Raw genomic sequence first — 54,729 nt, 5'->3', positions numbered from 1 at the left:
AGGTAGGCGTCCAGGATGCGCTGCCCGCCGCCCGGCATGAACTCGGCGATCTCGGGGTTGTCGGCGACGTACTGCTCGATGCTGTCGGCGACGGAGCCGTACGCGAGGCCCAGCAGGCCCAGCCCGAGCACCCAGCCCGCCGCGGCCGTGCGCTGGAGCCGCCAGGCCAGCCCGAACGCGTTGCCGAGGGCGCGCGTGGCGACGGGCCGCCCCGGGCGCGACGGCACGAAGCCGGCCCCGAAGTCGCGCCGCTCCAGCAGGCTCGCGGCGAGCATCACGAGCGCGGCGGTCACCGCCAGCGGGATCAGCAGGGGCCACCAGCGGTCGCCGGCGTACGGGAAGGTGCGCTGGCCCCAGCCGATCGGCGACAGCCAGGAGAGCGCGCTGTTGCCCGCGTCGCCGGCCGCGCGCAGGGCGTAGGCCGCGCCGAGCGTGAAGCCGACGGCGCCGTACACCGCGCGCACGTTCTCGAAGAGCTGGGCCGCCACCGCCGTGAGCGCCGCGAAGGTGACACCGGCGGACGTCACCGCGGCGCCGAGCAGCACCGAGCCGCCGGCGGGCAGGCCGGTGCCGACGGCCGCGGCGAAGACCAGGACGCCGGCGGCGAGACTGGCCAGGCCGGCGAGCGCGAGCGCGGCGGCGAGCGGCGCGCGACGGCCGATCCGGGCCGAGCGGATCAGCTCCGCGCGGCCCGCCTCCTCGTCGCCGCGGGTGTGCCGGCCGACCAGGAACATGGCCATCAGCGCGACCACGATCGCCACGAAGGCGAAGATCTCGAAGACGACCTCGCCGCCGATCGTCCGGAGGAGCTCGGTGGGGCCGCTCATCGCGATGACAGCCGTGTTGCCGCCGATGGTGCGGCGCAGGTCGGCGAGGGCCTCGGGGGTGTCGTACAGGCTCTGGCTCTGGGTGGACTGCACGAGCAGCAGCAGCGTGGCGCCCAGCAGCCACCAGGGCAGGCCGATCCGTTCGCGCCGCAGCAGGAAACGCAGCAGCCGGGCGGTGCCGGTCATGAGGTGGCCGCCTCGTCGCCGTAGTGCCGCAGGAACATCTCTTCCAGCGTGGGTGGCGTGCTGGTCAGGCTGCGGACACCCAGCGGGGCGAGCCGGCGCATCACGTCGCCGAGCTGGGCGGTGTCCACGTCGAACCGGGCGTGGTGGTCCTCGAGGACGGCGTCGTGCACGCCCGGCAGGGCGGTGAGGCCGGTCAGCGGCTCGACGGTCTCGACACTGATCGACGTGCGCGTGAGGTGGCGCAGCTCGCTCAGCGTGCCGGTCTCCACCCGGTGACCGAGCCGGATGATGCTCACCCGGTCGCACAGCGCCTCCACCTCGGCGAGGATGTGGCTGGACAGCAGCACCGTCCGGCCCTCCCGGCGCACCTGCTGGACACACTGCTGGAAGGCCGACTCCATCAACGGGTCGAGCCCCGAGGTCGGCTCGTCGAGCAGCAGCAGCTCGGCGTCCGAGGCGAGCGCGGCGACCAGGGCGACCTTCTGCCGGTTGCCCTTGGAGTAGGCGCGCGCCTTCTTGGCCGGGTCGAGATCGAACATCTCCAGCAGCCGGTCGCGGCGGCGCCGGTCGTAACCGCCGCGCATGCGGCCGAGGAAGTCGATCACCTCACCGCCGGTGATGCCGGGCCACAGCGTGACGTCGCCGGGCACGTACGCCAGGCGGCCGTGCAGGGCGACGGCGTCCCGCCACGGGTCCCGGCCGAGCATGGTGACCTCACCGGCGTCGGCGCGCAGCAGCCCCAGCAGGATGCGGATCGTGGTGGTCTTGCCGCTGCCGTTGGGGCCGAGGAAGCCGTGCACCTCCCCGGCCGCCACGGTCAGGTCGAGCCGGTCGAGCGCCTTGACGGGGCCGAACGACTTGTCGAGCGCGGAGATCGAGATGGCGGGTCCGGTGGTGGCCTTCACCGGCATCACCGCGGAACGGGCTCGGTGCTGCGCACCGGGGCGGCCGCCGGCACCGGGATCACGACGACCGGGCAGGCCGCCTTCCGGATGCTCTTCTCGCTGACCGAGCCGAGAACGGTGTGGCGGACCCCGCCGTGCCCGTGGCTGCCCAGCACGAGCAGATCGGCCGAGCGGCTGCGGGCGCCCAGCACGTCCCAGGGCGCGCCCTCGATCACCTCGGCGGCCACCGGGATGTGCGAGCCGTACCGCTGGAGCATCGCCTCGACCTCCTTGGTGAGCAGCCGGGTGGCGCGCTCCTTGGCCTCCTCGGGATTGGTCGCGGTGACCGGGCCGAACTCGAGCCCGTCCCACGACCAGGCGATCACGGCCTGCACGGCACTGCCGCGCTCACCCGCTTCCCGTACCGCCCACTCCAGGGCGCGGCGGCCACCTTCCGACCCGTCCACGCCCACGACGATCAGATGCCGATCGGTCATGGCTTCACCTCCGTCTGAGTCCTTCTCCCACCGTGCCGCTCCGCCCGGTGGCGAATCAGAGTCCAAAGTCCCTTGTGCCGTTCGGGCGGGTTATCAGGACCGGGCAGGCGGCGTGGTGCAGCAGGTGCAGGCCGGTGGATCCGAGCAGCACGCTGCGCACGTAGTCGTGCCCGCGGCTGCCGACGACCACGAGCCGCGCCCCGGCCGACGCCTCCGCCAGGGCCGGGCCGGGCTCCGCGCGCGTATGGCGGAGCTCGACCGGCACCAGCGGATACTTCGCCCGCCAGGGCGCCACATGCTCCTCGGCGGGGTCGGCGCCGGCCGCCGCGCGCAGCACCACGACGGCGCAGCCGCGGCCGGCCGCGGCCTCGAACGCGCCGCGCAGCACGGCGTCGGCGGCGGGCAGGCCGTCGACACCCGCCACCACCGGCCCGTCCGGGGCTGCCCGGCCCCGGACGACGGCCACCGGGCAGGACGCCCGGCGGGCCACCCGGTCGCTCACCGAGCCGAGGCGCATGCCGGCGAACCCGCCCCGGCCACGATGGCCGACCACCAGGAGGTCCGCGTCGCGGGCCAGCTCGGCCAGCCGTTCGACCGGACGGCCGAGCAGCGCGTCGGCTCGGACGGCGACCCGCGGCGCCGCCTCGTGGGCCCGGCGGGTGGCCTCGGCCCACATGGGCTCCAGGTAGGCGTGGCCGTGCCGATCGCCGGGCTTGCCGGGACGCCACTCGAGGACGTGCACGATCCGCAGCGGCGCCCGGCGGTGATCGGCCTCGCGGGCCGCCCACGTGACGGCCGCATAGGCGGGGTCGGAGCCGTCGACGCCGACGACGACGGGGCTGTGCTCCATGCCGGCCCCTCATCCCTCGGTCTCGTGCGCGATCGCGACCGGGCATTCGGCGTGCCGCAGCAGGTGCTGGCCGACCGAGCCGAGCAGCAGGCCGCGCAGCCGGCCACGGCCGTGGGTGCCCACCACGAGAAGCTGGGCCTCGGCGCTCACCCCGGTGAGCGCGGCGGCGGGATGCCGCACCACGGCGCGAGCGGTGACCGGCACCGCCGGGTACTTCTCCCGCCATCCGGCGAGGAGCTCGTCGAACGGCCGCCTGATCGCGGGCGGCACCGTGCCGGACGCCAGCGGTGTGGCGTCCATGATGCCGATGGTCGGCGCCCAGGCGCGGATGACGTGCAGCGGCACGCCGCGGGCCGACGCCGCGTCGAAGGCGAAGCCGAGGACGGCGTGCGAGGCGGGTGACTCGTCGATGCCGGCGACGACCGGCCGGTCCGCCCGGGCGGCGCCCCGCACCACGACGACGGGGCAGTGCGCGTGCGCGCTGACCGCGACGGTGATCGAGCCGAGCAGCCCGGTCACGCCGCTGTGCCCGTGCGCGCCGAGCACGATGAGCCCGGCGCCGGCGGACCGGTCGATCAGCGACACGGCCGCGTCGCCGTCCACGGTGGTGCTTGTCGCCGGCACGTGCGGGTGGGTCCGGCGGGCCTCGCCCAGGGCCGCGGCGAGGGTTCCGTCGACGGCGCGGCGGATCGACGCCTCGGGCCGGGGCGCGCGCGACGGGATCATCGACGCCATCGGCGCCCATCCCGGCCACTCGTACGCGTAGAAGAGCTCGACGGGCGCGTCCGTACGGGCCGCCTCGTCCAGTGCCCAGGCCGCCGCGGCCTTGGACTGCGGCGAGCCGTCGTACCCGATGATGATTCTCTTCGTGGACATGATGGCCTCCTCTCCACAGCACAGCGCCGCGTGACGCCCCTGTGCAGGGCACAAGGACACGACCTCGGTGGGACACGGGCGGGACTTCCGGCCCTGTCCCGCCGAGGCGGCGCGGCACACGGTGTAGGGGAGCCCGGGGAGGTGCCATGACATCCGCAGACCCGCCACGACTGATCGGCACGGACGGCCTCGGCGCGCTCTTCACCGTTCTGCGCGAGCGCGGCTACACCGTCGTCGGCCCCACGGCGCGCGACGGTGCGGTCGTGCTGGCCGAGCTCGCGTCGGCGGAGCAACTGCCGTCCGGCTGGAGCGCCGGCACCGAGGCCGGCCGCTACCGGCTGCGGCGCCGCGAGGACGGCGCGGTGTTCGCCCACTGCGCCGGCCCGGTGTCGGCCAAGACTTTCGTGCACCCACCGCGGGCCCGGCTCTGGTCGGCCGACCGGGCTCCGGACGGGACGGTGACCACCACCGGTCCCGAAGCGCCCGCGAAGCGGTTCGCCTTCGTCGGCGTGCATCCCTGCGACGTGGCCGCGCTCGGCGTTCTCGACCGCGTGCTCGCCGGCGGGGAGCACCCGGATCCGATCTACACCGCTCGCCGCGACGGCACGTTCGTGGTCGTCGCCGAGTGCACCGAACCGGCCGCCACCTGCTTCTGCACGTCGATGGGGACAGGGCCGGGCGCCACCTCCGGCTTCGATCTCGCGCTGACCGAGCTGCTCGACGGCGAGCACCGGTTCCTCGCGCGCAGCGGCTCGCCCGCCGGGGCCGAGGTGCTCGCCGCCCTGCCCTCCCGGCAGGCCGGCGAGGGCGACCTCGCCGCGGCGAGCGCCGCCGTGCGGGACGCCGCCGCCGCGATCACCCGGCACATGCCCGACGAGCCGTTGCCCGCCCTGATGGCCGCGACCCGGGAGTCGCCGCACTGGGCCGACGTGGCCTCGCGCTGCCTGACCTGCGGCAACTGCACGATGGTCTGCCCCACCTGCTTCTGCGTCACCACGGAGGACGTCACCGATCTCACCGGCGGGCACGCCGAGCACCTCCGGCGCTGGGACTCCTGCTTCGGCCTCGACTTCTCCTACGTCCACGGCGGCGCGGTGCGCACGAGCACGGCCTCCCGGTACCGGCAGTGGATCAGTCATAAGCTCGGCACCTGGCAGGACCAGTTCGGCATGTCCGGGTGCGTCGGCTGCGGCCGCTGCATCGCGTGGTGCCCGGCCGGCATCGACATCACCCGCGAGGCGGCCGCCCTGGCGGCGTCGCGCGGCGAGCCCTCGGGAGGTGCGGAGCCGTGAACGCCGTCCTGCCGGTGCCGCACCGGATCGTGGGCCGCTGGGTGGACACCGCCGACACGGTCACCGTCGAGCTCGCCCCGGTGGGTGCTCCGCTGCCCGCCTTCCTCCCAGGCCAGTTCGCGATGCTCACCGCGTACGGCGTGGGCGACGTGCCGATCTCGGTGAGCGGCCGGCACGGGGCCCGGCCGCTGCACACCATCCGCGCCGTCGGCGCGGTCACCCGGGCCCTGTGCGGCGCGGCGCCCGGCGATGTGATCGGCGTGCGCGGGCCGTTCGGCACCGCCTGGGATGTCGAGGCGGCGGCCGGTCACGACGTGATCGTGGTGGCCGGCGGCATCGGCCTCGCCCCCTTGCGCCCGGTCGTCGAGCGGGTGCTCGCCGACCGGTCCTCGTTCGGCCGGGTCGCGGTCCTGGTGGGCGCGCGGCGGCCGGCCGAGCTGCTCTACGGCGGCGCGCGCCGGGAGTGGGCCGCGCAGGCCCAGGTGATCACCACTGTGGACCGGGCGGACGACGGCTGGCACGGGCCGGTCGGCCTGGTCACCGCTCTGATCCCGCGGATCGAGGCGGACCCGGCCGCGGCCGCGGCGTTCGTCTGCGGGCCCGAGGCGATGATGTGGTTCACCGTTCAGGCCCTCCTCGCGCGGGGCGTGCCGTCCGCGCGGGTGCAGGTGTCGCTGGAGCGCACCATGCGCTGCGGGGCCGGCTGGTGCGGCCACTGCCAGCTGGGCCCGCTGCTGCTCTGCCGGGACGGCCCGGTCGTCGGTTATCCGGTGGCCGAACCGCTGATGCGCGTACGGGAGTTGTGATGACCACCCTCGCCGTGTGGAAGTTCGCGTCCTGCGACGGCTGCCAGCTGAGCCTGCTCGACTGCGAGGACGAGCTGCTGGCCGTCGCGGGCCGGGTGCGGATAGCCCATTTCCTGGAGGCCTCCCGTGCGGTGCTGCCGGGCCCGTACGACGTCTCGCTGGTCGAGGGCTCGATCACCACGCCGGCGGACGCGGAGCGGATCCACGCGATCCGCGACGCCTCCCGGGTGCTGATCACGCTCGGTGCCTGCGCCACCGCCGGCGGCATCCAGGCGCTGCGCAACAGCGCGGACGTCGCCGAGTACGCCTCCGCGGTGTATGCCCGTCCGGACTACCTCGACACCCTGGCCACCTCGACCCCGATCGCCGCGCACGTCGACGTCGACTACGAGCTGCACGGCTGCCCGATCGACAAGGGACAGCTGCTCGAGACGATCACCGCGCTGCTGGCCGGGCGCAAGCCGAACCTGCCGGCGCACAGCGTCTGCTTCGACTGCAAGCGCCGCAACAACGTCTGTGTGGTGGTGGCCCGGGGCGAGCCCTGTCTCGGCCCGGTGACCAGGGCGGGCTGCGGGGCGATCTGCCCGGCGTTCGGGCGCGGCTGCTTCGGCTGCTTCGGCCCGGCGGAGACGCCGAACGGGCCGGCCGAGGCGGACCTGCTGCGGGCGGCCGGCATGTCCGAGGACGACATCCGGCGGCTGTACCGGACCTTCACCGTGTCGGCCTTCGCGGAAGTGGCGGGAGACGCGTCATGACACACCGATCCGACCGGCTGATCGACGTGCGGGCTTTGGCCCGGGTGGAGGGCGAGGGCGCCATGCACGTACGGGTGCGCGACGGCGCCGTGGCGGACGTGCGCCTGGAGATCTACGAGCCGCCCCGCTTCTTCGAGGCGTTCCTGCGCGGGCGCCGGCACACCGAACCGCCGGACATCACTGCCCGGATCTGCGGGATCTGCCCGGTGGCATATCAGATGAGTGCCTGCGCCGCGATCGAGGACGCCTGCGGGGCCGTGGTGCCACCCGCCGTCGCGGACCTGCGCCGCCTGCTCTACTGCGGCGAATGGATCGAGAGCCACACCCTGCACATCTACCTGCTGCACGCGCCGGACTTCCTCGGGTACGCGGGCGCGCTGGATCTCGCGAAGGACCGGCGTGACCTCGTCGAGCGCGGGCTGGCGCTGAAGAAGACCGGCAACGACCTGGTCGAGGTGGTCGGCGGGCGGGCCATCCACCCGGTGAACGTGCGGGTCGGCGGCTTCTACCGGGCGCCGGCACCCGCCGATCTCGCGCCGTTGCGGGACCGCCTGCGGGCCGCCCTCGACCAGGCGCTGGCGACCGTGCGGTGGGTGGCCGGTTTCGACTTCCCCGACTTCCGCCACGAGCACGAGATGCTGGCGCTGGTCGACCCGGGCCGGTACGCCATCGAGTCCGGCACGGTCGCGACCACCGGGGGCCTCGCCTTCGGCGTCCAGGATTTCGAGGACCACGTCGTGGAGGAGCACGTGCCGCACTCGACCGCGCTGCACGCCCGTCTGGCCGGCCGTGGGCGCTACCTGACCGGCCCGGCCGCGCGTTACACGCTGAGCCGTCAGTGGCTCTCCCCGCTGGCACGTGAGGCGGCGGCCGAGGCGGGGCTCGGCGCCGAGTGCCGCAACCCGTACCGCAGCATCGTGGTCCGTGCCGTCGAGACGGTCTACGCGGTGGAGGAGGCGATCCGCCTCATCGACCGCTACGAGCCGCCGCCCGCCGCCGCGATCGACGTGCCGCCCCGCGCGGGCGCCGGGCGCGGCGCGACCGAGGCGCCCCGCGGCACCCTGTTCCACCGCTACGAGCTCGATGCCGCCGGGCTGGTCACCTCGGCGCGGATCGTGCCGCCCACCGCGCAGAACCAGGCCGCCGTCGAGCACGACCTGGGCCGCTTCGTGGCGGACCGGCTCGACCTGCCCGACGACCGCCTCACCGCCGAGTGCGAGCAGGCCATCCGCAACTACGACCCGTGCATCTCGTGCGCCACCCACTTCCTCGACCTGCGCGTGGACCGGGGCTGACATGACGGGCCGGCGGGTGGTGATCGGGGTGGGCAACGAGTTCCGCCACGACGACGGCTTCGGTCCCGAGGTCATCGCGGAGCTGCGTGGCCGCCACGACGACCGGCTGGCCGGGGTGGAGCTGTGCGTCAGCGACGGCGAGCCGAGCCGCATGCTGGACGCCTGGTCCGGCGCGGAGCTCGCCGTGGTCGTCGACGTCGCCGTGGGAACCGGCCGGCGGGAAGGCTGGTCGGAGCTGACCCTGCCGGAGGCCGCCGGCCCGCAGCACGTCACCTCCGGGCACGGCATCGGCCTCGGCGCCACGGTGGCGCTGGGCAGGGTGCTCGACCGGCTGCCGGAGCGCCTGGTCGCCCTGGTCGCGCACGGTCAGGAGTTCAGTTTCGGCTTCGGCCTCAGCGACGGCGTCGCCGCCGCCGTCCGCCCGGTCGCCGACCGGGTCTGCGCCCTGGTGGCGACGCCATGACGGGCTGGTCGGTCCGGGTGCGCGGCACCGTGCAGGGCGTCGGCTTCCGGCCCTTCGTCCACCGGATCGCGACCGAGCTCGACCTCGACGGCGTGGTGCGCAACGTCGGTGGCGACGTGCTCATCGAGGTGGGCGGCACCGAGACGGCCGTCGCCCGCCTGGTCGGCGCGCTGCGGGCGCGGGCGCCCGCGGCCGCGGACGTCCGCGAGATCACTGTCGGCCCGGCGCCCGCCACCCCGGCACCCGGTTTCCGCGTGGTCGCGAGCGCCGGCGCCGGCGTCCCCGCGGGTTTCGCCGGGCTCCCGGCCGACCTCGCCACCTGCGACGACTGCCTCCGTGAGCTGTTCGACCCGGCCGACCGCCGCTACCGCTACCCGTTCGTGAACTGCACCGCCTGCGGGCCGCGCGCCACCATCGTGGACGACCTGCCGTACGACCGGGTGCGCACCGCCATGGCCGGCTTCACGATGTGCCCGAGCTGCGCCGCCGAATACCACGACCCCGCCGACCGCCGGTTCCACGCCGAGCCCGTCGCCTGCCCGCGATGCGGTCCCCGCCTCACGTGGCGCGAGGGCGGGCACACCGCCGAGGGGGAACGGGCCCTGACGGCCGCGGCCTGCGCGGTCGCGGCCGGGCGGATCGTCGCGCTCAAGGGCCTCGGCGGCTATCAGCTGGTCTGCGACGCGACAGCGCCGGCGGCGGTCGCGCGGCTGCGTGAGCGCAAGCACCGGCCGCGCAAGCCGTTCGCGGTGATGGTGCGCGACGCCGGGGTGGATCCCGGGGTGCGCGCCGTGCTCGCCTCGCCGGCGCGGCCCATCGTGCTGCTGCCGGCCGCCGTCTGCCCCGGCCTGGCGCCCGCCGTCGCACCCGGCCTCGACCGCACCGGCCTCTTCCTGCCCTGCACGCCGCTGCACCACCTGCTGCTCGGTCTGCTGCGGCGCCCGCTCGTGGTGACCAGCGGCAACCGCGCCGACGAGCCGATCGCCGTCGACGACGCCGACGCGGCCGAGCGGCTGGCCGGGATCGCCGACGGTTTCCTGGGCCACGACCGGCCGGTCCGGGCCCGCTACGACGACTCGGTGCTCCAGATGATCGACGGTGCGCCCCGCCTGGTCCGGCGGGCGCGCGGCTACGCGCCCCGGCCGCTGGACCTGCCTGTGGCCACGCCCCGGCCGCTGCTGGCCGCCGGCGCCCAGCTCAAGCACACCTTCACGCTGGCGCGCGGCGGCCGTGCCCTGGTCGGCCCGCACGGCGGCGACCTCGCCGACGCCGACGCGCTCGCCGCCTTCCGGGCGACCGCGGCGCAGCTCGGCCGGCTGCACCGCTTCGAGGCCGAGGTGATCGCCCACGACCTGCACCCCGACTACCTCTCCACCGCCTACGCCCGGCAGGCCGCGCCGGAGTCCCGGCGGATCGGCGTGCAGCACCACCACGCCCACGTCGCCTCCTGCGCGGCCGAGAACGGCCTGGACGGTCCGTTCCTGGGCGTCGCCTACGACGGCCTCGGGCTGGGCGACGACGGCCGGCTCTGGGGCGGTGAGGTGCTGCTCGCCACCTACACCGGTTTCCGCCGGCTGGGCCGGTTCGGCACCGCGCCGCTGCCGGGCGGCGAGGCCGCGGTGCGCCGCCCGGCACGCATGGCGCTCGGCTGCCTCTACGGCGCCGAGTTCCCGCTGCCGCCCGGTCCCGAGCCGGCCCTGCTGGGCCGCCTGCCCGCACCGGAGGTCAGCCTCGTCCGCCGCATGATCGAGCGAGGGGTGCGCAGCCCGCGCGCGTCGAGCGCCGGCCGGTTCCTCGACGCCGCGGCCGGCCTGCTCGGCCTCTGCGACGACGCCGGCTACGAGGGCGAGGCGGCGATCCTGCTGGAGGTCGCCGCGCACCGGGCCACCGGCGACCCGGTGCCCCTTCCCTGGCGGATCACCCGGCGCGACGGGCTGTGGGTCTACGACTGGTCCGGCACGCTCGACGCGCTGCTGCTGCGCCAGGCGTGCGGGGAGGGCGCCGAAGCCCTGGCCGCGGCGGTGCACCGCACGGTCGTCGACATGACCGTCGCCCTCTGCGCGCGCGCCGCGGAGCAGACCGGGGTGACGGTCGTCTGCCTGTCGGGCGGCTGCCTCCAGAACCGCATCCTCGCCGGCGGCCTCACCGCGGGCCTGCGCGCCGCGGGGCTGACCGCGCTGCTCAACCGCGACGTGCCGGCCAACGACGGCGGCATCAGTTATGGCCAGGCGGCGATCGCCGCCGCTCGTCTCGCCGAAGGGATCTGACATGTGCCTGGGCATTCCTGGCCGGGTCACCGAGATCGAGCTCGAGGACGGGCTGCCGATGGGGAACGTCGACTTCGGCGGCCTGCGCAAGCGGGTGTGCCTGTCCTACGTGCCCGGCGCCCGGCCCGGCGACTACGTGATCGTCCACGTCGGCTTCGCGATCAGCACCGTCGACGCGGAGGAGGCGGAGCGCACCCTCGAGGTGCTGCGCGCCATGGACGACCTGCTGCGACGGGAGCTCGAGGCATGAAGTACCTCGACGAGTACCGCGATCCCGAGCTGGCCCGCGCGCTGCTGGCCGAGCTGCGCCGCGTCACCACCCGGGCATGGACCCTGATGGAGGTCTGCGGCGGCCAGACGCACACCATCGTCCGGCAGGGGATCGACGAGCTGCTGCCGGGCATCCGCATGATCCACGGGCCGGGCTGCCCGGTCTGCGTGACCCCGCTGGAGATCCTCGACCAGGCCATGGCGATCGCCCAGCGGCCCGGCACCATCCTGACCAGCTTCGGCGACATGCTCCGTGTGCCCGGCTCCCGCACCGACCTGCTGGCGCTGCGCGCCCGCGGCGCCGACGTGCGTGTCGTCTACTCGCCGATGGACGCCGTGACCCTGGCCCGGCGCCACCCCGACCGGCAGGTGGTGTTCCTCGCCGTCGGCTTCGAGACCACCGCGCCGGCCAACGCGATGGCCGTGCTGCACGCCGCCACCCTCGGCCTGACCAACTTCAGCGTGCTGGTCAGCCACGTCCTCGTGCCGCCGGCCATGGAGGCCGTGCTGAGCGCCCCCGGATGCGAGGTACAGGGCTTCCTCGCCGCCGGGCACGTCTGCGCGGTCATGGGCTGGACCGAGTACGAGCCGCTCGCGGCCCGCCACCGGGTGCCCATCGTGGTGACCGGCTTCGAGCCGCTCGACCTGCTCGAAGGCATCCTCATGACGGTGCGCCAGCTGGAGGAGGGCCGCTACGAGGTGGAGAACCAGTACGCCCGGGCGGTGCGCCGCGACGGCAACACGGCCGCGCGGGACGCCATCGCGCGCGTCTTCCACGTCACCGACCGGGTCTGGCGGGGCATCGGCGCGATCCCGGCCAGCGGGCTCGCCCTGACCGAGGAGTTCGCCGCCTTCGACGCCGGCCGCCGCTTCGACGTCGGCCGGCTGGTGGTGCGCGAGCATCCCGCCTGCCTGGCGGGACAGATCCTGACCGGCGCCCGGACGCCGACCGACTGCACCGCCTATGCAACGGCGTGCACGCCACGCACCCCGCTGGGCGCCCCGATGGTCTCGGCCGAGGGCACCTGCGCCGCCTACTACACGGCCGGCCGCCGCCGGCCGCCGCGATCCGGAGGAGCGTCATGAGCACCGTCGACCCGACCTTGGCGAGCTGCCCCGCCCCGCAGCCGGAGAACGAGCGGATCCTGCTCGGGCACGGCTCCGGCGGGCGGCTCTCCGCCGAGCTGATCGGCCGGGTCCTGGTGCCCGCGCTCGGCGCCGTCGGGCCCGCCGGCCCGCTGGAGGACGCCGCGCTGGTCGAGGTGGACGCGGCGGCCCTGGCGCTGAGCACCGACGCGTACGTGGTCGATCCGCTCTTCTTCCCCGGCGGCGACATCGGTGCGATCGCCGTGCACGGCACGGTCAACGACCTCGCCATGCGCGCGGCCATGCCGGTCGCGCTGACCGTGGCGTACATCGTGGAGGAGGGTCTGCCGCTCGACGTGCTGCGGCGGGTGGCCGCCTCGGTGGGCGACGCGGCCGCGGCTGCCGGAGTGCCCGTCGTGTCCGGTGACACCAAAGTGGTCGGGCGCGGTGCCGCGGACCAGATCTTCGTGACGACCGCAGGCCTCGGCCGGCGGCTGCCCGGTGCCGCACCCTCCGCCGCCCGCGCCCGGCCGGGCGACGCCATCCTGCTCTCCGGGCTGATCGGCTGCCACGGCGTCACGGTGCTCAGCTGCCGCGAGGGGCTCGGCTTCGAGGCCGACGTCGTCTCGGACACGCGGCCGCTGCACCGGTTGGTGGCCGCGATGATGGCCGCCGGGGGCGAAGGTGTGCACGCGCTGCGCGATCCCACCCGCGGCGGCCTGGCGTCCAGCCTGAACGAGATCGCCACCGCCTCCGGGACGGGTGCGGAGATCGAGGAGAGCGCGCTGCCGGTGCCCGAGCCGGTCCGCGCGGCGTGTGAGCTGCTCGGTCTCGACCCGGTGCACGTCGCCAACGAGGGCTGCCTGGTGGCCTTCGTCGCCGCGGACCGGGCGGACGCGGTGCTCGCGGCGATGCGTGCCCGGCCGGAGGGCGCCGGAGCCGTTCGCATCGGCACCGCCACCGCTGCGGGGCCCGTGGTGGTCCGCACCGCGGTCGGCTCCCGCCGGGTGCTGGACATGCTGCTCGGCGAGCAGCTGCCGCGCATCTGCTGAACGGGACCGCGATACGGACCAAAGGCCCTGGGGACGGGCGGGCCGCACGGGGTGTGATGGAGAGGACGAAGGGGTCCCCGGGAGGCCGGCCATGAACGAACTCGAAGAGCTGAGGGCGACGAGGCACAGCGAGGCCGTCGACCGCTATCTGAGCGTGGCGACCTACCGCTCGGCAGAGCCACACCGGCCGGCTGCCACCACGACGAGGACCGGCCTGGTGCTGGTCGGGGCGGACGAGACACCGGCCAGCTACACGGCCGTCGACCACGCCGCGATCGAGGCCGAGCTGCGCGGCTGGCACCTGCGCATCCTGCACGCCCAGCGCACCGCCGGCCTGCACCGCCCGACCCGCGACGACGGCGCGCGGCTGCTCGAAAGGCTCATCGACAGGGTGCACGCGTACTCGCCGACGGTGCCCGTGACCAGCCGGATGATGGTCGGCTCGCCGGCGGCCCACCTGCTGGCGGAGGCGCGTGCCGCCGGCCTGGTTGTGGTGGGGCACCGGCACGGCACCGCCGGCACGATGTTCGGCGCCAGCGTGGCCGATCATGTGGCCACCGGCCACACGGGCACGGTCCTGGTCGTGCGGATCCCCGGCTGGCCGCCGGGGCCGAAGTTCGGCGAGCGGCCCATCGTGGTGGGCATGGACGCCGAGGGCGGCCCGGCCGTCGCCTTCGCCCGGCGCGAGGCCGCCCTGCGTGGCAGCGACCTGGTGCTCGTGCACGCGGACCGGACTCCGCGGGTCGAGAGCGTGACGGTCGTGGACGGCGTGACGACCTACGAGCGGTTCACCGCCGGCGATCCGGCCCACGCGCTGGTCGTGGCGTCCCGCGACGCCGCCGCGCTGGTGGTGCGGCGCGCGGCACCGGAATGCCGCACCCTGCTCCAGCGGGCGTACTGCCCCGTCTTCGTGGTCGGCTGAGCCGATGATCGGCCTCGACGAGCACGCGCTCACGCGAGACGCCGCCGCGATCGCGCGGCGGCGCCCCTGCGTCGGCCTCGCCCTCGCCCTGATCCGGCCCGGCGTGCCGCCGGCGTTCGCCTGCCACGGGCTCGCCGACATCGCCGCGCGGGTGCCCGTCACCGAGGACACGGTCTTCCGGATCGGATCGCTCACCAAGACCATGACCGCGGTGGCCGTGATGCAGCTGCGCGACCGCGGCCTGATCGACCTGGACGCACCGGCCAACGTGTACCTGCGCGCCTACCGGCTCGGCCCGGAACGAGCGGGCTTCCGGCCGGTCACGGTGCGCCACCTGCTGACGCACACGGCCGGGATCCGTGAGGTGCGCCGGCCCTCCGGGCTGCTCCGGATGAGGGATCTCGGCGAGACGGTGCCCGCCGGCGCGCCCGTGCCCACCCCGGCCGCCTACTACCGCGGGCACCTGCGGGTCCATGCCGACCCGGGCACCCGCTTCATGTACACCAATCACGGGTTCGTCACGCTCGGGCAGATCGTCGCCGACGTGACCGGCATGCCGTTCGGCCGCTATCTGCGGGAGCATCTCTTCGAGCCGCTCGGCATGCGGCACACCGGCCTGGCCCACCCACGCGGGGCCCGCGCCACCGGCTACGAGCTGCGCCGGCACGGCGCGGTCGCGATCGCTGACTACGAGGTCGTCACCGCGGCCGCCGGCGGCGTCCGGTCCACCGCGGCCGATCTCGCCCGCTACGCCACGGCCCTGCTGGGCGGCGGCCACAACGGGCACGGCGCGATCCTGCCGTCGGCCACCGTGGCCGAGATGTTCGCCCCGCAGTTCCAGCCGGACCCGCGCCTGCCCGGCATCGGCCTGGCGTTCTTCCGCGCCGAGCTGAGCAGCCTCGCCGCCGTGGAGCACGACGGCGTCCTGCCCGGCTTCGACGCGCAGCTGTTCCTGGTCCCGGCCGCGAGCGCCGGTGTCGTGATCCTGGTCAACGGTGCCCGGCGGGGCCTGCATTGGCTCGGCCCGGAGGCCGCGGATCTGCTCCGGCGGGAGCTCGGGCTGCCGCCGCCGCGCGGCCGGGACGTGCCGCATAGGCCGGAGGTGTGGGCCGGCCTGTGCGGCCGCTACCGCCTCTCGGCGTACCCGACCGATCCGGCGCGCCTCTTCCTGGGCGCCGGCGCCGAGGTGCTGGTGCGGAACGGGCAGCTGACGCTCCGCTTCCTCAGCCCGGTGCCCGCGCTCCTGCGGGGCGCCCCGCTGGTGCCCGACGACCCCGGTGACCCGTACGTCTTCCGGTCCGCCCTGCCGATCGGCGGCGGCCGGGTCGTCTTCAGCGGCGAGCCGGGCGCGCCCGCCCGCGCGCTCCACCTGGACCTCGGCCCGCTGACCCTCACCCGGCGCCCGCTCACCCGCAGCCCTTTCACCCGCAGCCCGTTGACGCGCAACCCTTGACGTGCAGCCCTTTCACGCGGAGCCCTTTCACACGGAGCCCTTTCACACGGAGCCCTTTCACCTGGCGCTCTCTCATGTCGCGCCGATGAGCACGCCCGCCGGCCACGTGATGTCGGCCAGTTCGGCCACCAGGGCGGCCGGGGACTCCGCCCGCCGCCAGGCCGCGCGCTGACGCTCGGCCCCGGTGCCGCGGGCCGCGACGGTGCTTAGCAGGCTTTCCACCGTACGGTCGTCGCCGAGGCCGGACAGCGCGCCGCTGACGTGATCGACCAACCTGCTCAGCAGGGTGCCGGCCGCGGTGGGGGCGCCGCTCCACGGGTCGATCGCCGGGCCCGCGAGGCCGTGCCGGGCGGCCAGGTCCAGCGCCGAGCGGATCGTCGCCCGGCCGGGACGCGGCAGCGGCCGCCCCGCCCGGTCGTCGGCGACGGAGGTGGCGACGAGCGCGCGGATCAGCACCGCGAGCAGCACGGCGGTGTCCACGTCCGGGCTGACGTCGGCGATCCGGACCTCGACGGTGGGGTAGCGAGGGGACAGCCGGGCGTACAGGTAGACGCTGCGCTCGTCCAGGGCGGCGCCGCGTTCGATCATCTTGCGGAGGGAACGGTCGTACGCGTCCGCACCGGTCCACACCGACGGCGGCCGTGCGGTCGGCCAGCGCGACGTGATGGTGAACCGGCGGCTCGCCCAGCCGGTGTCCCGCCCGTTCTCCAGCGGCGAGGCAAGCGCCGGCGTGCCGTATGGCGAGATGCCCGCGGCGACGAGGCGGCAGCCGCGGGCGCGGCCGGCACCGGGTGGCTGCCGGCCGGATCGAGCAGCAGGAAATCCTCTTCCACACCGAACGTCGGCGGGCGGCGGTCCGTCATGGCGGGCTCTCCTCCGGTCGCGTCTCGCGGGCACGCAGCGCGGCGGCATGCACCCCGGCGCGCAACTCGTCGTCGGTCATCACGAGGTACACCAGGGGACAGTCCCGCGGGCCGGTCGCGCCCATCTGGCACAGCGTGCAGGGCTCGCCGGGCCGCACCGGGCAGCGCGGGTCCGGCTTCACGGCCGGCCTCCCGGCCCGGCCGCCAGCACGGCTCGCACGTAGGCGCGGGTGTCGGCGTCGATGGCACGCAGCGCGTTCTCGTCGAGCTGGTGCTGGGCGAACATCCGCGCGGCGAGCGCGGCGACCGGGTCGGCGTCACCGAGGCGCAGCTCGACCAGGCGCGGGGGGCCGCCGGCGCGCAGCGCGTCCAGGTGGAACCGCATGGCCGCCAGGACCGCCTCGGCGTCGAGCGCGTCCACGATCCCGGAGGGCGAGGACGTGCCGTGCGCGGCGGTGCTGAGCCGTGCGGCCAGCGCACGCCGGTCGTGGCGGCGGGCCGCGTCGAGCCATCGATCCAGGTCGTCCACCGCTCCCGTGTCACCTACGCAGATCAGCACGCCGGGGGCCGAGACCCGGTCGGCGTTCCCCAGGCAGCGGATCACTGTGTCACCCGGCCCCAGCGCGCCCCAGGTGCCCGCGGCCACCGCCTCCTCGCCGGGGCGGAACGTCGCCCGGCAGCCGTCCAACGGCACGGCCGCGCCCCGTTCGGCGAAGTGGCGGGTCAGCAGCATGCGATGCATCAACCGGGTGCGCACCTCCGCCGAGCGGCGCTGCGCCACGGACCCAGACATGACCGGCACCTCTCCTCGGGGGCTGCTTCCAGCGTCGTCCGGGCACCGGGCACCGGCCAGGGCCGAAGGACTCTCCCGCCGGGCCGGGCGCCGGCCGACCCTGGAAAGGGGACCGAGGGGAAGGCGGCAGAACGATGACCTCGCTACGGGTGATGGCCGGCTACGACGGGTCGGTGGCGGCGGCCGAGGCGATCGAGGTGGCGGCCGCGCTGATGCCGGGGGCGCACGCGTGGATCACCTATCTGTGGTCGCCGCCGTTCGGCAACGATGTGGTGCGCCGCCGGCTGTGGCAGGGCACCCGCCGGGTCGACGACTTCGTCGCGCGGGCCGAGCGGGAGGGCGGCACCGAGGCCGAGCGCATCGCCGCGATCGGCGTGACGCTGGCCCGGGCGGCCGGGTGGCAGGCCGAGCCGCTGGTCGAGCGCAGCTACGGCGGTGAGGGCGTGCAGCTGGCCGAGCTGGCCGAGAAACTCGACCCGGATCTGCTCGTCCTCGGCTCGCGCGGCCTGAGCGGCGCCCGTGCCGTGCTGGGCAGCGTCTCGGACATGGCCGTGCACTACGCGCCGCGGCCGACGCTGGTCGTGCCGCACCCGCTGTTCCTCGCCGAGCGAGGGGCGCTGGGGGACGGGCCGATCGTGGTGGGCTGGGACGGCTCCCCGGGCGCGCGGCTGGCGCTCGCCGCCGCCGAGGGCCTGTTCGGCGGCCGCCGGATCGTGCCCGTCGCGGTGCACGACGGCGTCCCGCTGCCGGACGTCCCGCAGCGGTACCCGCTGGTGGCGATCGAGGGCCCGTCCGGCCGAGCGGCCGCCGAAGCCCTCCTGCGGCAGGCCGCGGACCTGCGCGCCGCCGCAGTGGTGGTCGGATCCCGCGGCCGCTCGGCGATCCGCGAGATTCTCGTCGGCAGCGTGGCGATGGCGACCCTCCACCACGCCGCCCGCCCGGTCGTCGTGGCCCCGCACCGCTTCGCCGCCGTGACCGCCGATCAGGGCGGCGGATAGAAGGCGGCGATGCGCCGGCGGGCCGCGTTCAGGCGCTGCTGGGCCACGGCGAGCATCCGGGTGGTGAACTCGAGGCCGAACATCGGGTCCTCCGAGATGAGCCCGCGCAGCGCTCCCGCGCGGAGCTCGATCGTGTGGCACTCCGCGACGACGAACGCGCCCACCGTGGACCGGAAGGGCGGAACGAGGCAGGACCAGCCGACGACGCCGTCGGCGCCGATCAGCTCGATCGGCATCTCGCCGCCGGGCACGTGGAAGTCCAGCCGGACGAGGCCGTCACGAACGAGCCAGAGGTGGTCGGCGGGAGCGCCCTCGCGCAGCAGCCTCGTGCCCGCCGGCCACACCACCGGCATCCCGCAGGCCGCGAGGCGGTGCAGCCAGCCCGACGGGAGATCCGCGACCAGGCCGTGCAGGGTGAGGTGGTCGAAGACCGTCAGTGACGCCGTCATCGCCGGCTCCTTCCTATGTGGTGGATCGGGCTCTTCTCACTGTGGAACGACTCCGCTCGCGCGGAGAGTCTTGTCTCTCACCACAGGCCGCGCCGGCGGATGACGAGCAGGCCGGTCAGCGTCCACGCGGCCACGACGGCCAAGTGGGTCCAGGCGAAGCCGGCACCGCCGCCGTCCGGGTTCGTGGCCGTCAACAGGGCCTGGAGCAGGTGCCGCAGCGGGAAGACCCCGGCCACGGTGGTGAGAGGAGCGGGCAGGGGCTGGTCGCCCACCACGAAGATCTCGGAGGCGAAGCAGAGGGGCAGCAGCGTGCCGAGCGTGATCGCCACCAGTGAACGTGCCGACCGCAGCAGTGCCGCGACGGCCAGGCCGAGCGAGGCGAAGCACACCGAGCCGGCCACGATCGTCAGGAGCAGGGCGGGCAGATGCGCGAGCGGGATCCGGACGCCGAGGAAGCCGACGCCGGCGACGGCGAGCACCGTGGCCGCCAGCAGCGTGGTGAGCAGGGCCGCGGACACCCGCCCGCCGAGGTACCAGCCCAGCGGCAACGGCGTGCCGCCCAGGCGCTTGAGCACCCCGGCCGATCGCGCGGCGACCAGGGCCTCGGGCAGGTCGACGTACGCGGACACCGCGGTGGTATACGCCACCATGCCGGCGAACAGGTACTGGGCCATCGCCAGGCCGTGCACCCGCGCGTCGCCGAACACGGCCGGGAAGAGCACCAGCAGCAGCGCCGGGAAGATCACGGCGAAGAAGACCGCGAGGGGGTCGCGTGTCAGCCCCGTCAGCGCGTAACGGATCTGCCCGGGCAGCAGGGAGGCGGAAGAGCGCCGCGGGTATGCGGCCGGCGGCGACAGGCGTGCCTCGGTACGGGCTTCCGCCGACGGGCGCGGCCGGGACTCCCCGCGCGGCTGCCAGCCGAACCACCGCTGGGCGACGAAGGCGCCGGCGGCCGTCCATGCCGCGAGGACGACCAGATGGCCCGGCAGGAAGCCGTAGCCCGCGGCGGGGTCGAAGGTCTCGGCCATGGCCAGGGCGAAGTGCTTGAGCGGCAGGGCGGAGCCGATCGCGGAGAGCCAGCGCGGCAGGTCGGCGCCGACGATGAAGACCTCCGAGATGAACGCCAGGGGGATCAGCAGCCCCTGGGCCAGGGCCTGCGCCGCCGTGGCCGTGCGCACCAGGGCCGCCAGCGCCAGGCCGAGCGACGCGCAGCAGGCGATGCCGCCCAGGAGCGCGACCAGCATGGCGGGCACCTTGCGCCAGATGACGTCCACGTCGTACGCGAGCACGCCCACCGCGAGGAGCAGCGCCACCGCGGCACCGGAGATGACCACCGAGGCGGCGATCCGGGCGGTCAGCACGGTGCGGGCGGGCACCGGTGCGGCGCGCTGCCGCAGCAGCACACCGTTCTCCCGCAGCACCGCCATGTCCGTGGCGAGCAGGGTGAACGAGGCCTGCGCCACGCCGAAGACCGCGAACGGCGACACCAGGAACTGCGCCACCGGGACCCCGGCCCCGGTCGTCTCGTTGCCGACGATCGACGCCACGATGATCAGGAAGGCCAGCGGGAACGCGAGCGTGAAGAACGCGGCCGGCGGGTTGTGCGCGAACGCCCGCAGCGCGTGGACGGTCAGCGGTGCCAGCGCCCGGACGCGGGTGGCGGGTGTCGGCGGGTGCACCCGCGCGGGGGTGTCAACGGCCATCGCCGGCCTCCCCGGTCAGGGCCAGATAGATGTCCTCCAGCGTCGGCGGGCTCACGGTGAGGTCCTCGAGCGGGGTCCAGCGTGCGGTCGCCCAGGCGGTCAGGTGCCACGTGTCCGCGACCGGCTCGCGGCTGTCCAGCCGCACCACGCCGCCGGCCAGCCGGGGACGCGCGCTCAGCGGCGGCAGGCCGGACAGGCCGCCACCGGGGATCCGGAAGCTGATCACGGTCGGCAGGTCGCTGGCCGCGCGCAGCTCACCGGGGGAGCCGACGGTCAGCAGCCGCCCGTCGCGCAGGACGCCCACCCGATCGGCGAGGCGTTGCGCCTCCTCGAGATAGTGCGTGGTCAACAGGATCGTGGTGCCCAGGTCACGCAGGCTTGCCACCAGGTCCCAGGCGTGGTGACGGGCGGCGGGGTCGAAGCCGGTGGTCGGCTCGTCGAGGAAGAGCAGGTCGGGCGCGCCGGCCAGCCCCAGGGCCAGATCGAGCCGGCGCCGCTGGCCGCCGGAGAGGCCCTTGACGCGCGTCGTCCGCTTGGTGGCGAGCCCGACCAGGTCGATCAGCTCGTCCGGGTCGTGCCGGCGAGGATAGAGGCTCGCCTGGAGCCGGACCAGCTCGCGGACGGTGAACTCCTCCTCGAAGCCGGCCGACTGGAGAACGACGCCGATCCGCGCCCGGTAGTCCGCCCCGCCGGTGGCCGGGTCGAAACCGAGCACGTCCACGGTGCCGGCGTCCCGGGACCGGTAACCCTCCAAGATCTCGACGGTCGTGGTCTTGCCCGCACCGTTCGGGCCCAGCAGGGCGAAGATCTCGCCGTCGCCGACCGTGAAGCTCACACCGTCGACCGCGCGCACGGTGCCGTACGAGCGCGCGAGGTCGCGTACCGCGATGGTGGTCATGCCCCCAGCGTCCGGCCCGGCGGCCCGCCGGCACCAGCGGACGAGGTCCCCGGTACCGGGACCAATGGCCCTGGCACCGGGGCTCCCGCCGGTGTGATGGTGGCCGGGAGACTTCCGGGGAGGCCGGCGATGAGCGATCTCCACAAGCTCACTCGGTACGGCGAGGCGGTCAGCCGCTATCTCGGGCCGGCGGCGCGCCTGGAGCACGCGGCCGGCCGGCGGGCCGGGCTGGTGCTGGTGGGAGTCGACGACAGCCCGGCCAGCGGCACTGCCCTCGATCACGCCGCGATCGAGGCCGAGCTGCGCGGCTGGGAGCTGCGGCTGGTGCACGCGCAACGGGTCCGTGACCATCGCGCCGACGGCGGCGGCGCCGCCTCGATCCTGCTCGGGCGGATGACCGACCGGGTGCGGGCCCGCGCGCCGTCGGTCCCGGTGAGCAGCCGCCTGGTCACCGGCTCACCCGTGCCGTTGCTGCTGGTCGAGGCGCGCAAGGCCGGTCTGGTCGTCGTGGGGCGGAGTCATGGCGCGGCAGGCGCGCTCTTCGGCGCGAGCGTGGGGGAGCGGATCGCCGCCGAGCACACCGGCGTGGTCGAGATCGTGCGTGCCCCGGGCTGGCCGCCCGGGCCGGGCGCCGGTGGCGCGCCGGTCGTCGTGGGCGTCGACGGGGACGACAGCCCGGCGATCGGCTTCGCGCACGGCGAGGCCCGGGTGCGTGGCTGCGATCTCGTGCTGCTGCGGGCCGCGACGGCGCCGCGCGCCGCTTCGGCCGACACCGTGGGCGGCGTGCGGATGCACCGGCGGTTCGTCACCGACGACCCGGCGACGGCTTTGATCGAGGCTTCGCGAACCGCCGGCGCACTCGTCGTCGGCCGGCACGCCCCGGGCGGGACCGCCGCCGGCATGCTCGGTGCGGTGAGCCGCGCGGTCGCCCGGCGCGCGCACTGCCCGGTCTTCCTGGCCGGCTGAGCGTGTTTGCCGCCCCTCCGCCGGCGGCGGCTGGTGCCGCATGACTTGGCCGCGCCGGCCGGGAATCGGGCTCTCCGCCGGCGGTGGATCCGGAGCCGCGTTTGCTCTCCGCGTAGGCGATCTGGAGGCAACCCGGTGTACGGGTGCACGGATCTGCCGAAGAGCGCGCGCTGGATCGCTGCCCTCGCGCAGCCCCACCTCGTGGTCGCCGTGCGTGCCGCCTAACGGTGTGGCGGCGCCGGTGACGCTGTTGCGACGGTGCGGACTTGGCGAAGATCGACGGCTGCGCCGGTGTGTTGGGAGTTTCGGCGAAGTTTGTTGACTATGGGTGATCTGCCGGTGAACCCATGCTGGTCAGGCCGGCTGTGGTTATTCGCCGCTTGTGCGGGCGCCAGATCGTGGCGACGGCGACGAGGCCGACGGTGCCCAGCGCGGCGCCTCGGGAGAATGCCAGGTACAGAGATCCGGTGAGCAGGCCGTGCAGGAAGCCGGTGGCTGCCGGGCCGAGGATCGCCGACCACGCGAGCAGGCGGATCCGCGAGGGTAGAACGTCGCCTCGGGCGCGCACGGGCGCCCGGCGCCACCAGGCGACGACCCACCCGATGACGATCGCCGTTCCGGCGGTGTCGCTGATGTGTTGCATCCATTGCCACCCCATCAGCGAGCCGTGGCGAGACGCCAACCAGGGAACGTACCTGGGACCCCACATCCAGTCGTGGGTGATGCCGTCCCAGGCCAGATGGGTTGCCGCGCCGATCAGGACGGCTATGAGGACGCGAACGCCACGATCCTTGCGGGTGAAGTGGAACGCGATCCCTTTCGGAACGTCGGCTGGTAAGCGGGCGGACAGCGGGCGTGGCGACAGGGCGATGACGGCCGGAGCGAACAGCACCTGCCACAGTACGAAAACGACGGTGCCGAGAACCAGGTCCAGGGTCACCAGGCCCAGCGGCGTGTGCGCGAAATGGACCGGCGCCGCAAAGGCCGACACCATCAGGAGATCCGGAGTGATGGCGCCGATCACGAGGGCGGAGCCCGCCAGCCCACGACGCACGACGGGAAGTACTGCGGCCGGATGGACCGGGGTGAACGGCATTCCGCATCTTAGACGAGCAGGTCCTAACTGAAGTCAATGGCAAACCGTGGCCAGCCGAATAAGCCAGACGGCACCCACCTGACCAGCCAGCGCGCACATCTGCCGCAGTCCGTGCGTGCCGGCACCGCGCGCCGTCACGCTGCGTGGCTGCCGCTCGGCGTCGCCGGACGTCCAACTGCGGACGGGACTGAGCGACTCTGCCGATGTGCGAGCATCTGATCTTACTGACCAGTCGGCGCGTAGTTCGGGCCCGCCTGACCGGTGTGGCAGGCGGGCCCTTTATGGCCAGTCGGTCAGCGGCGTCGCCAGAGCGCGGGCGTGGTCTGGTGCTCGGCCCGGAAACGGCGGATGAAGTAGCTGGCGTCGGTAAAGCCGACCCGGTGGGCGATCGCCGCCACCGTCAGGTCAGTTTCGGTCAGCAGCTGACGGGCCTCCTGCATCCGCCGCTCGGTGAGCCACTGCTGCACGGTTCGGCCGGTCCGGAGGCGTACCGAGGTGGTCAGGTGCCCCGGGGTCAGCGCCAGTTCGCCGGCCACGTCGGCCAGCGAGATGGGCTCGGCGAACCGGTGCTCGATCACGTCGAACACCGCGGCCAGCAACGGCTCGTCGGCCGCGCGCAGTTCACCGGCGAGGTCACCGGCCAGCCGGGCCGCCGCGACCAGCAGCAGCATCAGGTGTGCGAGGGACGCCTCCGACCATCCGGTCGCACGGGTCTGCAACTCGTTGTCGAGTGCGCTGATCCGCTCCACCCAGCCGGGCCGCTGCTCCCGTGGGACCCGCAGCCGCTGCGTCCGGTCGGCGCCGCAGGCGAACGGGAACAGCAGCGGGTGGGCACGCCACGAGTACGCCCCGCCGCGGATCACATCGGCGGGGAAGAACACTACCCATCCGTCCTCGATGATTCGGCCGGCCGGCTGCGGAAAGGACAGCACCTGCCCTGGCGCGATCACGAACAGGTCGCCGTCGGCCACGGTCCAGGCGCGGTCGTCGATCAGGAAGCTGCCGCCGGCGCGATGTGCGTACAGCAGGACCAGGAAGTCGTGCGTATGCGTCTGCGGCCCGGGTAGCGGCTGCGGCGTCAGCGGCTGGTCGGGCAGCCGGGTCACCGCCACCGGCGGGATGCCGGGTAACCGGCGGAACACCGCGACCGGCACGCCGCCGGTGGTCCGCCGGGCCATCCGAGTCGGCCGTGCGTGCGCCGGAACATCCGAAGAATGTCCTATCCCTGCCACGGATTCGGCGATGTCCTCGCTCTGCTTGGGCACAACCCTGAGAGTACGACCGAAGTTCGTCTGATCACTACTGCGGGAGGCTGCCATGACCGGAGCCGTACGGCCGTACATCCCGGCGATGGGCCGGCACTGGATGCTGTTCCTCTACGACCCGTTCACCCGGGCGGCCGGCATCTCCCAGGTGCACGGGCAGCTGCTCGATCACGCCGCCGTTCAGCCCGGCCACCGGGTGCTGGAGGTCGGCTGCGGACCCGGCGACCTGCTCATGCAGCTCGGCCGCCGAGTGCCGGGAGCCGATCTGATGGGGATCGACCCCGACCCGGCCGCGCTGCGCAAAGCCCGCCGCAAGGCCGCTCGCCGCGGCCTGGCAGTGCACTTCACTCTCGCGTACGCCGACGAGCTGCCGCTGCCGGACGACAGCCTCGACCGGGTGCTGTCCTCCTACATGCTCCACCACCTCGACGAGGAGCCACAGGTGGCGGCGATGCGCGAGATCCGCCGGATCCTGCGCCCCGGCGGCGAGCTGCACCTGCTCGACGCGGACGGGACACCACGCCCGGGCACGCGAGGCCACCGGCACCCCCGGCTGGCCGGGCACACCCCGGAACGGATCCAGGCGGTCATGCGCCAGGGCGGGCTGACCGAGGTCTCCCAGACCGGCCACGGCAGCCGCCGGATCGCCGGGCACTACTCCTTCTTCCGCGCGGTCGCCTGAGACAGCGGGCGCCTTGGCAGGCCATTCCGAAGGCGGGATGACCAGCGCCACCAGCTCCCTCGGCCACGCCGCCGACCTTCGCCCAGGTCGGGATCGGGTCAGAACTCGCCCACTCCCGGGTGTGTCCCGGACCCGGACCCGTCCCGCCAGCGCACCGGCGGTTCGATGCCGAAGCCGCGGTGGCCGTAGCCGTCCTCGTCCCGAACGTCGAGCAGGAACGGGCCGGTTCGCACGGGGCGGGCGTCCCCGGCGGGGCGGGTGCCGGCCGAGCCTTCGCGCAAACCCATGCCGGCACCGGCGAGCGTCACCCCGCCCACCGCGGCCGCGAGCAGCCCGACCACGACACGCTGCGCGATGGTTCCTTCGCCCCAGCCGGCCACAGTAACGGCGCCGGAGAAGACGAGAACGGCCGCGACCAGGAAGAAGGCCCCGACGAGAAAGCTGCCGATGATGATGGCCGTGGACGCGGTCCACGACTTGCCCGCAGAACGCCGGCGCTCCATCCACAAACGATAGACAGCGACAGACCCGGCGAACAAGTTGTGGCAACGCCGGCGTGGCACCGGGTCTCATCGACTCCGTACGGGCCCGATGTGAGGCCCTTCGGCCCTGACCGCCGCGCCCCCCGCGAGGTCGCATGGAAGGGACGGGAACGCGGAAGGAGGAGACGATGAGTGGACTGTTGCCGCGCCTGTTCGGTGACATGACGGACTGGTTCGAGGTGGACTTCCCGCGGCCGCTGCCGGCCATCCGGTTCGAGGACAAGGTCAGCGAGGACGAGTACGTGCTGAGGGCCGAGCTGCCCGGGCTGGACCCCGAGAAGGACATCCAGATCACCGCGCTGCACGGGGTGCTGACGGTCCGCGCCGAGCGCCGCGAGGAGGAGCAGAACCGGCACCGCACCGAGTTCCGGTACGGCTCGCTCCAGCGTTCGGTGCGCCTGCCCGGCAACGCGGACGAGGATGCGATCAAGGCCACCTACCGCAAGGGGATCCTCGAGATCACGGTGCCGCTGACCGAGCCGCAGCCGTCCGGAAGGCAGATCGCCATCGCCAAGCAGGAGTGACCGATCCGACGACGGCGGCCCCGCGACGGGGCCGCCGTCACGCGTACGCGTGCAGGGCCGCGAGGATGGCGGTCAAGCCGGCCTTGGCGTCGGCGAAGAGCATCGCCGTGCGCGGGTCGGTGTAGAGCTCGTTGTCGATGCCCGCGTAGCCGTGTCCCAGTGACCGCTTGATCACGATGACGGAGCGGGCCTTGTCGACGTCGAGGATGGGCATGCCGGAGACCGCGTTGCCGGCCCTCCGCGCCGCCGGGTTGGTCACGTCGTTCGCGCCGATGACGAGCGCCACGTCGGCGCGGGCCAGGTCGGCGTTGCCCTCGTCGAGGTCGCGCAGCATCTCGTACGGCGTGTTCGCCTCGGCCAGCAGCACGTTCATGTGGCCGGGCATGCGGCCGGCGACGGGGTGGATGGCGTAGCTGACCGCCACGCCCCGCCCGGCGAGGGCCTCGGTGAGCGCCGCCGCCTCGTGCTGCGCCTGCGCGGCGGCCAGACCGTACCCGGGCACGATCACGACCCGCTCCGCGTACGCGAGCTGGAGCGCCACGTCGTCGGCCGTGGTCTCCCGTACGGCGGCCGAGCCCGCACCGGCGGCGACCGTGACGGCGTCGCCCGTGCCGTAGCCACCGGCCACGATCGCGCCGATCGGCCGGTTCATGGCGTCGGCCATGAGCTTGGTGAGGATGGCTCCCGCCGCACCGACCAGCCCGCCGGCGATGATCAGCGGGGTGCTTCCGAGGACGAAGCCGGCCATCGCGACGGCGGTGCCGGTGAACGCGTTGAGCAGCGAGATCACCACCGGCATGTCGGCGCCGCCGATGGGCAGCGTGAGCAGGACCCCGGCCGCGAGCGCGCAGACCGCGAGGCCGTAGAGCGCACCGGCCGGCGCGTCGAAGCCCACGATCAGCACCGCGAGGCCGGCCGCGGCCGCGGCCAGCAGCGCGGTGACCGGCCGGCCGAGGGGCACGACGATCGGCCGGCCGGCGATCTTGCCGGCGAGCTTGCCGGAGGCGACGAGGGAGCCGCTGAACGTCACGGCGCCGATGAGCACGTCGAGGACCCCGGCGACCGCGGCGCTGGTCCCGCCGGGCCGGTCGCCGAGCGCGATGAGCGCGGCCGCTCCGCCGCCGACGGCGTTGAAGAGGCTGACCAGCTGGGGCATCGCGGTCATCCGCACCCGCCGGGCGGCGATCGTCCCGGCCACTCCGCCGGCTGCCGCACCCGAGGCCAGGGCCACCAGGGCGCCGGCCGTGACGCCGCCGTCGTGGCCGAGCACCACGGCCGTGACCACGATCGCGACGGCCATGCCGCCGGCCGAGATCCGGTTGCCGCGGCGGGCGGTGGCCGGCGTGTTCATCAGGTGCAGGCCCACGACGAAGCCGACCGCGCAGGCGAGGTAGATCAGGTGGACGGTGGTGTCGAAGGCGCTCATGACCGGCTCCGGAACATCGCGAGCATGCGGTCGGTGACGACGTAGCCGCCGGCGACGTTCATCGCGGCGAAGAAGGCGGCGATGGCGAGCAGGGCGTATCCGGCCGTCGTGGATGCCGTGGCGGCGAGCAGCATGACGCCGACGATGACGACGCCGTGGATGGCGTTCGCGCCGGACATCAGGGGGGTGTGCAGGGTGGCCGGTACTTTGCTGATCACCTCGAAGCCGACCAGCAGGGCGAGGGTGAACACGGTCAGGTCGGCGAGCAGCAGCGGGCTCATGAGCGGGCTCCTTCGCGGTCACGCAGCAGCACGGCCCGGGTGATCTCGTCGTCGAGGTCGAGGACGGCCTCGCCGTGCGGCATGAGGTGGTCGAGCAGGGCGAGCAGATTGCGGGCGTACGCGGTGGACGCCGCGACCGGCACGGTGGCGGCCAGATCCGGCGCGCCGATGACGGTGACGTCGTTGCCCAGGAGGGTGCGCGCGCCGGCCATCGACCCGGCGACGTTGCCGGGCGCCAGGTCGACGACCACGGAACCGGGGCGCATCGCGGCCAGGGCCGCCTCGGGCACGAGCAGCGGGGCCGCCGCGCCCGGCACCTTCGCCGTCGTGATCACCACGTCGAACCGGGGAACGGCCTCGGTCAGGGCGCGCATCTGGTCGCCGGCCTCGTCGGCGGTGAGGCCGCGCGCGTAGCCGCTGTCCGCCTCGGCGCGAGGAGAGGCGAGGTCGAGCACCGCGGCGCCGGTGGAGGCGATGTCGGCGCGGGCCGCGTCGCGCACGTCGTAGCCGGTGACCTGCGCGCCGAGCCGGCGGGCGGTGGCGATCGCCTGGAGCCCGGCCACGCCGGCGCCGAGCACGAGGACCCGGGCCGGCCTGGTCGTGCCGGCCGCGGTCATCAGCATCGGGAAGAATCCCGGGCACGCCTCCGCGGCGATCAGGGCGGCCTTGTAGCCGGCGACGTTCGCCTGTGAGGTGAGGGCGTCCATCGCCTGGGCCCGGCTCAGCGTGCGGGGGAGCAGGTCGAGACTGATCCCGGTGACGCCGTCGCCGTCGAGCGGGTCGAGGCCGAGCAGGCCGATCAGGATCTGCCCGGGCCGCGCGGCGGCCAGGTCGTCCGGCCGGCGCAGGCACAGCAGCACGTCGCTGCCCGCGTAAACCTCGTCGCGGGCGACCACGGCCGCGCCGGTGTAGTCCTCGTCGGCGAAGAAGGAGAGGCCTCCGGCGCCGGTCTCCACCAGGATCTTCAGGCCGCGATCGGACAGGCGCCGCGCCACGTCGGGGGTCAGGGCCACCCGGCGCTCACCCCGCGCCGTCTCCCGCAGCACACCGATGACGCTCACCCCTGTCCCACCTCCCCGCCACCGCCCTTGACCGGGCTGAAGGCTTTCTCCCCCTTTGGCCGCGCGTCGGCCGGGAAGCGCTCCGGGCCGCGGGTGGCCATCTCCTCGTAGGTCTGCCAGCGCTGGTCGACCGCCTCCTGGGCGAGCCGGGCCAGCCGGGCCGCCTCGGCGGGATCGGTGTCGCGCAGCCGGCGGAACCGCAGCTCCCGGTCGGTGTACTCGGACAGCGGCGCGCGCGGGCGCGGCGAGTCGAGCAGGAACGGGTTGCGGCCGGCGGCGCGCAGCACGGGGTCGTAGCGCATCAGCGGCCAATAGCCGGACCGCACGGCGCGGCGCTGCTGGCCGAGGCCGTCGCGCATGTCGATGCCGTGGGCGATGCAGTGCGCGTACGCGATGATCAGCGAGGGGCCGTCGTACGCCTCCGCCTCCCGCAGCGCGCGCAGGGTCTGCTCCGGATCGGCGCCCATCGCGACGCGCGCCACGTACACGTTGCCGTAGGCGATCGCCTGAAGCGCCAGGTCCTTCTTGGGGGTGGTCTTGCCGGCGGCGGCGAACCGGGCGACCGCCGACAGCGGGGTGGCCTTGGACATCTGGCCGCCGGTGTTGGAGTAGACCTCGGTGTCGAGCACCAGCACGTTCACGTCGCGCCCGCTCGCCAGCACATGGTCCAGCCCGCCGGCGCCGATGTCGTACGCCCAGCCGTCGCCGCCGACGATCCACACGCTGCGCCGGACCAGGTGATCGAGCACGCTGCGCAGGTCGGCGACGGCCGGGTCGCCCGGCGGGAGGGTGTCCAGGCGGCGGGTGATCTCGGCGAGGCGGTCGCGCTGGGCGGCGAACTCCGACTCCCGCCGCTGCGGCGCGGTCAGCACGGCGTCGACCAGGTCCGGTCCGAGCCGGTCGCGGAGTCGGCCGAGCCGGTCGGTGGCGAGCCGGTGGTGCAGGTCGGCGGCGAGCCGGAAACCCATGCCGAACTCGGCGTCGTCCTCGAACAGCGAATTGGACCACGCCGGCCCGCGCCCTTGATCGTTGCGGGTCCACGGGGTGGTGGGCAGGTTGCCGCCGTAGATCGACGAGCACCCGGTGGCGTTGGCGACCATCAGCCGGTCGCCGAACAACTGCGACAACAGCTTGAGGTACGGCGTCTCGCCGCATCCGGTGCAGGCGAGCGAAAACTCGAAGAGCGGCTGGAGGAACTGGGCGCCGCGCACCGTGCCGAAGTCGACGCGGGAACGGTCGGCGTGCGGCAGCGTCTCGAAGAAGGCGATGTCCGCGCGGCCCTTCGGCAGCAGCGGCTCGCGCGGTTCCAGGTTGATCGCCCGGTGCTCCGGGGTGCCGATCGGGCACGCCTCGACGCAGAGCCCGCAGCCGGTGCAGTCCTCGAGGTAGACCTGGAGCGTGTACCCGCTGTCCGGCAGGCCGCGCGCGTTCAGCGCGGCCGAGGGGAAGCCGTCGGGCGCGCCGGCGAGCTCCTTCAGGTCGTACAGCTTCGACCGGAGGACGCTGTGCGGGCAGACGAACGAGCAGTTGCCGCATTGGATGCAGGTCAGCGGGTCCCACACGGCGACGAGGTCGGCGATGTTGCGCTTCTCGTAGGCGGTGGTGCCGCCGGGATAGGTGCCGTCCACCGGCAGCGCGCTGACCGGGAGCCGGTCGCCCTGCCCGGCCAGCATCGCGCCGGTGACCTCGCGGACGAAGGGCGGCGCGTCCGCCGGCACCGGGGCCGGGCGGCGGCGGGTCGCGGTGGCCCGCTCCGGCACGTCGACGCGGTGCAGGGCGGTCAGGGTGGCGTCGACGGCGGCGTGGTTGCGCGCGACCACGTCGGCGCCGCGTTTGGCGTACGTCCTGGTGATCGTCTCTTTGATCTTGGTGATCGCCTGGTCGCGGGGCAACACGCCGGAGATGGCGAAGAAGCACGTCTGCAGGATGGTGTTGGTGCGCCCGGGCAGGCCGTGCTCGGCGGCGATGCGGTCGGCGTCGATCGCCCAGACGGTCAGCGCCCGCTCGAGGATCTGCTCCTGCACGTCGCGGGAGAGCTCCGCCCAGACGTGCCGCGGGCGCGGGCAGTTGAGCAGCAGGGTGCCGCCGCGGGCCGCGCGGGCGAGCACGTCCACCCGGTCCAGCAGGCCGAGGTGGTGGCAGCCGACGAACCCCGCCTCGGCGATCAGGTACGGCGCGCGGATCGGCGCCGGCCCGAAGCGCAGGTGCGACACGGTCATCGACCCGGACTTCTTGGAGTCGAGCACGAAATACCCCTGTGCGTGCACGCGGGGGTCGGCGCCGAGGATCTTGATGGTGTTCTTGTTCGCGCCGACGGTGCCGTCCGAGCCGAGGCCGTAGAAGACGGCCCGCACCGCGCCGCGCGGTTCGATGTCGAGATCGCCGTACGGAAGGCTGCTGCCCGAGACGTCGTCGACGATGCCGACGGTGAACCGCGGCCGCGGCTCCTCGCGGGCCAGCTCGGCGAAGACCCCCGCGACCATGCCGGGCGTGAACTCCTTAGACCCGAGCCCGTAGCGGCCGCCGATCACCAGCGGCATCGCGTCCCGGCGGTGCTCGGCCAGCGCGGCGACCACGTCGAGGAAGAGCGGTTCACCGAGCGAGCCCGGTTCCTTGGTGCGGTCGAGCACGGCCACCCGGGTGGCGGTGAGCGGGACGGCGGCCGCCACCGCCGCGGCCGGGAACGGGCGGAACAGGCGGACCTGCACCACGCCGACGCGCTCTCCGCCGGCCGTCAGGTGGGCGACGGTCTCGCGCGCGGTCTGGGTGCCCGATCCCATGAGCACGATCACCCGGTCGGCGTCGGGCGCACCCGCGTACTCCACGATGTCGTAACGGCGCCCGGTGCGGTAGCCGAGGGCGTCCATCGCGGCGCGCACCGCGCCGGGCACCCGGGCGTAGAACGGATTGACCGTCTCGCGGCCCTGGAAGTACACGTCCGGGTTCTGCGCCGTGCCACGGATCACCGGGCGCTCCGGCGAGAGCGACCGGCCGCGGTGGTCGCGCACCAGCTCGTCCGGGACCAGGGCGCGCAGGTCGTCGTCGCCGAGGGTCTCGATCGTGTTGATCTCGTGCGAGGTGCGGAACCCGTCGAAGAAGTGCACGAACGGCACCCTCGTGCGCAGCGAGGCGGCCTGCGCCACCAGCGCGAGGTCGTGGGCCTCCTGGACGGACGCCGACGCCAGCATCGCGAAGCCGGTGGCGCGGGCGGCCATGACGTCGGAGTGGTCGCCGAAGATGGACAGCCCCTGCGCGGCGAGCGAGCGCGCCGCCACGTGCAGCACCGCCGGGGTGAGCTCGCCGGCGATCTTGTACATGTTCGGGATCATCAGCAGCAGGCCCTGCGAGGCCGTGAAGGTGGTGCTCAGCGCGCCGCTCTGCAGAGCGCCGTGCAGCGCGCCCGCGGCGCCGCCCTCGCTCTGCATCTCCACCACGGTGGGCACCGAGCCCCAGACGTTCGGGCGGCCGGCGGCCGACCACTCGTCGGCGAGCTCGGCCATCGCCGAGGACGGCGTGATCGGGTAGATGCAGCACACCTCGTTGAGGCGGTAGGCCACCGAGACGCACGCCTCGTTGCCGTCCATCGTCGCGCGGGTCATGGCGTCGCCTCGGCAATCATCGAGATGGCATGCACCGGGCACTGGTCGAAGCAGGTCCCGCAGCCGGTGCAGCGGGCGTAGTCGAAGCGGTAGCGCTCGCCCGGGCCCAGTTTGATCACGGCGTCCTCGGGGCAGGCGCCGAGGCAGCCGTCGCACTCGAAGCACGTGCCGCACGACAGGCACCGGGCCGCCTCGAAGCCGGCGGACGCCGCGTCGAGGCCGCCGACGACCTCGGTGAAGTCGCCGACCCGTTGTTCCGGGTCGCGCTCGGCCTGCTGCCGGCGGACGGCGTCGCCGAAGTACCAGGGGTGCAGTCCGGCGAAGCCGGCGATCGGCGGCCGCGCCGGCTCCGCGGCGGTCCGGCCGCGCAGGTACGCGTCGATGTGCCGGGCGGCCGTACGGCCGTGGCCGACCGCCACCGTGACCGTGCGCTCGGCCGGAACCATGTCGCCACCGGCGAACACACCGGGACAGCCGGTCATCAGGCTCGGCGAGACGACGACCGTGCCCTCCGGGGTGAACTCGACGCCCGGGACACCGCGCAGGAAGGCCGTGTCGGCGCGCTGGCCCAGGGCGAGCACCACGGTGTCGGCCGCGAGCGTCTCGGTGCGCCCGGTCGGCACCGGCCGGCCGTCCGCGTCGAGCTCCATGACCTCGACGGTCAGGCCGGGCCCGTCGAACGCCTGGATGGTCCGCAGCCAGGTGATCCGCACGCCCTCGCGCTCGGCCTCGTCCGCCTCCTCGGCGTGCGCGGGCATCTGCGCCCGGGTGCGCCGGTAGACGATCAGGGCCTCCTCGGCGCCGAGGCGCCGGGCCACGCGGGCGGCGTCCATGGCGGTGTTGCCGCCGCCGTAGACGGCCACCCGGCGGCCGACGCGGGGGCGCTCGCCGGCCGCCACGCTGTGCAGCAGGCCGACGGCGTCGACGATCCGGCCCGCCTCGCGCGCCGGGATGTCCACCCGCTTGGACAGGTGGGCGCCGACCGCCACGAAGACCGCGTCGAAACGGCCGTCGCGCCGCTCCGCGACCAGGTCGCGGACGGGGTGGCCACCGACGATCTCGACGCCGAGGGCGGCGATGCGGGCGATCTCGGCGGCCAGCACGTCACGGGGCAGCCGGTAGGCGGGGATGCCGTAACGCATCATCCCGCCGGGCTCCGCCTCGGCATCGCGGATCACCACGTGGTGCCCCAGCCGGGCCAGGTGATAGGCGGCGGAGAGCCCGCTGGGCCCGGCGCCGACCACGAGGACCCGCCGGCCGCTGGGCGCCGGTGGCGGGTCGAAGCGCCAGCCGCGCTCGAGCGCGAGGTCGCCGAGGAACCGCTCGACCGCGTGGATCGAGACCGGGCTGTCCAGCTCGGCGCGGTTGCAGACGCTCTCGCACGGGTGATAGCAGACTCGCCCGTGCACGGCCGGCAGCGGGTTGGCCGCGACGAGGGCCCGCCACGCCCGCTCGTGCTCGCCGGCCCGGGTCAGGGCCATCCACTGCTGGATGGTCTCGCCGGCCGGGCAGCCGGCGTCGCAGGGCGGCAGCAGGTCGAGGTACACCGGGCGGCGCGCCCGGCCCGGCCCGCCCCGGGCCTCGTCGAGGCGCAGGTCCGGAGGGGGCGTCAGGTCGTCGTGCGGGCGGTTCATGACCGATCCTCAGGGCGTCGGGTACTTGGCGAGGATCTGGCGCAGCCGGTCGACGAAGCGCAACGACTCGTCGTGGTCGCGCTGCCAGACGTTGCGGCCGAAGATGAGGCCGGTGGCGCCGGCGGACATCGACTCCTGCGCCTTCTCGAACATCACCTCGTCACCGGCCCGGCTGCCGCCGGAGACCAGGACCATGGTGCGGTTCGCCGCGCGGACGACCTCGTCGATGGCCTCCTGGCTGCTGAACTCGCCGGCGTACGCCGCGGGCACGTCGGTGTGCTTCTCGGGGTGCGGGAAGTTCACCTTGACCACGTCGGCGCCGAGCTCACTGGCGACACGAGCGGCGTAGTGCACGGCGTAGAACGAGTCCTTGCCGCCCTTGTGCTCGATCGCCTCGCCGCGCGGGTACGCCCAGACGATCAGCGGCATGCCGAGCCGCTGCGCCTCCTGGCGCACCGCCCGGTACTGCGCGAAGTCGGCGTCCTGGGCGGGTGAGCCCACGTACAGCGTGTAGCCGACGGCGTCGGCGCCCAGCCGCACCGCGTCCTCGACGCAGGCGTGCAGCGGCGACAGCGCGCTGCGGTCGCTGGGGATGTCGGTCTTGCCGTTGAGCTTCAGGATCAGCGGGACCTCGCCCGCGTAGTCCCAGTAGAACTTCTCGGCGAGGCCCACCTGGATGGCGATGCCGTTGAACCCGCCCTCCAGGGCCAGCCGGACGATGTACTTCGGATCCGAGGCGATCGGGTCGGCGAAGAAGTCCCGGGGGCCGTGCTCCAGGCCCTGGTCGTAGGGGAGGAACAGGGCGGTGCCGTTGCCCAGCCCGTGCTTGTACAGGATGCGGTGCAGCCGGGCCTTCTTGCCGGCGCTGAGGCCACATTGGGCGAGCCGTAGCCGCGTTGTCATGGCGGTCTCCTTCCTCTCCCCACACGGTGCGCCGGCCGGGGGCGCCCGGTCAGAGGCGCTGGACCCGCGACGGCGGGCCCTTCGGCGGGCCGCTCAGAGGGGGTCGCCCTCGTGCTGCTCCACCGGCACCACGGCGACCGGGCAGGACGCCTCGGTGGCGACGGCGAGCGGGACGTCGCCGGTGCGCACCCGGCCGAGGACGCCGCGGCGCTTGTCACCGACCACGAGCAGGGCGGCACCGTAGCCGGCCCGGGTCAGCGCGCCCACCACGGAGCCGTGCAGCACCGCCCGCCGGACCGGCACCTGGGGATGCTTGAGCGCGAGCCCCTCGGTCTCGGCCGCCAGCAGCTCCAGGGCGGCCGGCTCGGTGGTGAAGTGCGTGGAGAGGGTCACGTCGTCGTAGAAGTAGTCGTCGTGGCTCGCGGCGGAGACGTGCACGGCGGCGACCGGCAGGCCGTGCTCGGCGGCGAAGGCGAAGCCGAAATCGAGCGCGGCGCGGCTCGCGGGCGTACCGTCCACGCCGATCACCACGTGGCCGGCGACCGGGCCACCGGGCGAGGCGGGGGCTTCCGCCCCGACCACCACGACCGGGCAGTACGCGTGCCGCAGCACCCGGCGCACCGTCCGGCTCGCCTCGCCGTCGCCGATGACCAGCAGCCGGACCCCGGCGGACGCGTCGACCAGCCGGTCCGACGGGTCGCCGGCGGGCGCGAGGACGGCCACATGGCGCCGGCCCAGGCGCTCCTGCACGCGGGCGACGGCGCGGGCGAGCGGCGGGTCGATCAGTTCCAGCTCGGCGGGGCCGGGCCGGCCACCCTGCGGGCTCGCCGGCGCGTACGGCCCGTGGACGTGCAGCAGCACGAGCCGCGTGCCGGTCTGCTCGGCCTCGCCGGCGGCCCAGGTCAGCGCGCGCCAGCCGGCGGACCCGCCGATGCCGGCCGCGATCGGGCGGTTCGCCCACCTCGGTCTCGTGGTCAGGGTCATGGTCCCACAGTGCCGTGGCGGCGGCCGGCCGCGCAGAGCCGAAGGGCTCCTCTCAGGAGGGCAGGGGGACCCGCCAGCTGAGGACCGTTCCGGTCCCGTCCGGCCCCCGCCCCACCTCGAACGTGCCACCGAGCTGGTCGGCGCGCTCGCCCATGCTCACCACGCCGCCCCGGGCCCGCGCCACGTCGAAGCCGGTGCCGTCGTCCTCGACACAGAGCACGATCTCGCCGTCGGCGGCCCGCAGCGACACGCGGGCGCTGCTCGCCCGGGCGTGCCGCGCGATGTTCGACAGTGCCTCCCGCAGCACGGCGAGGATCTCGGGCTTGACGTCGTCGGGGATGGCGCTGTCCACCGGGCCGGAGGTGTCCAGCACCGGCCGGAAGCCGAGCGCGTCGGCCGCGGTCTCGACCGCCTCGTGCATCTCGGCGCGCAGCGACGGGCCGGTGGGCGTGCGCAGCTCGAAGATGGAGCGGCGGATGTCGCGGATGGTGGCGTCCAGATCGTCGACGGCGGTGTTGATGCGCTTGGCCACCTCGGGCCGGACCGCCTGGTGCACCGCGCCCTGCAGGTGCATGCCGGTGGCGAACAGCCGCTGGATCACCACGTCGTGCAGGTCGCGGGCGATGCGCTCGCGGTCCTCCAGCAGCGCGAGCTGCTGGCGTTCCTCCTGGGCCCGGGCGCGTTCGAGGGCGAGCGCCGCCTGCCCGGCGAAGGTGGACAGCTGCACCGCGTCCTCGTCGGTGGGTGGTTGCCCGGGCGGCTGGGTGACGATGAGCACGCCGTGCAGCGTGTCGGCGCCGGCGAGCGGGGCGGCCATCGCGGGGCAGTCCGGCACCGGCCCGGGCCACTCGGTCACGGCGCGCAAGTTCTCGACCGGCCGGGACTTCTCGCGCCCGAACTCCTCGGCGGTCGCCGGATCGACCGCGACGGTCTTGCCGGCGAGTTCCCGGTACGCCGGGTCGGCGCCGTCGGCCACCTCGATGTGGTAGCGCGCGTGCTCCTCCTCGTACAGCATCACGAGCACGAGCTCCGCGCCGGCGACCTCGCGGGCCCGGCGGGCGATCAGGCGCAGCGCCTCGGTGCGATGGACGGTGCCGAGCAGGACCCCGGTGATCTCCGCGCTGGCGGCCAGCCAGCGTTCCCGGCGCTGGGCCAGCGCGTACAGCCGGGCGTTGTCGATGGCGACACCGGCCGCGGCGGCGAGGGCCACCACGATCTCCTCGTCGTCGTCGCTGAACTGGTCGGCGCCCTGTTTCTCGGCGAGGTACAGGTTGCCGAAAATCTGGCCGCGGGTGTGCACCGGCACGCCGAGGAAGCTGTGCATCGGGGGATGGTGCGGCGGGAAGCCGAAGGAGTCCGGGTGGCGGCGGATGTCGGGCAGCCGCACCGGGCGCGGATCGGTGATGAGCACCCCGAGCACCCCGCGGCCGCGGGGCAGGTCGCCGATCGTGGCGTGGGTGGCCGGGTCCATGCCGTGGGTGATGAAGTCGATCAGCTCGGTGCGGTCGGCCCCGATCACGCCGAGCGCGCCGTAGCGTGCCCCGGCGAGCGCGCACGCCGCCTGGACGATGCGCTGGAGGGTGCTGCGCAGGTCGAGGTCGGTGCCGATGCCCACCACGGCGTCGAGCAGGGATCGCAGTCTCTCCCTGCTGGTCACGACGTCGCCGACCCGGTCGAGCATCTCCTGCAGGAGCTCGTCGAGCCGCACGCGCGAGAGCGGGCTGAGCCCCAGCGACGGTGGATCGAGCCGCTCGTCCTCCGGCGGTCGTTCGGCCATGAGCCCACGCTAGCGCCGGAACGCCACGCGGGGAACCTGTCGGGCGACGGCGAAAGCGCGTAGAAAGAGGACGTGATCCGTGTCTTTCTCCTCGACGACCACGAGGTCGTCCGCCGTGGCCTGGCCGACCTGCTCGAGGCCGAGGGCGACATCGAGGTCGTCGGCGAGTCGGGACTCGCCGTCGAGGCCACCCACCGCATCCCCGCCCTGCGCCCCCACGTGGCGATCCTCGACGCGCGGCTGCCCGACGGCAACGGCATCGACGTGTGCCGCGACGTCCGCGCGGTCGACTCGACGATCAAGGGCCTGATCCTGACGTCGTACGAGGACGACGAGGCGCTCTTCGCCGCGATCATGGCCGGTGCCTCGGGCTACGTGCTCAAGCAGATCCGCGGCGGCGACCTGGTCGACGCGGTGCGCCGGGTCGCCGCGGGCCAGTCGTTGCTCGACCCGGCGATCACCCAGCGCGTGCTGGAGCGCATCCGGCACGGCGTCGAGCAGCCGCGCGAGCTGCGGTCCCTGACCGACCAGGAGCGGCGCATCCTGGAGTTCATCGCCGAGGGCCTGACCAACCGCGAGATCGCCGGCCGCATGTTCCTCGCCGAGAAGACGGTCAAGAACTACGTGTCCAGCCTGCTCACCAAGCTCGGCCTGGAGCGGCGCACGCAGGCGGCCGTCCTCGCCACCCGCCTGCTCGGCGATCATCCGCATCCCTGATCCGCGGCTCAGCAGACGGTCAGGCCGTGGTCGCGGAACTGGGCGCGCACGCGGTCGACCAGGACCGATTCCGGCGGTGGGGTGGCGGCCAGCGGGAACGGAAGGCCCAGGGCGGCGTACTTGGGCGCGCCGAGGCGGTGGAACGGCAGCACCTCGACGCGCTCGACCGTGGCGACGCCGGCCGCGATCTCGGCGACCGCGGCGACCTCGGCCGGGTCGTCGGTGAGGCCGGGGACGAGCACGAAACGGACCCAGATCGGCTTGCCGAGGTCCGCGAGGCGGTGGGCGAAGCGGACGGTGGGCGCCAGGCGGCCGGTCCGGGTGACCCGGCGGTACGTGGCGGGGTCGCCGGACTTGATGTCGAGCAGCACCAGGTCGGTGGCGTCGAGCAGGGCGCCGTCGGCCCGGTCGCCGAGGAAGCCGCTGGTGTCCAGGGCGGTGTGCAGGCGCATGTCCTTGCAGCCCCGCAGCACCGCGCGGGTGAAGTCGCGCTGCTGGAGCGGCTCGCCGCCGCTGATCGTGACGCCGCCGTGGGCGACCTTGAGGAACCGCTCGTAGCGGCGGATCTCGAGGAGCAGGTCGTCCACGGTCTCCAGCACGCCGTTGCGGCGGTACTGGGTGTCGGGGCTGTGGCAGTACAGGCAGCGCAGCGGGCAGCCGGCCAGGAACGCCACGAACCGGGTGCCCGGCCCGTCCACCCCGGTGGAGAGGTCGAAGGAGTGGACCGAGCCGGTGATCATCACAGCGACCCGTGGAAGGTGCGGGAGATGACGTCGCGCTGCTGCTCGGGGGTGAGCCGCACGAAGTTGACCGCGTAACCGGAGACCCGGATCGTCAGCTGCGGGTATCTCTCCGGGTGGGCCATGGCGTCCTCGAGGGTGGCGCGGTCGAGCACGTTGACGTTCATGTGGAAGCCGCCGGCGTCGGTGTAGCCGTCGAGCACGCCGGCGAGGTTCGCGACGCGGTCGTCGCGGGCGTGGCCGAGGCCGTCGGGGGTGACGGTGATGGTGAGCGAGATGCCGTCGCGGGCCGCCCGGTAGGGCAGCTTGGCGACCGAGAGGGCGGCGGCGACCATGCCGTGCCGGTCCCGGCCGTTCATCGGGTTGGCGCCCGGGGCGAACGGCTCGCCGGCGCGGCGGCCGTCCGGCGTGTTGCCGGTGTGCTTGCCGTAGACCACGTTGGACGTGATGGTCAGCACCGACAGCGACGGCTCGGCGCCGCGGTAGGTGGGCTGCCGCCGGATCTTCGCCATGAACCGATCGACCAGGTCGGCGGCGATCGCGTCGGCGCGGTCGTCGTTGTTGCCGAAGGCCGGGAAGCCGCCGTCCACGACGTAGTCGACGGCCAGCCCAGTCTCGTCGCGCAACACCTTCACCTGGGCGTGCTTGATGGCGCTGAGGCTGTCCACGGCGACCGACAGGCCGGCGATGCCGGTCGCGAGGAACCGGTGCACCGGGTAGTCGTGCAGGGCCATCTGCAGGCGCTCGTACGCGTACTTGTCGTGCATGTAGTGGATGACGTTGAGCGCGTCGACGTACGTCTCGGCGAGCCAGTCGAGCGTGCTGTCGAACGCGGCCATCACCGTCTCGTAGTCGAGCACGTCGTCGGTGATCGGCTCGGTGGCGGGCGCGACCTGGGCGCCGGTCATCTCGTCGCGGCCGCCGTTGATCGCGTACAGCAGGGCCTTGGCGAGGTTGGCCCGGGCGCCGAAGAACTGCATGTCCTTGCCGACGCGCATGGCCGAGACGCAGCAGGCGATGGCGGTGTCGGCGTCGTAGGCGGGCCGGATCAGGTCGTCGTTCTCGTACTGGATCGAGCTGGTGTCCAGCGAGACCTGGGCGCAGAAGCGTTTGAAGCCCTCGGGCAGCGACGGCGACCACAGCACGGTGAGGTTGGGCTCGGGCGCCGGGCCGAGGTTGTAGAGCGTCTGCAGGTAGCGGAAGCTCGTGCGGGTCACGAAGCCCACCCCGGCGAGCGACTCGGTCACCCAGGTCGGGTCGCCGGAGAACAGCTCGTCGTACTCGGGGGTGCGCAGGAACCGGATGATGCGCAGCTTGATGACGAAGTCGTCGACGAGCTCCTGCGCCTGCTGCTCGGTGAGCCGGCCCTCGGCCAGATCACGCTGGAGGTAGACGTCGACGAACGAGGAGGTGCGCCCGAGCGACATCGCGGCGCCGTTCTGCTCCTTGGTGGCGGCCAGGTAGGCGAAGTAGAGCCACTGGATCGCCTCGCGGCCGGTGGTGGCCGGGCCGGAGACGTCGTAGCCGTAGCGGTCGGCCATGAACCGCAGGTCCTCGAGCGCGCGGATCTGCTCGGCCAGCTCCTCGCGGTCGCGGATGACCTCCTCGGACGACAGCCTCGCGTCCAGCGCGGCCTTCACCGCGGCCCGATCCGCGATGAGCCGGTCGACGCCGTAGAGCGCGACCCGCCGGTAGTCGCCGATGATGCGGCCGCGGCCGTACGCGTCCGGCAGCCCGGTGATGATGTGCGAGCGCCGGGCGGCCTTCACGTCGGCGGGATACGCGTCGAAGACGCCGTCGTTGTGCGTCTTGCGATACCGGCTGAAGACGTCGCGCACCGCGGGGTCGAGGGCGAAGCCGTACGCGGCCAGGCCGGCCTGCACCATGCGCAGGCCGCCGTTCGGCATGATCGCCCGGCGCAGCGGCGCGCTGGTCTGCAGGCCGACGATGAGCTCGTGGTCCCGGTCGATGTACCCGGGCTCGTGCGACGTGATCGTGGACGGGGTGTGCGCGTCCACGTCGTACACGCCGCGCCGTCGCTCCTCGGCGAACATGCGGCTCAGCTGGCGCCAGATCCGCTCGGTCCGGTGCGTCGGCCCGGTCAGGAACTCGGCGCCGCCGTCGTACGGCTCGATGTTGTCGCTGATGAAGCCGCCGACGTCGATCGTCTCGCGCCATCCGGTCCCGTGGAAACCGCGCCAGGCGTCGCGCGATGTGGTGGCCATGGGCTCCCCTCCTTCGTCCCCTCCAGCCTCGCCGCGAAGGTCCGGGCCGGACAGGGCCGGAGGTCCCGGGTACTCAGGCCTTGGCGTACCTGGTGGTGAGCCGCGGAGTCGCCGTCACCTCGTACTTCATGTGGTAGCCGGTGGCGATCACCATGGCCTCGGCGAGGCACCGGACATGGCCCTGCCCGCGCACGGCTACGGCGGCGCGCATGTCGACAGGTTGTCCCGTGGCGAGGCCGGCGGCCACGGCGATCAGCCTTCGGTCGTCGTCGGGCAACTCGGCGCCGTCGGCGAAGGCGAGCAGCGCCGGCCAGTCGCGGATGACCGCCACCTGGATGTCGTCGCCGTCGTCGTACTCGGGAGTCCGCACCGGTCAGGGCACCAGCACCAGCCGAGCGGCGACCCGGCTCGCCAGGACGTCCTCGATCGCGTCGTTGATCTCGTCGAGCCGCCGCGTCTCGTAGAACACCCGGGTGCGCCCGGCGGCGTGCAGCCGGAACACCTCGGCGAGGTCGGCGCGGGTGCCGACGATCGACCCGATGACCCGGATGCCCTTGAGCACCGTCTGGAAGATCGGCAGCGACATGGCGTTGTCCCTGGGCAGCGAGACCAGGATCAGCCGGCCGCCGCGGCGCAGGCACGCGTGCGCCTGCTCGACGACCTTCGGGTCGGCGGCGAGCACCACCGCGACGTCGGCACCGCCGAGCGCCTCGATGGCCTCCACCGGGTCGACGAGCGCCGCGTTGACGGTGTGCGCGGCGCCGAGCTCCTTGGCCAGCGTCAGCTTCTCCTCGGTGACGTCGACGGCGATGGTCTCGCCGCCGAAGATCTGCGCGTACTGCTGGGCCAGGTGGCCGAGCCCGCCGATGCCGAAGATGGCGACCTTGTCGCCGGGCGTCACCCCACCGACCTTGACGGCCTTGTACGTGGTGACGCCGGCGCACGTCAGCGGCGCGGCCTCGAGCGGGTCGACGCCCTCCGGCACGGCCACGGCGAAGCGCGCGTCCGCGATCAGGTACTCGGCGTGCCCGCCGTCGACGGAGTACCCGGTGTTGACCTGGCTCTCGCAGAGCGTCTCCCAGCCGGTGACGCAGTATTCGCAGGTCCCGCAGGCCCGGCCCAGCCACGGCACGGCGACCCGGTCGCCGACCCGGTGCTCGGTCACCCCCGGCCCGACGTGGTTGACGATGCCGACCCCCTCGTGCCCCGGCACGAACGGCGGAGCCGGCTTGACCGGCCAGTCCCCGCGGGCGGCGTGGATGTCGGTGTGGCAGAGGCCGCTGGCCTCCACCCGAACCCGGATCTGCCCCGGCCCCGGCAGCGGAATCGGCACCTCCCGGACAACAAGCGGCTCAGCGAAACTGGTGACGACAGCGGCGCGCATGGTGGGGTTCCTTTCCTCGTCTTCCCAGCTCCCAGCCTCGACCCATGCTGATCACCACGGCAGGGCCGTTGGTCCACCGCCCCGGGACCGAAAGCCCCCAGGTACTCGCCTCGGACGGTCTTGACCTTTCCGGCCCCGGGCGAGGTGCCTCGCGTGCGTGGCGAAGCCGTCAGGGACGCGTCGGCCGCAGGCCCGCGGAGTCGCGAGCGTAGTCGCTGGGCGTGTGGCCGTACTGTTTCTTGAACGCCCGGCTGAGGTGGCCGCCGTCGCTGAACCTCCAGCGGGCGGCGATCTCGGCCACGGTCATCGCCCTGGCCGGGTCGGTGAGGTCACGCCGGGCCTGCTCGAGGCGGCGCCGCCGGATGTAGGCCATCAGCGGCTCGCCCGTGGCGGCGAAGGCCCGCTGCAGGGTACGGGCGGACACGTGCAGCTCGCTTGCGAGCGTGGCCGGGCCGAGAGCGGCGTCGGTGAGCCGGCGGTCGGCGAGGCGCCGCGCGGCCGCGACGAGGGCCGGGACAGTGTGCACGGCCGTCAGGTCGATGCTGTCCCGGAGCACGGCGGTGGTCAACTCGATCAGCGCGTTGCGCGCGGCCCGCGCGCCGGTCGCATCGAGCTCCGGGCCGGCGTCGTGCAGCAGATCCGCGTACGCGGTGAGCAGTCGCGTCGGTGCGGAGCCGGCGTGACCGCGGACGACCCGGTCGCCGAGCAACGGCGCGAGCCCATGACCGGGCAGCGTGATCGACATTCCCGCCGTGTGCGCTCCGTTGGTGAAGCTCGCGGGCCGGTCGAGCCGCCGGATCGCGAACTCTCCGGCGGCCAGGGCGTAGCTGTCGCGGGGTAGCTCGACCGTGGCGGTGCCCCGGCGCACGAGGATCAGCGACACCATGCCTTCCGTGCCGGCGGGCTTGGCCGCACGTACGGGGGAGAAGCCCTCGTGGCGATGGAGGAGCGCGTCGCCGACGCGCACCTGCTGGAAGCGGATCCGCAGGTCGGCCATGGTGGCCGGGTCGTAGTCCGGGGTGGACGACCGTTCACCGAGCCAGGCCTGCCATGCGCGCAGCGACCGGGGTAGACCCGAGGCGCCGACGGTACGGGTGTCCAGACCGAACGAAGCGGAGTCGGTCGTCATGGAGCCCTCGTTCCGTGCTGTGCCAAGGTGCTTCCAGCGTAGGGGATGAGCCGTTCAGCTCGCCGATGGCGCGGTTGAACGTGAGCGACAGCTGTGCGGATGCCGGCGCCAGATCGGCGCGGCCGGGGATGCGGGCAACGACCGCCGGGTAGATCCGGCCGCGAACCGATGACGACAGGGAGACGCCGATGTCGCCCGCCTCAGAAGAGATCGCACCGACCTGCTGCTTGCAGCAGATCCGCATCACTCGACGCTTACCGACGGAGGATCGATGACTTTCACCCGCGACGAGTTGATCGGCCGCCTGAACCGTGCTGGGGAACTGGAGGTGTCCGGCACGGACCCGATCGAGCAGGCGACCTACTTCGACACCGGCAAATTCCGCTGGCACGGTCCCGCCGGCGCCGAGGCCGACTACGACGGCCTCGCCGAGCTGTTCGCCGGCTTCCGGGCGGCCTTCGACGACCGCTCGATCCGGCGCGGCATCATGCTGGCCGAGGGCAACCTGATCGCCTGCCAGACCTGGATCGAGGGGACCTTCGCCCGTACGTATGACGACTCGCCGGCCGGGCGCCCGCTGCCGCCCACGGGCGAACGGCTGGTCTGGGCCATCATCAACATTTTCCAGTTCGACGACCAGGGCCGTCTGGTGGAGGAGTGGGTGCAGTACGACAACCGGGAACTGCTGCGCCAACTCGGCGTGACGCAAGAGTGAAACAGATCCCCGGCCAAGCCGGCTCTCATCGGCTGTCGGAGCCGGTGGCGGTGCTCGCGGCCCGGCCGGCTTCGAGGCGGGCTATCGGGACGCGGTAGGGGGAGCAGGACACGTAGTCGAGGCCGGCCTCGTGGAAGAAGCGGACGGAGGCCGGGTCGCCGCCGTGTTCGCCGCAGACGCCGATGGTCAGGTCGGGGCGGGCGGCGCGGCCGCGGGTGACGGCGATGCGGACGAGCTCGCCGGTGCCGTCCTGGTCGATGGTCTCGAACGGGGAGACCGCGAAGATGCCCAGGTCGAGGTAGCGGCCGAAGAAGGCGCCCTCGACGTCGTCGCGGGAGAAGCCCCACGTCATCTGGGTCAGGTCGTTGGTGCCGAAGGAGAAGAACTCGGCGGCACCGGCGATCTGGCCGGCGGTCAGGGCCGCCCTCGGCACCTCGATCATCGTGCCGATCCGGATCGGGGGCGCGCCGGGCACGCTCGCCAGCACCGACTCGGCCTCTGCGCGCACGGTCTCCAGTTCCTGGACCGCGCCGACCAGCGGGACCATGATCTCGGGCCGGGGGTCGCCGCCGGCGGCGGCGCGGGCGGCCGCGGCCTCCGCCACCGCGCGGACCTGCATCGCGAACAGGCCGGGGATGACCAGGCCGAGGCGCACGCCGCGCAGGCCCAGCATGGGGTTCTGCTCGTGCATGCGGCGCACCGCGGTCAGCAGGACGCCGTCGTGGCCGGGGTCCTCGCCGAGCGCCTCGGCGCGGGCCACGTGGGCGGTCAGCTCCTCCAGCGGCGGCAGGAACTCGTGCAGCGGCGGGTCGATCAGCCGGATCGTCACCGGCAGGCCGTCCATCGCGGCGAACAGCTCCTCGAAGTCGGCGCGCTGCAACGGCAGCAGCTCCGCGAGGGCCCCGGTCTCGCCGAGGATGAGCCGTTCCACCAGCCGGCGGCGCTCGCCGAGGAACATGTGCTCGGTGCGGCACAGGCCGATGCCGGTGGCGCCGAAGCGGCGGGCGCGGGCGGCGTCCGGGGCGGTGTCGGCGTTGGCGTGCACGCCGAGCCGGGCCTTGTGGTCGGCGTGGATCATCAGGCGCTGCACCGCGGCGAGCAGCGGGTCGCCGTGCGCGCCGATCTCACCCTCGAAGAAGCGGACGACAGCGGAGGGGTGCACCGGGACCTCACCGGGATAGACCTTGCCCGTGGTGCCGTCGATCGAGATGACGTCGCCGGCGCGCAGCGTGCGCCCGTTCACGGTGACCGTGCCGCCGTCGAGGATCAGGTCCTCGGCGCCGCACACGCAGGTCTTGCCCATGCCGCGGGCCACGACGGCCGCGTGCGAGGTCTTGCCGCCGCGCGAGGTCAGGATGCCCCGGGCGGCGATCATGCCGGGCAGGTCGTCGGGGTTGGTCTCGCGGCGCACGAGGATGACGGGTTCCGTGGCCGCGGCCGCCGTGGCGGAGTCGAAGACGATCGCGCCGACCGCGGCGCCCGGTGAGGCGGGCACGCCGGTGGTGAGCGGCGGGGGAGCGGAGGCGGTGTCGAAGCTGGGGAACATCAGCTGGGCGAGCTGCTCGCCGCTGACCCGCTGGAGCGCCTCGTCCAGGGTGATGGTGCCCTCGTCGACCAGCTGGGCGGCGATGACGAACGCGGCGGCCGGGGTGCGCTTGCCGACCCGGGTCTGCAGCATCCAGAGCGTGCCGTTCTCGATGGTGAACTCGATGTCGCACAGGTCGCGGTAGCGCTGCTCCAGCCGTTCCATGATGGACAGCAGCTTGGTGTGGCTCTGTGGGTCGATGGTGGCCAGGTCGTGCAGGCTCACGGTGTTGCGGATGCCCGCGACGACGTCCTCGCCCTGGGCGTTGCGCAGGTAGTCGCCGTAGACGCCGCGCCGGCCGGTCGCCGGGTCGCGGGTGAAGGCCACCCCGGTGCCGGAGTCCTCGCCCCGGTTGCCGAAGACCATGGCCATCACGTTCACGGCGGTGCCGAGGTTGTGCGGGATGCGCTCCTGCCGGCGGTAGAGGACCGCGCGTTCGGCGTTCCACGACCGGAAGACCGCCCCGATCGCGAGGAAGAGCTGCTCGTGCGAGGCCTGCGGGAAGTCACGGCCGGTGTGGTCGTGGAAGACCTTCTTGTACGCGTTCACCAGGTCCCGCGGCTCACCCGGCCCGACGGCGTCGAAGGCCGCTCCCGGCACGTCGAAGACGGTCCTGCCGAACATCTGGATCAGCCGGCGGTACGAGTCCCAGGCGAAATGCTCGTCCCCGCTCTGCTCGGCGAGCCCCTCGACGCCGGCGTCGTTGAGGCCGATGTCCAGGATCGTCTCCATCATGCCCGGCATGGAGAACTTGCCGCCCGAGCGCACCGACAGCAGCAGCGGGTCCTTCGCGTCGCCGAACGTCTTGCCCGTCCGGGCCTCCAGCAGCTCGAGGTGACGCTGCACCTCGGCGAGCAGGCCCTCGGGCATCCGGCCGTCGCGCAGGTAGTCGCGGCAGGCCTCGGTGGTGACGGTGAACCCGGGCGGCACCGGCAGACCCATACGGGTCATCTCGGCGAGGTTGGCGCCCTTGCCGCCGAGCAGGTCCTTCAGGTCCTTGTTGCCCTCGATGAAGTCGTAGACGTATCTGGTCATGCCGGTCGCACCCCTCTCGTCTCCTCGTTGGTAGCCCGGCCGAGGACCCGGGTTGTAGGGCCGGACGTCCCTACTGGACGGGACGTGAAAGGACGAGCTTGGAGACATGAGAGGACTTGTGTACAGCGGACCGGGCGCGCGGTCGTGGACCCAGATCCCCGACCCCGGCATCCAGGAGCCGCGAGACGCGATCATCCGGGTCGACGCCGTCACCATCTGCGGCACCGACCTGCACATCCTCGGCGGCGACGTGCCCGAGGTGGCGCCCGGCCGGGTGCTCGGCCACGAGGCCGTCGGCACGGTCGTCGAGACGGGCACCGGCGTGGCCGGGCTCGCCGCGGGGGACAGGGTGCTGGCCTCCTGCATCTCCGCCTGCGGCATCTGCCGCTTCTGCCGGGAGGGCTCGTACGGGCAGTGCCTCGGCGGGGGCGGCTGGATCCTCGGCCATCTCGTCGACGGGGTGCAGTCGGAGTACGCCCGGATCCCGTTCGCCGACCTGTCGACGTACAAGCTGCCGGACCTGGTGAGCGACGAGTCGGCGGTGCTGCTGGCGGACATCCTGCCCACGGCGTACGAGGTCGGCGTCCTCAACGGCCGGGTCCGGCCGGGCGACACCGTGGTCGTCGTCGGCGCGGGCCCGATCGGGCTGGCGGCCGTGGTGACCGCGCGGCTCTACTCGCCCGCCCACATCGTCGTCGTCGACAAGGCGGAGAGCCGCCTGCTGGCCGCGAAGATGTTCGGCGCGGACACCGCGGTCGTGGCCGGCGCGGAGGACCCGCTCGCGGTCGTGCGCGGGCTCACCGGGGGCCTCGGCGCGGACGTGGTGATGGAGGCGGTGGGCACCCCGCAGACCTTCGAGCTGTGCGCTTCGCTCGTACGCCCGGGAGGCCGGGTCGCCAACATCGGCGTGCACGGCAAGGCGGCCACGTTGCACCTGGAGGACCTGTGGATCCGCAATGTCACCATCACCACCGGCCTGGTCGACACCTTCTCGACGCCGAAACTGCTGGACATGCTCGTCGCCGGTCAGCTCGACCTCGGCCACATGGTCACCCACCGCTTCGGTCTCGACGAGTTCATGCCCGCGTACGACGTGTTCGGCGACCCGGCGCACACGGGCGCCCTGAAGGTGGTGCTGACGCGATGAGAACCCGGACCTTCGTGCTCGTGGCGGGCGTGGTGGCGGTCGGTGCGGCGCTGTCGCCGCCGGCCCTGCGCCGCTACGTGACCTGGGGCGCCACGCCGGGTGAGGCCGCCGGGCCCATGCCCGGTGACGACCTGGTGCCGGACGCCGACCTCATCTCCACCCGTGCCGTCACGATCGCCGCGCCGCCGTCCGCGGTGTGGCCGTGGCTCGTGCAGATGGGCAGCGGGCGAGGCGGCGCCTACACGTACGATTGGATCGAGAATATGTTCGGCCTGAACATGCACAGCGCCGACGAGATCCTCCCGCAGTTCCAGGGCTTGGCCGCCGGGGACGTGCTGCCGCTGGGGCAGGACGGACCCGACATGCGGGTGGAGATCTGCGACCGCGAACGGGCGCTCGCCTTCCGTTCGCTGGACGGCGACTGGGTGTGGATCTTCGAGCTGCGCCCCGACGGCGACAACACCCGGCTGATCAGCCGGAACCGTGTCGTGTCGCCCCGCCGCCGCGCCGTCTACAACGTGGTGATGGCGCCCGGCAGCCTGATCATGGAACACCACATGCTCGCCGGTCTGAAAAAGCGGGCCGAGCGGCTTCAGCGGACGATGGAGGGCAGTGATGAAGACCTGGACCGTGGACGACGTGATGACCCAGGCGGTCGTGACCGCGGCGCCGGGCACCTCGTACCGTGAGCTGGTCGACCTGCTGGTGAGCCGCAACTTCAGCGCCGTTCCGGTGGTGGACGATTACCAGCGGGTGGCCGGGGTGGTCTCCGAGGCCGACCTGCTTCGCAAGATCGAGTACGCGGGTGACGAGCAGCCCCGCCTCTTCGAGGGGCGCCGCCGTCGCGGGGAGCGCGCCAAGGCGCTCGCCGGCACGGCGACCGACCTGATGAGCAGCCCGGCGGTGACCGTGCCCACCGGCACGCCCCTGGCGGCCGCCGCCCGCGTCATGGACGACGAGCACGTCAAGCGCCTGCCCGTGGTCGACGAGATGGGCCGGCTCGTCGGCATCGTCACCCGCGGCGACCTGCTGAAGGTGCACCTGCGCCCGGACGACGAGATCGAGGCCGAGATCGTGAACGGCGTGTTCGGCAAATTCCTCATCGGCTCGGACACCGAGGTGACCGTCACCGTCGCGGACGGGGTGGTGACGCTGACCGGCCGCGCCGACCGCTGGTCGACGGCCGACCTGGCCCTGCGGCTGACCCGTCAGGTGGCCGGGGTGGTCGACGTCAAGGGCAACCTGACGTACGACCTCGACGACCGTCAGATGCTCTCCACCGGGCTGGGCTTCGGCTCGGCCTGACGACCGGGCGGCGGACGTCACCGGTACGTGGGTGACGTCCGCTCGCTGGTGTGGCATCGGCGGCACGTGCGGACCTGCGGCGAGTTGAACTCGGTGTTCGCGTAGAGCCACGGCCCCCAGTCGTGATCCGGCCACGAGTCCGGCGCGCCGCACCGCAGGCACCTGCGGACCTGCTCGCAGCCGCCCGCATAGCCCCAGTCGCCCCAGTCGTGGCGGGAACGCTCCTCGGTCCGCCCGCAGGCCGAGCAGGTCCGGATCGTCTCGCAGCGGCTGCCGGGGTGCGACCACTCGCCCGAGTGTCGCCCCATCGCACAGAGCGCCTGCCGGAGGATGTCCATCTCGGCTCCTCTCCTCGAGGGTTCGAGTCGAGGCTAGGACGCCGGCCGGCGGCGCCGCGAGGGCACGAGGTCCCGGTCGCGCGGACCGTCCGGCCCGGCGGCCGATGACAGCGGAAGGAGGACGGCGATGAATCCGCTCCGGTGGTTCACCGTCGTGACGGCGGGCGAGTTCGCCGGCTTCTGCGTGCCGGTCGTCGCCGGCGCGCTGACGGCGGCAGCCCCGGCCGCGGTCGCTCTCGCGGCGATCCTGGCGGCCGGTGCGGTGGAGGGCACGATGCTCGGCCTCGCCCAGGCCATCGTGCTCCGGGAGGTTCTCGACGGCTTCCCGGTGCGCCGGTGGGTGGCGGCGACGGCGGGTGCGGCCGTGCTCGCGTACGCGATCGGCATGATGCCCTCGACGTGGCCGGCGGCGGCGCCGGTCGTGCTGATCGCCGGCGGGCCGGTCTTGCTGGCCTCCATCGGGACGGCGCAGTGGCTCGTCCTGCGCACGCTGCTGCGGCGTTCGGCGGCCTGGATCGTCTACACGGCCCTCGCCTGGCTGGCCGGCCTGGGCGTGTTCCTGGCCGTGGCCACACCGCTCTGGCACCCCGGGCAGCCCGTCGCCGTGGTGGTGACGGTCGGTGCCGGCGCCGGGCTGCTCATGGCCGCGGTGACGTCGGCGATCACCGGCGCCGCCATGCGGCGCCTGCTGCGCCACCCGCGGCCCGCCTTCGCCACGGTCTCCACACGGAAGACGGGGTAGCGGCCCGCGACCGCGTCGAACTCCGCCAGCGGCGCGTGCCGGTCGACGGGAATGTGCGGCCGTCCGCCGGGAACCTTCCGCAGGTAGCGCTTGATGATCGGCGCCCGGCCGGTCGCCGGCACCTCGACCAACCGGCAGGCTCGGGCGACCCCGCGCCGCAGCGTCGCCCGGCCACCGGCGGCGCGGACGTTGCGCACCCAGTTGCACTCGTCGCCGAGCATGGACACCAGATACCAGTCACCCCGCCAGTCGGCCATGCCGAGCGGGAACCGGGTGATCCGGCCGGTCCGGCGCCCGGGCACCTCGAGCGTCACCCAGCGCCGGGGAAGCAGGCCGGCGCCCTGCACGACGGCCCAGAAACGGGCGTACCGGCGGGCGGTCGCGTTGGCCCGCCCGCCGGGGTACATGGCACGCAGACGGTCGGCGTAAGACGACATCAGGTCCCTCCACGAGGCTCGGGAACGATCAGGACGGGGCGTGGGCAGTCGTGCAGATCCGCCGCGGTCCGCGCGCCGGCGACGATCACGGCGGCCCGCCGTGCGGCCGCCACGGCGGCGAGGCGCTCGGCGCCGGCCGGCCCTTCGACCAGCTCGCGCGGGGCGAACAGGTCGGGCGCCCCGGCACAGCCGGCGACGACCGGCCCGTCACGCAGCGCCACCCGCTCGGCGGCGAGCAACGGGAAGGGGATCATCAGCACGGGCCGGGGTGAGTAGCGCACGACCGTGCCGGTGACGGCACCGCACCCCGGCGTGCCCATCAGCACGAGGTCGGGGCCGAGCTTCTCGGCGAGATCGGCCAGTTGCAGGCCCACGGCGCCGTAGCCGCGCTCGACCAGCGGCTCGGCGGACCACCCCGCGGCGCGGGCGAGGGCGACGCCCATCGCGGCCCGCCGTTCGGCCGCCGCCTCGCCCTCGCGCTCGATCGCCGCCACGAAGGCGCCGAGGCTGGTGGCGTCCCGCCACAGCCGGCGGCACACCGTGCCGTCGGCGAACGGCGGCGTCCACAGGTACGTGATCCAGGCGTGGGTGCGCGGGAGGAGGACCGCGGCGACGTCGAGAGCGAGGTTCGCGGCCGGGGACGCGTCGTAGCCGGCCATCACGCGGGCCGACCTGAGCCTGTCCATCCGGGCCTCCCCGTACGTCCTCGCCCTCAGCTCATCGCGGTGCCGGCGCGCCCGCCAGAGTCGTCGGTCCCCCTGCGACACGACCTCGGCCCCTGGTGCGTCACCTCGCCACCCGAGCACGGTGAAGGGGAAGGCCTCGGGGGTGTGTGATGTCCGATCGACCCACCGTGCGGTTCCCCGCGTTTCCGGAGCCGCCGGAGAAGAAGCGGCACACGTGGCGGGTGGCCCTGGTCGCGGCTCTGGCCACTCTCGCTCTGCTCGTCCCGCTCGTGATCGCCCTGCTGCTGCGGCGCGGTGACGAGGCCGAGACTCCCGCCGTGCCGGCACCGCCGTCCTCGGGGACGCCGTCGCCGTCCCGGCCACGGGCCGTCCCGGACGGCCACATCGCCCTGGCGACGCTGCAGAACGCCACGCTCACCATTCCGCCCTGGCCGAAGGACAACGTGCGAGGTCCCTCCGGACGGCTGCGGTTCCGTGACGGCGTCGTGCCGATCGAGCAGGAGACGACGCCGGCCCCGCACGGGCCGCCGAGGGGTATGGAGATCGTCATCCTGGACGTCGCCTACGGCGACCTCGACCGGGACGGGGCGGACGAGACCGTGGCACGCATCGGATGCCTGATCGAGGGCGGCAGCCAGCAGGTCGTCGCCTTCGACCGGAACGCCGCGGGCCGCATCGTCACGATGGGAACGGTCGTCGCGACGACCGGAGCGATCCGTGACATCGGCGCCGGCAGCGTCCGGGTGTCGGACGACGGCGTCGTCACCGCCCGCGTGGCCGACTACCAGGTGTGCTGCGACGACCGCACGCCGCAGGTGTGGCAGCGTCGCGGCTACCGCTGGGCCGGCGGGCACTTCGACCAGGTCAGCGGGCCCGTCCGGATGGCGCTCAACCCGTACGTCACGGACGTCGCCGTCACCGCGGGAGAACTGGTCCTCGGGCCGGCCGTCGACGGCTTCCGGTACGGCACGGTCGCCGTGACCGTCCGGCACGTGCGGGGGACCCGCCCGGCGCAGGCGTTGATCGAGTTCTTCCCCTCCGAGGGCCTGGAACGGGCCGGGACGGCCTGGCCGGCCGTGATCACCGGACCGCGGATCCCCTGGATGCGGGTGAGCCTGGCGCCACCACCCGCTCGCGGCTCGCACACCTATACGTTCGCGTTCCGCCGCCCCGCCGGGATCTCCGGGGGCTCCCTCGAGATCGAGGCCGGTGGTGCCGGCAAGGCGTCGGCCGCCCTGAGCGACTCGATGGTCTGGAACAACGGCGCCACTGTCGCGATCCGCACCGCCAACTGAGGAGGAGCCATGTCCGTCGTGCGGCTCGATCACCTGACGAAGGTCTTTCCGGGCGGCACCAAGGCCGTCGACGACTTCAGCCTGACCATCGCCGACGGCGAGTTCCTCGTGCTCGTCGGGCCGTCCGGCTGCGGGAAGTCGACGGTACTGCGCATGATCGCCGGGCTCGAGGACGTGACCGGCGGCGACGTCCTGATCGACGGCGAGCGGGTGACCGACTGGGCGCCGAAGCAACGGGACATCGCCATGGTGTTCCAGAACTACGCGCTCTATCCGCACATGACGGTGCGGGACAACATGGGTTTCGCGCTCAAGTTGCAGCACGTCGGCAAGGAGCGCATCGGCGAGCAGGTGACCAGCACCGCCGACCTGCTGGGGCTCGGCGGCCTGCTGGACCGCAAGCCGAAAGCCCTCTCCGGTGGCCAGCGCCAGCGGGTCGCGATGGGCCGCGCCATGGTGCGCCAGCCACGGGTCTTCCTGCTCGACGAGCCGCTGTCCAACCTCGACGCCAAACTGCGGGTGTCGATGCGCGCCGAGCTCGCGCGACTGCATCAGCGGTATCGCATCACCACGGTCTACGTGACGCACGACCAGATCGAGGCCATGACGCTGGGCGACCGGATCGCCGTCGTGGACAAGGGCCGGCTTCAGCAGGTCGGCACGCCCGACGAGCTCTACCGCGCCCCCGCCAACCGGTTCGTCGCCGGGTTCATGGGCTCACCCAGCATGAACTTCGCCACCGTCACCGTCCGCCGGGCCGGCATCCGGCTGACCGTGGACCTCGGCGGCCGCACGATCGAGCTTCCCGGCCCTCTCGCCGAGCGGGTGGACCTCGCGCGCTACATCGGCTCGCCGGTGGTGATCGGGCTGCGCCCGGCCGCGTTCTCGCCGGCCGGGCCGGACGAGGAAGCGCTGGAGGCCGTCCCGCTGGGCGTGGAGTCGCTCGGCGACGAGAAACACGTGCTGTTCGCGCCGCCGACGGACGGACTGCGCGCCCTGGCCGACGGCGACGTGCCGGTCGCGG

53 protein-coding genes (2 of these 53 cut by a window edge) are annotated in these 54,729 nt (G+C 73.8%); 23 read left to right on the top strand and 30 right to left on the bottom strand.

Going from position 1 to position 54,729, the window contains the following annotated elements:
* The 5 genes in view from Ade02nite_RS35770 to Ade02nite_RS35750 are tightly spaced (at most 55 nt apart) and all read right to left on the bottom strand, a layout consistent with a single transcriptional unit that may run on beyond the window.
* Positions 1-1,013, bottom strand: the 5' portion of a protein-coding gene (locus Ade02nite_RS35770) for an ABC transporter permease (protein WP_203773452.1). 565 nt of this gene lie to the left of the window's left edge; the window shows 1,013 of its 1,578 coding nt (coding positions 1-1,013); its start codon is at positions 1,011-1,013; its stop codon lies off the left edge, out of view.
* Positions 1,010-1,918, bottom strand: coding sequence for an ABC transporter ATP-binding protein (locus tag Ade02nite_RS35765; protein WP_239169295.1), 909 nt, complete (start codon positions 1,916-1,918; stop codon positions 1,010-1,012). The genes Ade02nite_RS35770 and Ade02nite_RS35765 overlap by 4 nt, the downstream gene beginning before the upstream one ends.
* 5 nt (positions 1,919-1,923) lie before the next feature.
* Positions 1,924-2,394, bottom strand: coding sequence for a universal stress protein (locus Ade02nite_RS35760; RefSeq protein ID WP_203773450.1), 471 nt, complete (start codon positions 2,392-2,394; stop codon positions 1,924-1,926).
* 55 nt (positions 2,395-2,449) lie between these two features.
* Positions 2,450-3,244: a universal stress protein gene (locus Ade02nite_RS35755; protein WP_203773448.1), complete on the bottom strand. Its 795-nt coding sequence runs from the start codon at positions 3,242-3,244 to the stop codon at positions 2,450-2,452.
* A 9-nt stretch (positions 3,245-3,253) separates the two neighbouring features.
* Entirely contained in the window at positions 3,254-4,120 is an 867-nt protein-coding gene (locus tag Ade02nite_RS35750; protein ID WP_203773446.1) for a universal stress protein, read from the bottom strand.
* A 146-nt stretch (positions 4,121-4,266) separates the two neighbouring features.
* Here Ade02nite_RS35750 and Ade02nite_RS35745 point away from each other — a divergent pair, with 146 nt between their 5' ends.
* The 11 genes from Ade02nite_RS35745 (at position 4,267) to Ade02nite_RS35695 (ending at position 15,781) form a co-directional block, all read left to right on the top strand.
* Complete coding sequence (locus Ade02nite_RS35745; RefSeq protein WP_203773444.1) at positions 4,267-5,412, top strand: 4Fe-4S dicluster domain-containing protein; 1,146 nt, start codon at positions 4,267-4,269, stop codon at positions 5,410-5,412.
* Positions 5,409-6,218, top strand: coding sequence for an FAD/NAD(P)-binding protein (locus Ade02nite_RS35740; protein WP_203773442.1), 810 nt, complete (start codon positions 5,409-5,411; stop codon positions 6,216-6,218). The genes Ade02nite_RS35745 and Ade02nite_RS35740 overlap by 4 nt, the downstream gene beginning before the upstream one ends.
* A complete protein-coding gene (locus tag Ade02nite_RS35735; protein ID WP_239169294.1) occupies positions 6,218-6,973 on the top strand; it encodes an NADH-quinone oxidoreductase subunit B family protein in 756 nt (251 codons plus the stop codon). Before Ade02nite_RS35740 ends, Ade02nite_RS35735 begins: the two co-directional genes overlap by 1 nt.
* Positions 6,970-8,268 carry a Ni/Fe hydrogenase subunit alpha gene (locus Ade02nite_RS35730; protein ID WP_203773438.1) on the top strand — a complete coding sequence of 433 codons (1,299 nt, stop codon included), beginning with the start codon at positions 6,970-6,972 and terminating at the stop codon, positions 8,266-8,268. The genes Ade02nite_RS35735 and Ade02nite_RS35730 overlap by 4 nt, the downstream gene beginning before the upstream one ends.
* A gap of 1 nt (position 8,269) precedes the next feature.
* Positions 8,270-8,731 carry a hydrogenase maturation protease gene (locus Ade02nite_RS35725; RefSeq protein ID WP_203773436.1) on the top strand — a complete coding sequence of 154 codons (462 nt, stop codon included), beginning with the start codon at positions 8,270-8,272 and terminating at the stop codon, positions 8,729-8,731.
* On the top strand, positions 8,728-10,998 hold the full coding sequence (hypF, locus tag Ade02nite_RS35720; protein ID WP_203773434.1) for a carbamoyltransferase HypF: 2,271 nt from the start codon (positions 8,728-8,730) through the stop codon (positions 10,996-10,998). The genes Ade02nite_RS35725 and hypF overlap by 4 nt, the downstream gene beginning before the upstream one ends.
* Position 10,999: 1 nt before the next feature.
* Complete coding sequence (locus Ade02nite_RS35715; RefSeq protein WP_203773432.1) at positions 11,000-11,248, top strand: HypC/HybG/HupF family hydrogenase formation chaperone; 249 nt, start codon at positions 11,000-11,002, stop codon at positions 11,246-11,248.
* Positions 11,245-12,354: a hydrogenase formation protein HypD gene (gene hypD / locus Ade02nite_RS35710; protein WP_203773430.1), complete on the top strand. Its 1,110-nt coding sequence runs from the start codon at positions 11,245-11,247 to the stop codon at positions 12,352-12,354. Before Ade02nite_RS35715 ends, hypD begins: the two co-directional genes overlap by 4 nt.
* Positions 12,351-13,406 carry a hydrogenase expression/formation protein HypE gene (gene hypE, locus Ade02nite_RS35705; RefSeq protein ID WP_203773428.1) on the top strand — a complete coding sequence of 352 codons (1,056 nt, stop codon included), beginning with the start codon at positions 12,351-12,353 and terminating at the stop codon, positions 13,404-13,406. The genes hypD and hypE overlap by 4 nt, the downstream gene beginning before the upstream one ends.
* Before the next feature lie 91 nt (positions 13,407-13,497).
* Positions 13,498-14,328 carry a universal stress protein gene (locus Ade02nite_RS35700; RefSeq protein WP_203773426.1) on the top strand — a complete coding sequence of 277 codons (831 nt, stop codon included), beginning with the start codon at positions 13,498-13,500 and terminating at the stop codon, positions 14,326-14,328.
* A gap of 4 nt (positions 14,329-14,332) precedes the next feature.
* Positions 14,333-15,781: a serine hydrolase domain-containing protein gene (locus Ade02nite_RS35695; protein ID WP_203773424.1), complete on the top strand. Its 1,449-nt coding sequence runs from the start codon at positions 14,333-14,335 to the stop codon at positions 15,779-15,781.
* Positions 15,782-15,853: 72 nt separating this feature from the next.
* Here Ade02nite_RS35695 and Ade02nite_RS35690 read toward each other — a convergent pair whose 3' ends face one another.
* Genes Ade02nite_RS35690 through Ade02nite_RS35680 form a run of 3 tightly spaced genes read right to left on the bottom strand, consistent with a single transcriptional unit; the run spans position 15,854 to position 17,437 of the window.
* Entirely contained in the window at positions 15,854-16,693 is an 840-nt protein-coding gene (locus Ade02nite_RS35690; protein WP_239169293.1) for a carboxylate-amine ligase, read from the bottom strand.
* On the bottom strand, positions 16,641-16,826 hold the full coding sequence (locus Ade02nite_RS35685) for a DUF6767 domain-containing protein (protein ID WP_203773420.1): 186 nt from the start codon (positions 16,824-16,826) through the stop codon (positions 16,641-16,643). Before Ade02nite_RS35685 ends, Ade02nite_RS35690 begins: the two co-directional genes overlap by 53 nt.
* Positions 16,823-17,437 carry a thiamine pyrophosphate-dependent enzyme gene (locus Ade02nite_RS35680; protein ID WP_203773418.1) on the bottom strand — a complete coding sequence of 205 codons (615 nt, stop codon included), beginning with the start codon at positions 17,435-17,437 and terminating at the stop codon, positions 16,823-16,825. Before Ade02nite_RS35680 ends, Ade02nite_RS35685 begins: the two co-directional genes overlap by 4 nt.
* Before the next feature lie 134 nt (positions 17,438-17,571).
* Between Ade02nite_RS35680 and Ade02nite_RS35675 the strand changes: the two genes are divergently transcribed.
* Complete coding sequence (locus Ade02nite_RS35675; RefSeq protein WP_203773417.1) at positions 17,572-18,435, top strand: universal stress protein; 864 nt, start codon at positions 17,572-17,574, stop codon at positions 18,433-18,435.
* Here Ade02nite_RS35675 and Ade02nite_RS35670 read toward each other — a convergent pair.
* The 3 genes from Ade02nite_RS35670 to Ade02nite_RS35660 all read right to left on the bottom strand — a co-directional run bounded on the left by Ade02nite_RS35670 (position 18,420) and on the right by Ade02nite_RS35660 (position 21,485).
* Entirely contained in the window at positions 18,420-18,884 is a 465-nt protein-coding gene (locus tag Ade02nite_RS35670; protein ID WP_203773416.1) for a Crp/Fnr family transcriptional regulator, read from the bottom strand. The genes Ade02nite_RS35675 and Ade02nite_RS35670 overlap by 16 nt on opposite strands.
* 77 nt (positions 18,885-18,961) lie before the next feature.
* Positions 18,962-20,587: an ABC transporter permease gene (locus Ade02nite_RS35665; protein WP_203773415.1), complete on the bottom strand. Its 1,626-nt coding sequence runs from the start codon at positions 20,585-20,587 to the stop codon at positions 18,962-18,964.
* Positions 20,577-21,485, bottom strand: coding sequence for an ABC transporter ATP-binding protein (locus tag Ade02nite_RS35660; protein WP_203773413.1), 909 nt, complete (start codon positions 21,483-21,485; stop codon positions 20,577-20,579). The genes Ade02nite_RS35665 and Ade02nite_RS35660 overlap by 11 nt, the downstream gene beginning before the upstream one ends.
* A 129-nt stretch (positions 21,486-21,614) precedes the next feature.
* On the opposite strand from Ade02nite_RS35660, the gene Ade02nite_RS35655 reads away from it, so the two are divergent.
* Positions 21,615-22,451, top strand: a complete 837-nt coding sequence (locus tag Ade02nite_RS35655; protein ID WP_203773411.1) for a universal stress protein — start codon at positions 21,615-21,617, stop codon at positions 22,449-22,451.
* Between the two features lie 322 nt (positions 22,452-22,773).
* Here Ade02nite_RS35655 and Ade02nite_RS35650 read toward each other — a convergent pair whose 3' ends face one another.
* Both Ade02nite_RS35650 and Ade02nite_RS35645 read right to left on the bottom strand, forming a co-directional pair.
* A complete protein-coding gene (locus Ade02nite_RS35650; protein WP_203773409.1) occupies positions 22,774-23,547 on the bottom strand; it encodes a DUF4184 family protein in 774 nt (257 codons plus the stop codon).
* 293 nt (positions 23,548-23,840) lie between these two features.
* Positions 23,841-24,701, bottom strand: coding sequence for a helix-turn-helix transcriptional regulator (locus Ade02nite_RS35645; RefSeq protein ID WP_203773604.1), 861 nt, complete (start codon positions 24,699-24,701; stop codon positions 23,841-23,843).
* Between the two features lie 163 nt (positions 24,702-24,864).
* Here Ade02nite_RS35645 and Ade02nite_RS35640 point away from each other — a divergent pair, with 163 nt between their 5' ends.
* Entirely contained in the window at positions 24,865-25,494 is a 630-nt protein-coding gene (locus Ade02nite_RS35640) for a class I SAM-dependent methyltransferase (RefSeq protein ID WP_203773407.1), read from the top strand.
* Positions 25,495-25,592: 98 nt separating this feature from the next.
* Here Ade02nite_RS35640 and Ade02nite_RS35635 read toward each other — a convergent pair whose 3' ends face one another.
* Complete coding sequence (locus Ade02nite_RS35635; protein WP_203773405.1) at positions 25,593-25,997, bottom strand: hypothetical protein; 405 nt, start codon at positions 25,995-25,997, stop codon at positions 25,593-25,595.
* 167 nt (positions 25,998-26,164) lie between these two features.
* Between Ade02nite_RS35635 and Ade02nite_RS35630 the strand changes: the two genes are divergently transcribed.
* Positions 26,165-26,560: an Hsp20/alpha crystallin family protein gene (locus Ade02nite_RS35630; protein ID WP_203773403.1), complete on the top strand. Its 396-nt coding sequence runs from the start codon at positions 26,165-26,167 to the stop codon at positions 26,558-26,560.
* 37 nt (positions 26,561-26,597) lie between these two features.
* On the opposite strand, the gene Ade02nite_RS35625 is transcribed toward Ade02nite_RS35630, so the two are convergent.
* The 8 genes from Ade02nite_RS35625 to Ade02nite_RS35590 form a co-directional block, all read right to left on the bottom strand.
* Positions 26,598-27,986, bottom strand: a complete 1,389-nt coding sequence (locus tag Ade02nite_RS35625) for an NAD(P)(+) transhydrogenase (Re/Si-specific) subunit beta (protein WP_203773401.1) — start codon at positions 27,984-27,986, stop codon at positions 26,598-26,600.
* The gene (locus Ade02nite_RS35620) at positions 27,983-28,267 is read right to left on the bottom strand and encodes an NAD(P) transhydrogenase subunit alpha part 2 (protein ID WP_203770166.1); all 285 of its coding nucleotides are present in this window, start codon (positions 28,265-28,267) and stop codon (positions 27,983-27,985) included. Before Ade02nite_RS35620 ends, Ade02nite_RS35625 begins: the two co-directional genes overlap by 4 nt.
* Positions 28,264-29,328 carry a Rossmann-fold NAD(P)-binding domain-containing protein gene (locus Ade02nite_RS35615; protein WP_203773399.1) on the bottom strand — a complete coding sequence of 355 codons (1,065 nt, stop codon included), beginning with the start codon at positions 29,326-29,328 and terminating at the stop codon, positions 28,264-28,266. The genes Ade02nite_RS35620 and Ade02nite_RS35615 overlap by 4 nt, the downstream gene beginning before the upstream one ends.
* A complete protein-coding gene (gene nifJ / locus Ade02nite_RS35610) occupies positions 29,325-32,927 on the bottom strand; it encodes a pyruvate:ferredoxin (flavodoxin) oxidoreductase (RefSeq protein ID WP_203773397.1) in 3,603 nt (1,200 codons plus the stop codon). The genes Ade02nite_RS35615 and nifJ overlap by 4 nt, the downstream gene beginning before the upstream one ends.
* Positions 32,924-34,561 carry an NAD(P)-binding protein gene (locus tag Ade02nite_RS35605; protein ID WP_203773395.1) on the bottom strand — a complete coding sequence of 546 codons (1,638 nt, stop codon included), beginning with the start codon at positions 34,559-34,561 and terminating at the stop codon, positions 32,924-32,926. The genes nifJ and Ade02nite_RS35605 overlap by 4 nt, the downstream gene beginning before the upstream one ends.
* A gap of 9 nt (positions 34,562-34,570) precedes the next feature.
* Complete coding sequence (locus Ade02nite_RS35600) at positions 34,571-35,464, bottom strand: class I fructose-bisphosphate aldolase (protein WP_203773393.1); 894 nt, start codon at positions 35,462-35,464, stop codon at positions 34,571-34,573.
* Positions 35,465-35,557: 93 nt separating this feature from the next.
* On the bottom strand, positions 35,558-36,448 hold the full coding sequence (locus tag Ade02nite_RS35595; protein ID WP_203773391.1) for a universal stress protein: 891 nt from the start codon (positions 36,446-36,448) through the stop codon (positions 35,558-35,560).
* A 52-nt stretch (positions 36,449-36,500) separates the two neighbouring features.
* Positions 36,501-38,225, bottom strand: a complete 1,725-nt coding sequence (locus tag Ade02nite_RS35590; protein WP_203773389.1) for a GAF domain-containing sensor histidine kinase — start codon at positions 38,223-38,225, stop codon at positions 36,501-36,503.
* A 72-nt stretch (positions 38,226-38,297) separates the two neighbouring features.
* Between Ade02nite_RS35590 and Ade02nite_RS35585 the strand changes: the two genes are divergently transcribed.
* On the top strand, positions 38,298-38,942 hold the full coding sequence (locus tag Ade02nite_RS35585) for a response regulator (protein ID WP_203773387.1): 645 nt from the start codon (positions 38,298-38,300) through the stop codon (positions 38,940-38,942).
* An 8-nt stretch (positions 38,943-38,950) separates the two neighbouring features.
* Here Ade02nite_RS35585 and pflA read toward each other — a convergent pair whose 3' ends face one another.
* The 5 genes from pflA to Ade02nite_RS35560 form a co-directional block, all read right to left on the bottom strand.
* Positions 38,951-39,682, bottom strand: coding sequence for a pyruvate formate-lyase-activating protein (gene pflA / locus Ade02nite_RS35580; protein ID WP_203773385.1), 732 nt, complete (start codon positions 39,680-39,682; stop codon positions 38,951-38,953).
* Positions 39,682-41,907, bottom strand: coding sequence for a formate C-acetyltransferase (pflB, locus tag Ade02nite_RS35575; RefSeq protein ID WP_203773383.1), 2,226 nt, complete (start codon positions 41,905-41,907; stop codon positions 39,682-39,684). Before pflB ends, pflA begins: the two co-directional genes overlap by 1 nt.
* Positions 41,908-41,980: 73 nt before the next feature.
* The gene (locus Ade02nite_RS35570; RefSeq protein ID WP_203773381.1) at positions 41,981-42,277 is read right to left on the bottom strand and encodes a hypothetical protein; all 297 of its coding nucleotides are present in this window, start codon (positions 42,275-42,277) and stop codon (positions 41,981-41,983) included.
* 3 nt (positions 42,278-42,280) lie between these two features.
* Positions 42,281-43,291 carry an alcohol dehydrogenase AdhP gene (gene adhP / locus Ade02nite_RS35565; protein WP_203773379.1) on the bottom strand — a complete coding sequence of 337 codons (1,011 nt, stop codon included), beginning with the start codon at positions 43,289-43,291 and terminating at the stop codon, positions 42,281-42,283.
* A 169-nt stretch (positions 43,292-43,460) separates the two neighbouring features.
* Positions 43,461-44,420 carry a helix-turn-helix domain-containing protein gene (locus Ade02nite_RS35560; protein ID WP_203773377.1) on the bottom strand — a complete coding sequence of 320 codons (960 nt, stop codon included), beginning with the start codon at positions 44,418-44,420 and terminating at the stop codon, positions 43,461-43,463.
* A gap of 271 nt (positions 44,421-44,691) precedes the next feature.
* Here Ade02nite_RS35560 and Ade02nite_RS35555 point away from each other — a divergent pair, with 271 nt between their 5' ends.
* Positions 44,692-45,135, top strand: a complete 444-nt coding sequence (locus Ade02nite_RS35555) for an ester cyclase (protein WP_203773375.1) — start codon at positions 44,692-44,694, stop codon at positions 45,133-45,135.
* Positions 45,136-45,160: 25 nt separating this feature from the next.
* Here Ade02nite_RS35555 and ppdK read toward each other — a convergent pair whose 3' ends face one another.
* On the bottom strand, positions 45,161-47,755 hold the full coding sequence (ppdK, locus tag Ade02nite_RS35550; RefSeq protein ID WP_203773374.1) for a pyruvate, phosphate dikinase: 2,595 nt from the start codon (positions 47,753-47,755) through the stop codon (positions 45,161-45,163).
* Positions 47,756-47,861: 106 nt separating this feature from the next.
* Here ppdK and Ade02nite_RS35545 point away from each other — a divergent pair, with 106 nt between their 5' ends.
* Genes Ade02nite_RS35545 through Ade02nite_RS35535 form a run of 3 tightly spaced genes read left to right on the top strand, consistent with a single transcriptional unit; the run spans position 47,862 to position 50,207 of the window.
* Positions 47,862-48,902 carry an alcohol dehydrogenase catalytic domain-containing protein gene (locus Ade02nite_RS35545; RefSeq protein WP_203773373.1) on the top strand — a complete coding sequence of 347 codons (1,041 nt, stop codon included), beginning with the start codon at positions 47,862-47,864 and terminating at the stop codon, positions 48,900-48,902.
* A complete protein-coding gene (locus tag Ade02nite_RS35540; protein WP_203773372.1) occupies positions 48,899-49,591 on the top strand; it encodes an SRPBCC family protein in 693 nt (230 codons plus the stop codon). Before Ade02nite_RS35545 ends, Ade02nite_RS35540 begins: the two co-directional genes overlap by 4 nt.
* Positions 49,518-50,207, top strand: a complete 690-nt coding sequence (locus Ade02nite_RS35535) for a CBS domain-containing protein (protein ID WP_203773371.1) — start codon at positions 49,518-49,520, stop codon at positions 50,205-50,207. Before Ade02nite_RS35540 ends, Ade02nite_RS35535 begins: the two co-directional genes overlap by 74 nt.
* Before the next feature lie 17 nt (positions 50,208-50,224).
* Here Ade02nite_RS35535 and Ade02nite_RS35530 read toward each other — a convergent pair whose 3' ends face one another.
* Positions 50,225-50,545, bottom strand: coding sequence for a hypothetical protein (locus Ade02nite_RS35530; protein ID WP_203773370.1), 321 nt, complete (start codon positions 50,543-50,545; stop codon positions 50,225-50,227).
* A 127-nt stretch (positions 50,546-50,672) separates the two neighbouring features.
* On the opposite strand from Ade02nite_RS35530, the gene Ade02nite_RS35525 reads away from it, so the two are divergent.
* Positions 50,673-51,287, top strand: coding sequence for a hypothetical protein (locus Ade02nite_RS35525; protein WP_203773369.1), 615 nt, complete (start codon positions 50,673-50,675; stop codon positions 51,285-51,287).
* Positions 51,288-51,723: 436 nt separating this feature from the next.
* On the opposite strand, the gene Ade02nite_RS35520 is transcribed toward Ade02nite_RS35525, so the two are convergent.
* Positions 51,724-52,410 carry a universal stress protein gene (locus tag Ade02nite_RS35520; protein ID WP_203773368.1) on the bottom strand — a complete coding sequence of 229 codons (687 nt, stop codon included), beginning with the start codon at positions 52,408-52,410 and terminating at the stop codon, positions 51,724-51,726.
* Between the two features lie 149 nt (positions 52,411-52,559).
* Between Ade02nite_RS35520 and Ade02nite_RS35515 the strand changes: the two genes are divergently transcribed.
* Together Ade02nite_RS35515 and Ade02nite_RS35510 are read left to right on the top strand one after the other, a co-directional pair.
* On the top strand, positions 52,560-53,705 hold the full coding sequence (locus tag Ade02nite_RS35515; RefSeq protein WP_203773367.1) for a hypothetical protein: 1,146 nt from the start codon (positions 52,560-52,562) through the stop codon (positions 53,703-53,705).
* A 9-nt stretch (positions 53,706-53,714) separates the two neighbouring features.
* A protein-coding gene (locus Ade02nite_RS35510) for an ABC transporter ATP-binding protein (RefSeq protein WP_203773365.1) crosses the window boundary here: on the top strand, positions 53,715-54,729 show its 5' portion. It continues 185 nt past the right edge of the window; the window shows 1,015 of its 1,200 coding nt (coding positions 1-1,015); the start codon lies at positions 53,715-53,717; its stop codon lies beyond the right edge, outside the window.

This window comes from Paractinoplanes deccanensis (assembly GCF_016862115.1).
In the GTDB taxonomy this organism is placed as follows: domain Bacteria; phylum Actinomycetota; class Actinomycetes; order Mycobacteriales; family Micromonosporaceae; genus Actinoplanes; species Actinoplanes deccanensis.
This window is presented reverse-complemented; position numbering and strand designations above follow the sequence as displayed.

Bases quoted from the DNA above. Each gene is read 5' to 3' on its own strand.
- Ade02nite_RS35625 (WP_203773401.1), bottom strand. From the start codon at position 27,986: ATGAGCGCCTTCGACACCACCGTCCACCTGATCTACCTCGCCTGCGCG.
- Ade02nite_RS35595 (WP_203773391.1), bottom strand. From the start codon at position 36,448: ATGACCCTGACCACGAGACCGAGGTGGGCGAACCGCCCGATCGCGGCC.
- Ade02nite_RS35695 (WP_203773424.1), top strand. From the start codon at position 14,333: ATGATCGGCCTCGACGAGCACGCGCTCACGCGAGACGCCGCCGCGATC.
- pflB (WP_203773383.1), bottom strand. From the start codon at position 41,907: ATGGCCACCACATCGCGCGACGCCTGGCGCGGTTTCCACGGGACCGGA.
- pflA (WP_203773385.1), bottom strand. From the start codon at position 39,682: ATGATCACCGGCTCGGTCCACTCCTTCGACCTCTCCACCGGGGTGGAC.
- Ade02nite_RS35630 (WP_203773403.1), top strand. From the start codon at position 26,165: ATGAGTGGACTGTTGCCGCGCCTGTTCGGTGACATGACGGACTGGTTC.
- Ade02nite_RS35520 (WP_203773368.1), bottom strand. From the start codon at position 52,410: ATGGACAGGCTCAGGTCGGCCCGCGTGATGGCCGGCTACGACGCGTCC.
- Ade02nite_RS35755 (WP_203773448.1), bottom strand. From the start codon at position 3,244: ATGGAGCACAGCCCCGTCGTCGTCGGCGTCGACGGCTCCGACCCCGCC.
- Ade02nite_RS35675 (WP_203773417.1), top strand. From the start codon at position 17,572: ATGACCTCGCTACGGGTGATGGCCGGCTACGACGGGTCGGTGGCGGCG.
- Ade02nite_RS35600 (WP_203773393.1), bottom strand. From the start codon at position 35,464: ATGACAACGCGGCTACGGCTCGCCCAATGTGGCCTCAGCGCCGGCAAG.
- Ade02nite_RS35745 (WP_203773444.1), top strand. From the start codon at position 4,267: ATGACATCCGCAGACCCGCCACGACTGATCGGCACGGACGGCCTCGGC.
- Ade02nite_RS35680 (WP_203773418.1), bottom strand. From the start codon at position 17,437: ATGTCTGGGTCCGTGGCGCAGCGCCGCTCGGCGGAGGTGCGCACCCGG.
- Ade02nite_RS35760 (WP_203773450.1), bottom strand. From the start codon at position 2,394: ATGACCGATCGGCATCTGATCGTCGTGGGCGTGGACGGGTCGGAAGGT.
- Ade02nite_RS35620 (WP_203770166.1), bottom strand. From the start codon at position 28,267: ATGAGCCCGCTGCTGCTCGCCGACCTGACCGTGTTCACCCTCGCCCTG.
- Ade02nite_RS35555 (WP_203773375.1), top strand. From the start codon at position 44,692: ATGACTTTCACCCGCGACGAGTTGATCGGCCGCCTGAACCGTGCTGGG.
- hypE (WP_203773428.1), top strand. From the start codon at position 12,351: ATGAGCACCGTCGACCCGACCTTGGCGAGCTGCCCCGCCCCGCAGCCG.
- Ade02nite_RS35545 (WP_203773373.1), top strand. From the start codon at position 47,862: ATGAGAGGACTTGTGTACAGCGGACCGGGCGCGCGGTCGTGGACCCAG.
- Ade02nite_RS35715 (WP_203773432.1), top strand. From the start codon at position 11,000: ATGTGCCTGGGCATTCCTGGCCGGGTCACCGAGATCGAGCTCGAGGAC.
- Ade02nite_RS35635 (WP_203773405.1), bottom strand. From the start codon at position 25,997: ATGGAGCGCCGGCGTTCTGCGGGCAAGTCGTGGACCGCGTCCACGGCC.
- Ade02nite_RS35515 (WP_203773367.1), top strand. From the start codon at position 52,560: ATGTCCGATCGACCCACCGTGCGGTTCCCCGCGTTTCCGGAGCCGCCG.
- Ade02nite_RS35690 (WP_239169293.1), bottom strand. From the start codon at position 16,693: ATGCCGCCGCGCTGCGTGCCCGCGAGACGCGACCGGAGGAGAGCCCGC.
- Ade02nite_RS35540 (WP_203773372.1), top strand. From the start codon at position 48,899: ATGAGAACCCGGACCTTCGTGCTCGTGGCGGGCGTGGTGGCGGTCGGT.
- adhP (WP_203773379.1), bottom strand. From the start codon at position 43,291: ATGCGCGCCGCTGTCGTCACCAGTTTCGCTGAGCCGCTTGTTGTCCGG.
- Ade02nite_RS35530 (WP_203773370.1), bottom strand. From the start codon at position 50,545: ATGGACATCCTCCGGCAGGCGCTCTGTGCGATGGGGCGACACTCGGGC.
- Ade02nite_RS35670 (WP_203773416.1), bottom strand. From the start codon at position 18,884: ATGACGGCGTCACTGACGGTCTTCGACCACCTCACCCTGCACGGCCTG.
- Ade02nite_RS35665 (WP_203773415.1), bottom strand. From the start codon at position 20,587: ATGGCCGTTGACACCCCCGCGCGGGTGCACCCGCCGACACCCGCCACC.
- Ade02nite_RS35560 (WP_203773377.1), bottom strand. From the start codon at position 44,420: ATGACGACCGACTCCGCTTCGTTCGGTCTGGACACCCGTACCGTCGGC.
- Ade02nite_RS35590 (WP_203773389.1), bottom strand. From the start codon at position 38,225: ATGGCCGAACGACCGCCGGAGGACGAGCGGCTCGATCCACCGTCGCTG.
- ppdK (WP_203773374.1), bottom strand. From the start codon at position 47,755: ATGACCAGATACGTCTACGACTTCATCGAGGGCAACAAGGACCTGAAG.
- Ade02nite_RS35730 (WP_203773438.1), top strand. From the start codon at position 6,970: ATGACACACCGATCCGACCGGCTGATCGACGTGCGGGCTTTGGCCCGG.
- hypD (WP_203773430.1), top strand. From the start codon at position 11,245: ATGAAGTACCTCGACGAGTACCGCGATCCCGAGCTGGCCCGCGCGCTG.
- Ade02nite_RS35655 (WP_203773411.1), top strand. From the start codon at position 21,615: ATGAGCGATCTCCACAAGCTCACTCGGTACGGCGAGGCGGTCAGCCGC.
- Ade02nite_RS35735 (WP_239169294.1), top strand. From the start codon at position 6,218: ATGACCACCCTCGCCGTGTGGAAGTTCGCGTCCTGCGACGGCTGCCAG.
- Ade02nite_RS35650 (WP_203773409.1), bottom strand. From the start codon at position 23,547: ATGCCGTTCACCCCGGTCCATCCGGCCGCAGTACTTCCCGTCGTGCGT.
- Ade02nite_RS35640 (WP_203773407.1), top strand. From the start codon at position 24,865: ATGACCGGAGCCGTACGGCCGTACATCCCGGCGATGGGCCGGCACTGG.
- nifJ (WP_203773397.1), bottom strand. From the start codon at position 32,927: ATGACCCGCGCGACGATGGACGGCAACGAGGCGTGCGTCTCGGTGGCC.
- Ade02nite_RS35700 (WP_203773426.1), top strand. From the start codon at position 13,498: ATGAACGAACTCGAAGAGCTGAGGGCGACGAGGCACAGCGAGGCCGTC.
- Ade02nite_RS35660 (WP_203773413.1), bottom strand. From the start codon at position 21,485: ATGACCACCATCGCGGTACGCGACCTCGCGCGCTCGTACGGCACCGTG.
- Ade02nite_RS35725 (WP_203773436.1), top strand. From the start codon at position 8,270: ATGACGGGCCGGCGGGTGGTGATCGGGGTGGGCAACGAGTTCCGCCAC.
- Ade02nite_RS35525 (WP_203773369.1), top strand. From the start codon at position 50,673: ATGAATCCGCTCCGGTGGTTCACCGTCGTGACGGCGGGCGAGTTCGCC.
- Ade02nite_RS35535 (WP_203773371.1), top strand. From the start codon at position 49,518: ATGAAGACCTGGACCGTGGACGACGTGATGACCCAGGCGGTCGTGACC.
- Ade02nite_RS35605 (WP_203773395.1), bottom strand. From the start codon at position 34,561: ATGAACCGCCCGCACGACGACCTGACGCCCCCTCCGGACCTGCGCCTC.
- hypF (WP_203773434.1), top strand. From the start codon at position 8,728: ATGACGGGCTGGTCGGTCCGGGTGCGCGGCACCGTGCAGGGCGTCGGC.
- Ade02nite_RS35750 (WP_203773446.1), bottom strand. From the start codon at position 4,120: ATGTCCACGAAGAGAATCATCATCGGGTACGACGGCTCGCCGCAGTCC.